Raw genomic sequence first — 56,816 nt, 5'->3', positions numbered from 1 at the left:
TGGCGGTGGTCGGCACCCTGCTCTCGCTGGTGCTGATCGGCCTCCTCGGCTCGGTCTTCATCGACTGGGCCGTACTGACCGGCAACACCGACGACAGCACCGGCCTGATCCACGGTCTGTACCCGTCCATCGACATGAGCGGCCTCCTGCTGGCCGGCGTCATCATCGGTTCGCTGGGTGTCCTGGACGACGTGACGGTGACGCAGACGTCCGCTGTCTGGGAACTGCACGAGGCGAACCCCACGATGGGCCGGCGCGGTCTGTACCGCGCGGGCATCCGGATCGGCCGCGACCACATCGCGTCGGTCGTCAACACGCTCGTCCTGGCCTACGCGGGCGCCGCACTGCCGCTGCTGCTGCTCTTCTCGATCGCGCAGAGCAGCGTGGGCACGGTCGCCAACAGCGAACTGGTCGCCGAGGAGATCGTGCGCACGCTGGTCGGGTCGATCGGTCTGGTCGCCGCGGTGCCGGTGACGACCGCGCTGGCCGCCCTGGTGGTCGCCGCGGACCGCGTGGGCGGCACGGCCGTCCCCGCTCAGCCCGCGGCCGCCGGGACGCCGGCCCGGAGCGGGAAGGGACGTCGCCGCAAGCACTGACCCGTCCCGCAGAAACCTTGAAACCGTCCTGCACCGGCGGCCCTTGTGAGGAAGCGTTACTCCGCTCCCGGCCGCCGAGGCTTCAGCCCGCGCTCTGCTCCTCCGTGAGAATGCGGTCGAGCACGGCGTCGAGGGACGTGTCGAAACCCTCGAGGGAGCGTTCCTGCCCGAGCGGAACGAGCCGGTCCGTCCGGTCGAGGAACGCGACGAGCGGCGCGGTCCCGGACCGGAACAGCGCGTGATCGCCGCCGACCTGAAGCCGGATCAGCACCTCGCCGAGCGCCTCCGGTTCGGCCGGAGCGATGTGCACATCGCCGTCACCACAGGGCCTGCCCACCCCGTCGATCAGCAGTTCTCGCCCGAACACCCAGGTCACAGGCGCGTCGCCGGGCAAGTGGAAGGTCAGCCGCACGGCATACGGATCACAGGTCTCGTAGCGCAGCTCGACAGGAATGCGAAAGGAGAGCTCCTCGGACACGAGGAAGCTCATCATGACCTCTGCCTGTACCGACTCGCGCATCGCCTACCCCGTCGTTTGCCGTCGACTGGCCAGGAGTCGTCCCACCTGACACTGCTGGAAATATTGCTCAACGTACATGTCGCATTACAAGGAGTGAGTTTTCAGATACTGATAGAGATGGCGAGTGTTGTTAGCAGTCCGCCGACCTCGCTCTGCAGCCTCCGCGCCACGGGCATCAGCCGCTCACCCTGGTGGGACGGGAGGGAGAAGGCCACCGCCGCGGCCGAACTGCCCGCGGTGACCGGGATCGCGGCACAGACCGTGCCCAGCGCGTACTCCTGCCGCTCGATCACCGGCTCCATCCGCCCCGTCCGTTCCAGGCGCCTCAGCAGACGGTCCTTGTCACGCACCGTGTACGGGGTGAGCGACCGCACCGGGTAGCGGTCGAGGTGGTCACGCCGGGACTTGTCGTCCAGCTGGGCCAGCAGACACTGGCCGACCGCATGGGCGTGCCCGGTCTCGCGGAAGTCGGCCCACTCCTGGACCGCGGGGTTCGCGAGCGTGTCGGCGACATGCATGACCTCGATCTCGCCCTCGCGGTAGACCGCGTAGTACACGGGGGCCCCGATCGCGTCGCGCCAGTGCGCGAGCATGTCCCGCATGGTGCTGCGACGTTTCTGCCGGGCTCCGCTGCCGCTCAGCCGCTCCGTGGCCTCGCCGAGGAAGAACAGCCCTCCGTCACGGCGCAGGTAGCCCTCGTGGACGAGGGTGCGCAGCAGGTGGTAGGCCGTCGGCAACGCCAGTCCCGCCTCCCGGGCGAGTTGCTTGGCGGGGGCGCCCCGGTCGCGCGAGGCGACGGCCTCCAGCAGACGCATCGCGCGCTGGACCGAGCCGATCAACGTGGTGGTGTGGGAGTCCAGGGGAGCGGCTTCCGGCTCCGTGGAAGGGGCGTGAGCGGGTCGCGCCGTCCCCGTGACCGGTGACGGCGTACCGCGCGTCAGCGGCGGCCTGGTGTGCCCGGTGAGCCTTTCCGCCGGCGCGGCGCGCCGGGCGGGTGCCTGCCCTGTCGGAGTGCCGGGCGGCGCCGGCTCCCTGGGCGGGGCCGGCGAAGTGTGCGGAAGGGGTTGCTCCCCCGGCGAGGTGCGCGGCTGGGCCGGTGGAACGCGTGCCGCCGCGGGCGTGCCCGGCCGCCGGAAGGGAGGAGCGACGGATGGTGCGGGTGCGGTGTCGACCGTGGCCAAGGGGCACTCCGAAGAGCGAGGAGGACCGCCCGTGCGGGGAAACACGGGAGGGAGCTGTGCGCTGCCCGCGGGATGGGCCCCGCGGGTTCCGGACTCTAACGGCCCGTCACCGCCCATATGCGGCCTCACCGGAAAACTTCCCCCGGCCGAGGGAACCTTGGGTTCCCTTTCCCTCTTCGCCGTTACCTGCCGCTCACCCTCTCGCGCCTCACCAGTCGCTGCGCGAGGAGGAACCCGACATGAACTTCCGCACGATGAAGATCAGTCCGCCGACCAGCGCGACGAAGACGAGCAGCTTGAAGAGCAGGCCGATGACGAACCCGACGACGCTCGCTATCAGACCGCCGAACACCACCAGGGCGATGACGGGTACCGCGACCCACTTCACCCACCACGGCATACCGCTGAAGATCTCCTGCATCGTCCTGTCCTTACCTCTCCTCGCCCGTGGCCCCGACGCCGGGACGCTGATTCCGGGTTCTGTGATGTCTCGCATCCGATGCTAGGCCGGAAAGGGGGCCGTGCGGTGGCCTCGCACCCCTTGTCCTCCCCTGACCGTCCCCCTAGGGAACCCTGAGACGCCGGATCAGCTCTCGGGCGGAGAGAACATCACCAGGACCCGCAGATCCTCCGTGATGTGGTGGAACTTGTGGGCGACCCCGGCGGGCACGTAGACGACGCTGCCCCGGGCCACCTGAGTGGTCTCCAGGCCGACGGTGATCGACGCCCGCCCGCTGGCCACGAAGTACACCTCGTCCTGGGCGTGCGGCTTCTGCGGGTCGAGGGCGCCCGCGTCGAGCGCGTACAGCCCGACCGACATGTTCCGTTCCCGCAGGAACTGCAGATAGGCGCCGTCGTTGGCGGCGCGTTCCGCCTCCAGTTCATCCAGCCGGAATGCCTTCATCGCCCTCGTCCGCTCTTGTGCACCACAGGCTGTTTCCACAGCCTCTTCTGGCCAGTCGATCTCTCTGCCACGATCAGACACATGAAGAATTTCGTAGTCAAGACGCTCGCCAACGCGGGGGCCCTGGCCGTCGCCGTCTGGCTGCTCGACAAGATCACCCTGACGGGTGACAGCACGGGCAAGGAGATAGGCACGCTCCTCCTGGTCGCGCTGGTCTTCGGACTGGTGAACTTCCTGGTCAAGCCGATCGTGAAGGTACTGACCTTCCCGCTCTTCATCCTCACCCTCGGCCTGGTCACCCTCGTGGTGAACGCCTTGATGCTGCTGCTCACCTCGTGGCTCGCCGACAAACTCGACCTGAGCTTCCATGTGGAGGGCTTCTGGACCGCCGTCCTGGGCGGCCTGATCATTTCCGTCGTCTCCTGGGCGCTCAACGTCGTGCTGCCCGACGGCGACTGACAACGACCGAGAGGGTTCCATGACCTACCGCGTCTGCTTCGTCTGCACCGGCAACATCTGCCGCTCGCCGATGGCCGAGTCCGTCTTCCGCGCCCACGTGGCGCGGGCCGGACTCGGCGAGCTCGTCGAGGTCGACAGCGCGGGTACGGACGGCTGGCACGAGGGCGACGGAGCCGACGAGCGCACCGTCGCCGTGCTGGAGGCGGCCGGCTACGAGAGCGACCACGCGGCCCGCCGGTTCCAGGCCTCGTGGTTCTCCCGTCTCGATCTCGTCATCGCCCTCGACACCGGCCACCTCAGGGCCCTGCGCCGCCTCGCGAACGGCGCCGAGGACGCCGGGAAGGTCCGGCTGCTGCGTTCCTACGACCCCGCCGCGGGCGACGACCTGGACGTCCCCGATCCGTACTACGGACACCTGGACGGCTTCGAGGAATGTCTTGAGATGGTGGAGGCGGCGAGCCCTGGGCTGCTCGCCGCGGTACGAGAGCATCTGGAAGGACGAGCGGCATGACGTCAGGGGATTTCGGCACGGCGGACGACAAGGGCACCGGCCCGGGAGAGGACGGGGGCACCCGGGCGAGCGTGCCGGGCGACGGCACGCGGGCGGTACGCGCCGGGCTGCCCGAGCCCGTCAAGTACGAGCCGACCCTTCCCGGCCCGGTCTTCGCCGCGCACTTCCATCTGCCCGGTGAGCCCACCGGCCCCTACACCTACGGCCGCGACGAGAACCCGACCTGGACTCTCCTGGAGCGCGCCATCGGCGAACTGGAGGCTCCCGGACAGGAGTCCGCCGAAACGCTCTCCTTCCCCTCCGGCATGGCCGCCATCTCCGCGGTGCTCTTCTCGCAGCTGCGGGCCGGCGACATCGTCGTCCTGCCCGAGGACGGCTATCAGGTGCTGCCGCTCGTGCGCGAGCAGCTGACCGCGTTCGGCGTCGAGGTGCGCACCGCCCCCACCGCCGGCGATGCCCAGCTGGAGGTGCTGGAGGGCGCGAAGCTGCTGTGGATCGAGACGCCGTCCAACCCGGGTCTCGACGTCTGCGACCTGCGGCGCCTCGTGGCCGCCGCGCATGCGCAGGGCACCCTCGTCGCGGTGGACAACACGCTGGCCACCCCGCTCGGACAGCGTCCGCTGGAACTGGGCGCCGACTTCTCCGTGGCCAGCGGCACCAAGATGCTCACCGGACACGGCGACATCCTCCTCGGGTACGTCACCGGCAGGAACGCCGCTCTGATGGCTCCCGTACGACGCTGGCGCAAGGTGGTCGGCGCCATTCCCGGGCCCATGGAGGCCTGGCTGGCCCACCGGTCGCTCGCCACGCTCCAGCTGAGGGCGGACCGGCAGACCGCCACCGCGAAGACCGTCGCCGAGGTCCTGCGGGACCGGCCCGAGGTGACGGGGCTGCGCTACCCGGGTCTGCCCGACGACCCCTCGTACAAGATCGCCTCGCAGCAGATGCGCCGCTTCGGCTGCGTCGTCTCCTTCACGCTGCCCTCGCGTGAGCGTGCGGAGCGTTTCCTCGACGCGCTGTGTCTGGTGGACGACGCCACCAGCTTCGGCGGGGTGCGGTCCACGGCCGAGCGGCGCGGCCGGTGGGGCGGCGACGCCGTGCCGGAGGGCTTCATCCGCTTCTCCGCCGGGGCCGAGGATCCCGAGGACCTGGTGACGGACATTCTGCGGGCCCTCGACGCGTCCGCGCGGTAGGGCGTCCGCCGCCGCGAAACCCATGCCCCGTACGTACGACGGACGGTCCGAGCCTCCCCCCTCGTGGCTCGGACCGTCCCGGTTCTGCGCGCGAAGAACCGCGCGAACAAGGCTAGTTGACTCTGTGTCAGTGTCCAATCACGGTAGCGACAGCGACCTATCGACTTATTTATAGTTGGGGCTCGCGCGGGGGTGCTGAAAGGGGAGAGCACCATGGACTTGGCCTTGCTGCGCACGTTCGTCACTGTGCACCGGGCCGGTTCCTTCACTCGTGCCGCCGCATTGCTCGGCCTGTCCCAGCCGGCCGTCACCTCGCAGATCCGCACGCTGGAGCGCCAGTTGGGGCGGCCCTTGTTCCTGCGTCAGGCGCGCGGGGTGACACCCACGACCATGGGCGACGAACTCGCCCACAAGGCGGCGCCGCATCTCGACGCACTCGTGGAGATCGCGGAGACCGGTCTCGACGACGACTCTTCCCTTCGCACGCTGCATCTCGCGGGACCGCCCGAGTTCACCGCGGAACGCGCCTTGCCCGCGCTCATGGAACTGACCGGCGGCGACGGCCAGGGCTTCGCACTGCGCGCCTCCTTCGGCAACGCGGAGGAGACGATGGAGGGGCTCGCCGCCGGGCATCACGATCTGGCCATGACGACGGCCCAGCCACGGGGTGCGCTCCTCACCGCGACTCCGCTCTGCGACGAAGAACATGTCCTGGTCGCCGCTCCGCGCTGGGCCGCCGAGATCGGTGCGGGAAAACTCCGCCGCAAGGGCGCCCACGCCCTGGAGGGCTTCCCCGTCGTCGAGGTCCACGAGTCGCTGCCGCTCGTCGCCCGCTACTGGGCCTCGGTCTTCGACTGCCGCCCCGCCGCGTCCGGCACGGTGATCGTCCCGGATCTCCGGGCGGTCCTCGCCTGCGCCTCCGCGGGCGCGGGCCTCGCCGTCCTGCCCAAATATCTCTGCTCAGACGCCATCGACCGGGGAGACGTCGTGGCACTCCTCGATCCCGCGGTCCCCCCGCTGCGTACGTACTTCTTGGTCGTGCGGACCGGAACACTGGCGATGCCACACATCGCCCGAGCGCACGAATGGCTGCTGCGGGCGGCCTCCGACTGGAGCTGAGTCGGGGCTTTCACGCGAAATCGCGGCCGCGCGATGTTTCACGTGGAACCAGCCGGGCCACATTTCTCCCATGACCGTCCGACCCGTGGTCAAGCGCACCGCACGTGCCGTCCTGCTCGACGGTGACGACCTGATCTTGATCAAGCGCACCAAGCCCGGCATCGATCCCTACTGGCTCACACCGGGTGGCGGGGTCGAACCGGAGGACACGACTGTCGTCGAAGCACTCCATCGTGAGGTGCACGAGGAACTCGGCGCCAAGATCGTCGATGTGGTGCCCTGCTTCGTCGACACCGTCGAGCACATCGGCGACGACGGCGGCGCGACCGGCGTGAAGGTCCAGCACTTCTTCGTCTGCCGGCTGGAGTCCATGGACCCGTCCCTGCGGCACGGTCCCGAGATCGACGAGCCCACCGGTGAATACGAGATCGTCCGCGTCCCGTTCACCCGGGTCGGTATCGCCTCCGTGCACCTCGTGCCCCTGTCGCTGAGGCACTATCTCGACGGAAACATCGAAGGCGTGCGGGCCATGCACGCACCCGACCTGGGCTGAACCACGGAGGAGCCGGCACAGGTCGGCCGCCCGCGACTACCGGGTGGGGCCTACCAATCGATAAGCGGCGCGCAGGTCCTGTCCCGCGTAGGAGTGTGTGGCGAGATCGCGCAGATGCCGGTCCGCGTTGACGGCGACGGACACCGGGACAACGCCGAAAAGATCCCTGTCCGAACCCGAGTCGCCATAGGCGACGCAGTCGGCTCGGCTCACCCCGAACTCCGCACAGAGCAGGTCGGCGATCTGCACCTTCGCCGCGGCGCTGAGAATGCCCGCCGGGTCCAACGGCTCCACGAACGGCACCGCGGGAAAACGCGAGCCGTGAGCCGCGTGCGCTCCCCATGACATCAGGCGCTCCACGAAGAAGGAGGGCGACAGCGAGATGACGGCGCAGTAGTCACCGTTGCGCCGGATCTCCCTCCACACGTCCTCGATCCCCGACATCCAGGGCGCACCGTCGAAAGCCGCCGTCACCTGCGCCTCGGTGAGATCCGTCCACAGGGCATGCACCTGCGCCGCATACTCCGGAGGGCCTATGCGCCCTTCGGAGATGGCTCGTTCGAGCGCGATGGTCTCGGCTTCCCGACCGAGCTGCCGGGAGATCTCCAAAGGAGCGGTGCTGCCGTGGAGCAGCGTCCCGTCGAGGTCGAAGAGATGAAGTCTCGCCATGTCCGCCGAGGCTACTGGGACAACCGGCGTTCAGGGGACGAGGTTTCACGTGAAACCGTCTGGCACTCATCGCTACAACCGTCTGACACTCATCACTGCAGGCGCGGAGCATGGCCAAAAGCCGGTAGGAGTGCCGGGAAAGCGGTGGACGGCATGGACCCGTGTCGGACAGCCTGACCTGCGTGCCGATTCCTTCCCCCGCCGCTTCGCCCATCCGTCGTCTCACGCCCCGCGACCTCGCCGCCTGCGCCGACTTGTCCGAGAACCGGGGCTGGCCCCGTGAGGAGCACAAGTGGGCTCTACTGCTCGCCGCCGGGACCGGATACGGAATCGACGACCCGGACGGCAGTCTCGTCGCCGCCTGTGTCGTGACGGGATACGGCCCCCACCAGCGTCCCGAACTGGCCGCGATCGGCATGGTCCTCGTCGCCGAGCGGCACGCGCGTCAGGGGGTCGGCCGCCGTCTGATGCGACACGTCATCGAGGAGATGGGCCCGGTCCCGCTGACCCTGCACGCCACCGTGTACGGACGCCCGCTCTACGAAGAGCTGGGATTCAAGGTCACCGGGCAGGCGGAGATGGTCCGTGGAGTGTTCGCCCCTGACGGCTCCGAAGCCGGAGTCTTCACCCGCCCGGCCACGGCGGAGGATCTCGCCCCCGTCCTCCGGCTGGACGAGGAGGTGTTCGGCACCGACCGCACGCACATGATCGCGCGACTGCCCGCCTTCGCGGACCAGCTGCGCGTGGCCGAGGAGAACGGCCGGATCATCGGCTACGCGGCCGCCTGGCCCAATATGGCCACTCATGTCGTGGGACCTCTGATCGCCCGGGACACGAAGACGGCGAAGGCTCTCGTCTCCTCGCTCGCCGCCCGCACCGACCGTCCGCTGCGCACCGACATCGACGTGCGGCACGAAGGCCTGCTGAGCTGGCTGAAGGAACGCGGACTGGCCTCCGCCGGTTTCAACGCCGTCATGACGCACAAGATCCCGGAACTGCCCGGTGACTGGACCCGTCGCTTCGCGCCGCTGACCGTGGCCGCCGGCTAGGCGGCTCCGGACACGCTGTGTGCCGGTCCCCCCGGATACAGGGGGGACCGGCACATCCAGGCTGCCGTACCGCGGGCGGGCGCGTCGGTGGGCGAGCGTCAGACGAGCGATTCGACGGCGGCGACAGCGAAGCCGTGGTCCTGGTCGGGCATACCGCCGCCGACCCCGATCGCTCCGATCAGACGGCCGTCGCGGTGGACCGGAACGCCGCCCGCGATGAACAGCAGCGGGCGGTCGAGCGCGGTGGGCAGGGTGTGGAAGAGACCGCCGGGCTGTACCGCGTCGACGAGATCGGCGGTGGCCGAGTCGAGCTGGAGTGCCGTGTAGGCCTTGCGGGTGCTGGTCTCTCCCGAGATCAGCACAGCCTGGTCGTCGCGCCGGAAGGCGAGCAGGTGGCCACCCGCGTCGAGGACGGTGACGCTGATCCGGACACCGGCGGCCTCGGCGGCCTGCCGGGCCGCGGTGACGAGGACCTCGGCATCTTCTGTGGTCAGGGGGGCGACGGCGGTGGTGCTCATCAGGGTCTTCTCCTTGTGGGGGTGTTCTGTGTCGAGTCGGGAAGGTGCTGGATCGAGACGCCGCGGGAACGGCCCTGGTCCCGCGGCGGGGCCCGGTCCCGGTCAGTGGTGGACGGCGGTCCGCGGTTCGGCGGGGACGCCCGCGGCGATCACGACGCCGGGCCGGGTCGTGCGGCGCTCCAGAGCGGCCGAGAGGACGGCCAGGACGAGCGCGCTCGCGGCGAGCACGGCTCCGACCCAGTTGGGGGCGGTGTAGCCGAGGCCGGCCGCGATGACGACGCCGCCGAGCCAGGCGGAAAGCGCGTTGCCGAGGTTGAAGGCGCCGATGTTCACGGCCGAGGCCAGGGTGGGGGCACCGTGCGCCTGGTCGAGCACGCGCTTCTGCAGCGGGGGAACGGTCGCGAAGCCCAGAGCGCCGATGAGGGCGATCGTGACGGCCGCCAGAACCTTGTTGTGTGCGGTGACGGTGAAGAGGGCGAGCACGACGGCGAGGCCGCCCAGAGACACGTACAGCATCGGCATCAGCGCGCGGTCGGCGAACCTGCCGCCGACCAGGTTCCCGCCGACCATGCCGAGGCCGAAGAGGACCAGCAGCCAGGTGACGGATCCGTCGGCGAAGCCGGCGACGTGCGTCATCATCGGCGCGATGTAGGTGACGGCCGCGAAGACACCGCCGAATCCGAGCACGGTCATCGCCATGGCGAGCAGGACCTGGATGTTCTTGAAGGCGGCCAGTTCATGGCGTAGGCGCACTCCCTCGGGCTTCGGCATCTCCGGGACCAGCCGGGCGATGCCCAGCAGCCCGATGACACCGAGCGCGGCGACTCCCGCGAACGTGACGCGCCAGCCGGCGGACTGCCCGATCAGCGTGCCCAGGGGGACGCCGACGACATTGGCGATCGTGAGCCCGCTGAACATCATCGCGATGGCGCCGGCCTTCTTGTCGGGCGCGACCAGTTCGGCGGCGGCCACCGACCCGATGCCGAAGAAGGCGCCGTGCGCGAGGGAGGCGACCACCCGTCCCGCGAGCATCAGCCAGAAGGCCGGAGCCACGGCGGAGATCAGATTGCCGAGGACGAACAGCCCCATCAGCACCATCAGCATTCGCTTGCGGGACACCTTCGTGCCGAGCGCGGTCATGATCGGCGCGCCGATCACCACCCCCAGGGCATAGCCGGTCACCAGCAGTCCGGCCGTGGGGATCGAGACCCCGAAGTCTCCGGCGACCTCGGGCAGGACGCCCATGATCACGAACTCGGTCGTTCCGATTCCGAAGGCCCCGATCGCGAGGGCCAGAAGCGCGAGAGGCATGGTGGGTACACCTTCCAGAAGATTGCATGGGCGCTTTGCCTGCGTTCACAATAGTTGCAGACGCGGGCTATATGCAACAGCGGGCTATTGCATCGGTGCCCTATCCTGGTTTCAGCCGCTCCGGGACGGAGGAATCGCCATGACAGCCACGGACCCCGCTCTCACCGCCCTCGCTCAGGGATGGTGCGCGCTCTCCCTGCTGCACGGGAGGATCGAGGCCCACATCGAGCGGGCCCTGCAGACCGAGCACGAGCTCAGCGTGCGCGAGTACTCCCTGCTCGACGTGCTCAGCCGACAGCACGACGGCGAAGGCGGCCATCTCCAGATGAAGCAGGTCGCGGACGCGGTCGTCCTCAGCCAGAGCGCCACCACACGGCTGGTCACCCGTCTCGAGGACCGTGGACTGCTCGCCCGCTATCTCTGCCCGACCGACCGCCGCGGCATCTACACGAATGTCAGCGACGCGGGACTGAAGCTCCTCGCCGAGGCGCGGCCCACCAATGACGCCGCCCTGCGCGAGGCACTCGACGACGCGGCCGAGAACCCCGACCTGGCACCCCTGGTCCGGGTCGTGGAGTCGGCGAGCGCGCCCGTCCACCCCGTGCCTTCCGCGGCCGTGCCCTCATAGGGTGCGCTCATGGCAGATCTTGAGATACGAGCCGCGGTCGCCGACGACATGCCTGCCGTCGTCGCGATGCTGGCCGACGATCCGCTGGGTGCCCAGCGCGAATCACCGGACGATCTGACCCCGTACCTGGAGGCCCTGGAGCGTCTGAGCCGCGACCCGAACCAGCACCTGGTCGTCGCCGTCCGCGACAGCCGCGTCGTCGGCACCTTGCAGCTCACCGTGATTCCGGGGCTGTCCCGTAAAGGAGCGACGCGTTCCCTCATCGAAGGTGTACGCATCCACGCCGACGAGCGCGGCAGCGGCCTCGGGACGGAACTGATCGAGTGGGCGGTCGCGGAATCCCGCCGCCAGGACTGCCGATTGGTCCAGCTGACCTCCGATGTCTCCCGCACCGACGCCCATCGCTTCTATGAACGGCTCGGCTTCGAGGCCTCACACGTCGGCTTCAAGCTCCCGCTCTGAGACGCTCGCTCCGCACAGCACGAGGGGCCTGTTTCACGTGAAACAGGCCCCTCGTAGCGGGTGGTGCCTACTGAATCCCTCGCCAGCCTTCCGGGTCCACTCCACCGGGCACCGGAGCCTCCTCGTCGTACGGCTGCCGCGTGAACACGAACGACCCGAGGTCCAGATGGCTCACGGAGCCGTCAGGCCGTCGCAGGGGCCGCAGAAGCTCGCCCGCGTAGTAGCCGTCGAGCCCCGTCCACGTCCCGTCGCCGTTCGCCCGGAAGCGAGCCCCCCGGCCGACGCCGGAGAGCGGACCCAGCACCAGCCCTCCGTCGGCCGGCAGCCGCAACCCGAACGCCTGCGTCCCCCAGTACCACTGACCCGCCAACTCCAGGGCGCTCTGGTCCACTTCGGCCATCGGATGCCAGGGGTCGGGGATCCGCGGCTCCGCCTCGGCGACGATGCGCACCAGATCGGCGGCCACGGTGAACACGGGCGGCCCCGACGTGCAGTTGGACAGCACCACCGCCGCCACATCCTCCTCCACGCCGATCACCAGTCCGGCGAGGAAGCCCGGCAGGGAACCGGAGTGCCCCACGAGGCTCCGGCCGTCACGATGCACGATCTGCAGGCCAAGCCCGTACGAGGACCCCGCCGCCAACTCCGTGGTATCGGGGGGAGCTGCGGGCGCACGCATCTCCCTGACGGACTCCGCGCTCAGCACCCGCTCGTCGCCCTGGGCGAGAAAGACGGCAAAGCGGGCCAAGTCCCCTGTGGTGGACCACAATTGCCCGGCCGGAGCCATTCGCCCCAGGTCCTCCGCGGGTTCCGGCATCATCGCGTCCGCCCAGGGGTGGACCGCCCATCCCCCCGCGTGCGGTGCCTGCGGACGAACACTCGTACGGCGGAGTCCGAGCGGTTCGAGAATCTCCCGGCGCAGCACTTCCTCCCAGGACGCGCCGCGCACCTCCTCGACCAACGCCCCGAGCAGCGTGTAGCCAGGGTTCGAGTAGTGATGCCGGCGTCCGACAGGATGCCGGAAGGGCTGCTCGCCCAGGACGTCGGCCAGTTCGGGACGCAGCGAGCCGGATGTGCGTTCCCACCATGGCGCGGGTGACTCGGCGGCCAGTCCTCCGGTGTGGGCGAGCAGTTGGGAGATGGTGACCTCCCCCGCGCCGGTGCCCGGCACATGCTTCTCCAGCGGATCACCGAGGTCCAGGACGCCCTCGTCGCGCAGCCGCAGCACCAGAACGGCGGTGAAGGTCTTGGTGATGGAGCCGATCCGGTACTGCACGTTCTCGTCCGGGCCGTGACCGGCCACCGAGGTCCGCGCCCCGGTCCAGACCGCCTCTCCGCCCCGGACCACCGTCGCGACGAGTGACGGGGCCCGTCCCTCGCTCTGCGCGACGGCAATGCGGTGCAGCAGGGCCCGGCGCGTGCCGGGAAGCAGATCGTCGTGGGATGTCGTCATGACACCAGTCCACCCGCCCCGGCGCCGGACGTCGAGCGGATTCAGCCCGAGCCGCCCTGCGCTGAGTTTCCCGCGCCGCGCCGGTCTGTACGTGTGAGACCGACTCACGGAAGGCTGGCGCCATGCGAAAACTGATCTACGGCATGAACCTGACCCTGGACGGCTACATCGCCGCGCCCGGCGACGACATCGGCTGGAGCGTGCCGAGCGACGAGCTGTTCCAGTTCTGGTCCGACCAGTTGCAGGCGACCGACCTGTCGCTGTACGGGCGCAAGCTGTGGCAGACGATGAGCTCCCACTGGCCGACCGGCGACCAGCAGCCGGGCGCCACCCCGGCGGAGATCGAGTTCGCGCGCCGCTGGCGGGACATGTCGAAGGTGGTGCTCTCCTCGACGATCGACAAGGTCGACTGGAACACCCGCCTGGTCACCGGCGACGCGGTCGCCGAGATCACCCGGCTCAAGGCCGAGGACGGCGGCCCGATGGACATCGGCGGCGCGACGCTCGCCGGGGCGGCCATGCGGGCCGGGCTGATCGACGAGTACGTGCTGGCCACCGCGCCGGTCCTGGCGGGCGGCGGCACGCCGTTCTTCACCGCGCTGGACAACTGGGTGAACCTGAACCTGGTGGAGACGCGGACGTTTCCCGGCGGCGTGATCCTGACCAGGTACGAGACGAGGCGCTGAGCGCCCGTCCGGGAGTCACGGGCCATATGCTCCGCGGGTGACACCCCCGGGGGTGACCCGGACCACCGCCCGAGCCGCCCCGGCGGGGCGCCGGATCAGGTCTGTGCCATGTCCACGAAACGCGAGTAGTGACCCTGGAAGGCGACCGTGATCGTCGCCGTCGGGCCGTTACGGTGCTTGCCGACGATGATGTCGGCCTCACCGGCACGGGGGGACTCCTTCTCGTACGCGTCCTCGCGGTGGAGCAGGATGACCATGTCGGCGTCCTGCTCGATCGAGCCGGACTCACGCAGGTCGGACACCATGGGCTTCTTGTCCGTACGCTGCTCGGGGCCACGGTTGAGCTGCGACAGCGCGATCACCGGCAGTTCCAGCTCCTTGGCCAGCAGCTTCAGGTTTCGCGACATGTCGGAGACCTCCTGCTGACGACTCTCGGAACGCTTGCCGCCGGACTGCATCAGCTGGAGGTAGTCGATGACCACGAGCTTGAGGTCGGCGCGCTGCTTGAGGCGGCGGCACTTGGCGCGGATCTCCATCATCGACAGGTTCGGGGAGTCGTCGATGTAGAGGGGGGCAGCCGAGACGTCCGGCATACGGCGGGCGAGACGGGTCCAGTCCTCGTCCGTCATGGTGCCGGACCGCATGTGGTGCAGGGCCACGCGCGCCTCGGCGGACAGCAGGCGCATCGCGATCTCGTTGCGGCCCATTTCGAGCGAGAAGATCACGCTGGGCATGTTGTGCTTGATCGAGCACGCCCGGGCGAAGTCCAGGGCCAGCGTCGACTTACCCATGGCGGGACGGGCCGCGATGATGATCATCTGGCCCGGGTGCAGACCATTGGTGAGCGAGTCGAGGTCGGTGAAGCCGGTCGGTACGCCGGTCATCTCCCCCGAACGCGATCCGATCGCCTCGATCTCGTCGAGCGCGCCCTCCATGATGTCGCCGAGCGGCAGGTAGTCCTCGGTGGTGCGCTGCTCGGTGACCGCGTAGATCTCGGCCTGGGCGCTGTTGACGATCTCGTCGACGTCGCCGTCGGCCGCGTACCCCATCTGCGTGATGCGGGTGCCGGCCTCGACGAGGCGGCGCAGGACCGCGCGCTCGTGCACGATCTCCGCGTAGTACTCGGCGTTCGCGGCGGTCGGAACCGTCTGGACGAGCGTGTGCAGATACGGGGCGCCGCCGACCTTGGTGATCTCGCCGCGCTTGGTGAGCTCGGCGGCGACCGTGATGGGGTCGGCCGGCTCGCCCTTCGCGTACAGGTCGAGGATCGCACCGTAGATCGTCTCGTGCGCCGGCCGGTAGAAGTCGTGGCCCTTGAGCACCTCGACGACATCGGCGATGGCGTCCTTCGACAGGAGCATGCCGCCGAGGACGGACTGCTCCGCGTCGAGGTCCTGCGGCGGTACCCGTTCGAACGACGAACCGCCGCTCTCCCACGATCCGTTGTCCCGGTCGTGCTGCTCGTCCCGGCCGCGACCGCCGTTCCCGCGCCGACGGGACGAGGGCAGACGATCACTGGGACCACTGTCCGCCCAGGGGTCGTCCAAGGGCTCGGAAACAGTCACCGAGCCACCTCCTCCCGTCCGCAGAGCGGACCTAGCAGTGCCTCAATTTCTACGGCACCGCACTGACAACTGAGCGGCCCGACTCCAGATCTCGCACGTCGGTTTTGCGCGCTTTGCGAGGACGGAGGAAAGAACGGGTGCCGCACCACGTTAGGCCCGCGGGCACCGTCAGCCAATCTGGTTATCCACAGGCCATGTGGACGACGGCCCCGATGCTGTGGAGAACTCCGCGAAACCTGTGCACGACCCGGTGGACAGCCCTGTGAACAAGCCCTCAGCCGTTCCGAAGAACAGGCTCTGACCTGGCATTTTCCCGTCCACCGGCTGTGCAGAAGAAAAACTTCCCCAGCCGGATCAAGATCGCCTCGAACAGTGCGCCATCCCACACCCCGCACCCCGCGAAGTAAGGGTCTTTATCGGTTTGCATCTCTTACCTGTGGAAGATTAGATTGATGCTCATGACACAGGCTTCCGCGGCACCCAGGACGGCCCTGCGCCGACACGACCGAGAGATCGTCGCGCTGGCCGTTCCCGCGTTCGGTGCCCTCGTGGCCGAGCCCCTCTTCGTGCTGGCCGACAGTGCCATCGTCGGCCATCTCGGCACCGCCCAGCTGGCCGGACTCGGTGTCGCCTCGGCCCTCCTCATGACCGCTGTCGGAGTCTTCGTCTTCCTCGCCTACGCCACGACGGCCGCGGTCGCCCGCAGGGTCGGAGCCGGCGATCTTCGGGCCGCGATCCGCCAGGGCATGGACGGCATCTGGCTCGCCCTGCTCATCGGCGTGACCGTGATCGCCGTCGTCCTGCCCACCGCACCCTCCCTCATGGAGTTGTTCGGAGCCTCCGCCTCCGCCGCCTCGTACGCGACGACCTATCTGCGGATCTCGGCGCTCGGCATCCCCGCCATGCTCGTCGTGCTGGCCGCCACCGGAATACTGCGCGGGCTCCAGAACACGAAGACCCCTCTCTATGTCGCCGTCGGCGGGTTCGTTGCCAACGCTGTCCTCAACACCGTCCTCGTCTACGGCGCCGGCCTCGGTATCGCCGGCTCCGCCTGGGGCACGGTCATCGCCCAGTGCGGCATGGCGGCCGTCTATCTCCACGTCGTCCTCCGCGGAGCACGGAAGCACGGTGCCTCGCTGCGGCCGGACCCGGCCGGCGTACGAGCCTGCGCCCGGGCCGGCACCCCCCTGCTCGTCCGGACACTGTCGCTCCGGGCGATCCTCCTGATCGCCACGGCTGTCGCCGCCCGGCTCGGGAACGCCGAGATGGCGGCACACCAGATCGTCCTGTCGCTGTGGAGCCTGCTCGCCTTCGCACTCGACGCCATCGCCATCGCGGGACAGGCCATCATCGGGCGCTACCTCGGTGCCGACGACGCCCGTGGTGCCCGGGAGGCCTGCCGCCGCATGGTGCAGTGGGGGCTCGTCACCGGGTTCGCCCTCGGTCTGCTCGTCGTCGCGGCTCGCCCCCTGTTCCTTCCGCTGTTCAGCGGTGACCCGGGTGTCCGGGACGCGGCGCTGCCCGCTCTGGTGATGGTGGCCGTCTCCCAGCCGATCTGCGGAATCGTCTTCGTGCTGGACGGCGTGCTGATGGGCGCGGGCGACGGACCGTACCTGGCCCGGGCCATGCTGCTCACCCTGGCGGTCTTCACTCCCGCCGCCCTGTTCGTTCCCGTTCTCGGCGGAGGACTGACCGCGCTCTGGGGGGCGATGACGCTGATGATGGCGGTCCGGATGCTGACCCTGTGGCTGCGCTCCCGCTCGGGCCGCTGGATCGTCACGGGCGCGACCCGCTGACGTAAGCGTCACAGGGCCCCACCCGCTGACGTACGCCGGTCGTTTCACGGAAAACACGGACGCCGGTTTCACGTGAAACGACCGTCCAGGCATCCGCGGAAAGCCACCGCGTTCGTGCCCAGGGAACGAGCCGGATAAAGCGGAAGGGCCGCACCCCGAGGGGTGCGGCCCTTCCTCTCAGCTATGCCGAGTGCTGCACTCAGGCAGCGACGACCTCGATGCTGACCTTGGCGGCAACCTCGGGGTGCAGACGCACGGACGTCTCGTGGGAGCCCAGGGTCTTGATGGGCGAGCCCAGCTCGATGCGGCGCTTGTCGACCTCGGGGCCACCGGAAGCCTTGATCGCCGAAGCGACGTCGGCCGGGGTGACGGAACCGAAGAGACGACCGGCGTCGCCGGAGCGAACGGCCAGACGGACCTTGACACCCTCGAGGCGGGCCTTGATCTCGTTGGCCTGCTCGATGGTCGCGATCTCGTGGATCTTGCGAGCACGACGGATCTGCTCGACGTCCTTCTCGCCACCCTTGGTCCAGCGGATCGCGAAGTTCCGCGGGATCAGGTAGTTGCGAGCGTAGCCGTCCTTGACGTCGACGACGTCGCCGGCGGCACCGAGGCCGGAGACCTCGTGGGTAAGGATGATCTTCATGTGTCGGTCACCCTTCCTTTATCGCGCGGTGGACGTGTAGGGCAGCAGCGCCATCTCACGGCTGTTCTTCACAGCCGTGGCGACGTCACGCTGGTGCTGCGTGCAGTTGCCGGTCACGCGGCGGGCACGGATCTTGCCGCGGTCGGAAATGAACTTCCGCAGCATGTTCGTGTCCTTGTAGTCCACGTACGTGACCTTGTCCTTGCAGAACGCGCAGACCTTCTTCTTCGGCTTGCGCACAGGCGGCTTCGCCATGGTGTATCTCCTGTGTGATCAAGAAGTGGGAGTACGGCCCACCCTCGGCCCTGAGGCCTAGAAGGGGGGCTCGTCCGAGTAGCCGCCGCCGGAGGAGCCGCCGGAGCTTCCGCCCCAGCCGCCACCGCCACCGCCACCGCCGCCGCCCTGGTTGCCACCGGCGGGAGCGCCGGTCGCCCAGGGGTCGCCGGCCGGAGCGCCGCCGCCCTGCGGAGCGCCGCCGGGGCCACCGCCCCAGCCGCCGCCCTGCTGGCCGCCGCCGTAACCGCCCTGGCCTCCCTGACCGCCCCGGCCCGTGGTCTTGGTGACCTTGGCCGTGGCGTTCCTCAGGCTGACGCCGACTTCCTCTACGTCCAGTTCGTAGACCGTGCGCTTGACGCCCTGGTTGTCGTCGTAGGACCGCTGCTTCAGGCGGCCCTGCACGATGACGCGCATGCCCTTCTGGAGCGACTCGGCGGCGTTCTCCGCCGCCTGACGCCAGACCGAGCAGGTCAGGAACAGGCTCTCGCCGTCCTTCCACTCATTGGTCTGACGGTCGAAGGTGCGGGGAGTGGACGCGACGCGGAACTTCGCGACCGCCGCACCGGAAGCGGTGAAGCGCAGCTCGGGGTCTTCGACAAGATTGCCGACGACCGTGATGACGGTCTCGCCTGCCATGGGGGAACCTCTCGGCGGGTTTGCTGCTGGCTGCTGGCTGCTACTCGATGCCCGGGATCAGCTGAGCTGGAGAGCTCAGTGAGTCTCGGGACGGAGGACCTTGGTCCGGAGGACCGACTCGTTCAGGTTCATCTGGCGGTCGAGCTCCTTGACGACCGCAGGCTCGGCCTGCAGGTCGATGACCGAGTAGATGCCCTCGGGCTTCTTCTTGATCTCGTACGAGAGACGACGACGGCCCCAGGTGTCGACCTTCTCCACCTTTCCGGCGCCCTCACGGACGACGGAGAGGAAGTTCTCGATCAGGGGGGCGACAGCGCGCTCCTCCAGATCGGGGTCGAGGATGACCATCACTTCGTAGTGACGCATGTGGAACCCACCTCCTTTGGACTCAGCGGCCACGGTCGTTCCGTGGCAGGAGGGTTGTGATGCGTACGCAACGGTATCGGCCGCCACTGACAATCGGGCCGCCGATTCGGTGAACCGAACGGCGATCCCTGTCGTGACCTGGCGTTGAGCCTGGGCAGACACCGGTGCAGACGGTACAGACTACCTGCACACCTGCTTCCGGTTGAAATCCGACCGGGTTGGCCGTCAATCTGTACACATCGGGTGTGTATGGCGCTACGATGCGCCGCCTTCCGCAGGAGGTGCCCTATGGCACAGACAATGCGTCCCAGTACCACCGGCTCACTCTTCGCCACGGACGGCAAGCCTCATCCGCTCCAGGACACCCTGCTCGCGGTGACCCTGGTGTTCGGAGTCCTGGCCTTCGTCACGTCGATGTTCCACAGCCTCCATCTGCTCAGCTCGTGGTCCGGTCTGGTCGGGATTCTCGCCGGTGCCTACGGCCAGTTCATCTCCGAGACGACCCGGGAGCGCTTCGGCCTGATCGTGGGGCTCGGCCTCTCGGGCGTCGGCTTCTACCTCGGACTGGCCCACGGCGGCCTCTTCGGCGGTGTGATCTGAGCCGAACGTCCGTTTTCCCCTGACCTCGGGACGCTTCGCACCGCGCTCCCGGGGCCCAGGTCCCGTACGGCCATTCGGGGCGCCCGCGGGGCGCAGTAGGCTTCGGCGCGAGAGCCGGAGCCCTTGTACCCATGGGGACACACCAGCCCGAGGAGCGCCCCGAATGAGCCTGACCCTGAGGACCATCAGCCGAGAGCAGCATCTGGCATACATCCAGAGCCTGCCCGCGGCCAGCCACATGCAGGTCCCCGCATGGGCGGACGTGAAGGCGGAGTGGCGCTCCGAGAGCCTCGGATGGTTCGACGAGAAGACCGGCCAGATCGTCGGCGCGGGCCTGGTGCTCTACCGCCAGCTGCCCAAGATCAAGCGCTACCTCGCCTATCTGCCCGAGGGCCCGGTCATCAACTGGTTCGCGCCGAACCTCGACGACTGGCTGCAGCCGATGCTCGCGCACCTCAAGCACCAGGGCGCCTTCTCCGTGAAGATGGGCCCGCCGGTGATCATCCGGCGCTGGGAGGCCACGTCCATCAAGGGCGGCATCCAGAACCCGGACGTGAAGCGCCTGCGCGACATCGAGGCCGACTTCATCGAGCCGCGCGCCTTCGAGGTCGCCGACAAGCTGCGCCGCATGGGCTGGCAGCAGGGCGAGGACGGCGGTGCCGGCTTCGGCGACGTCCAGCCCCGCTACGTCTTCCAGGTGCCGCTGGCCAACCGTTCCCTCGAAGAGGTCCACAGGAACTTCAACCAGCTGTGGCGCCGCAACATCAAGAAGGCCGAGAAGGCCGGTGTCGAGGTCGTCCAGGGCGGTTACCAGGACCTGGAGGAGTGGCAGCGGCTCTACGAGATCACCGCGATCCGCGACCACTTCCGGCCGCGCCCGCTCTCGTACTTCCAGCGCATGTGGACGGCCCTCAACACCGAGGACCCCAACCGCATGCGGCTCTACTTCGCGCGGCACAACGGAGTGAACCTTTCGGCAGCGACGATGCTCGTCGTCGGCGGGCACGTCTGGTACTCCTACGGCGCCTCGGACAACATCGGGCGCGAGGTCCGGCCCTCGAACGCGATGCAGTGGCGCATGCTGCGCGACGCGTACGCCCTGGGAGCCACGGTCTACGACCTGCGCGGCATCTCCGACTCGCTGGACGAGACCGATCACCTCTTCGGTCTGATCCAGTTCAAGGTGGGCACGGGCGGAGAGGCGGCCGAGTACCTCGGCGAGTGGGACTTCCCGCTCAACAAGCTGCTCCACAAGGCTCTCGACATGTACATGTCCCGCCGCTGAGCCGTCCGGAACCGCGTCCCGGGCCGCCGAACCGCCCCGAATCACATCCCGGGCCACCGAACCGGCCCGGGACAGCCCCATCGGCCCGGTCGATCGGCGACAATTCCTTTTCATACCTCTGATACACCGCAGCCACGAGAAAGGTTCCGGGACCGGCCATGGCGCTCACGCTCTACGTCGACACCGCGCGCTGGCGGGCACACCACAAGCAGGTGTCCGAGCAGTTTCCGGGGCTCGTCCCCGTCTGCAAGGGCAACGGCTACGGCTTCGGCCACGAACGGCTCGCGGACGAGGCCACCCGCATGGGCTCGGACATCCTCGCGGTCGGCACCACGTACGAGGCCGCCCGGATCAAGGACTGGTTCGGCGGCGATCTGCTGGTCCTGACGCCGTTCAGGCGCGGCGAGGAGCCCGTTCCGCTGCCCGACCGCGTCATCCGCTCCGTGTCGTCCGTCGACGGCGTGTACGGCCTCGTGGGCGCCCGTGTCGTCATCGAGGTGATGTCCTCGATGAAGCGGCACGGTGTCAGCGAGGAGGAACTGCCGCACCTGCACTCCGCCATCGAGAACATCCGGCTGGAGGGTTTCGCGATCCACCTGCCGCTGGACCGCACCGACGGCTCGGACGCCGTCGAGGAGGTCATCGGCTGGATGGACCGCCTGCGCGCGGCCCGGCTGCCCCTGCACACGATGTTCGTCAGCCACCTCAAGGCCGAGGAACTCAGGCGGCTTCAGCAGCAGTTCCCGCAGACCCACTTCCGCGCCCGCATCGGCACGCGGCTGTGGCTGGGGGATCACGACGCCACGGAGTACCGCGGGGCCGTCCTGGACGTCACGCGCGTCTCCAAGGGCGACCGCTTCGGCTACCGGCAGCAGAAGGCGGCCTCGGACGGCTGGCTCGTGGTCGTCGCGGGCGGCACCTCGCACGGGGTGGGCCTGGAGGCCCCCAAGGCTCTGCACGGCGTCATGCCGCGTGCCAAGGGCGTCGCACGCGCCGGCCTGGCGACGGTCAACCGGAACCTTTCTCCGTTCGTCTGGGCGGGCAAGCAGCGCTGGTTCGCCGAGCCCCCGCACATGCAGGTCTCCATCCTCTTCGTGCCCCACGACGCCACGGAGCCGAAGGTCGGCGACGAACTGGTGGCCCATCTGCGGCACACCACCACGCAGTTCGACCGCGTCGTCGAGCGCTGACCCCGGGTCCGGAGCGCTCCGGACGGACGAAAGGCCGTACACGGACACCGTGTACGGCCTTTCGCGTGACTCTTCCGGCTCTTGTTCCGGCCCTCACGAGCCCTGTTCGCTCAGAGCGAACGGTCTCCCGGTGCCGCGTCCTCGTACCACTCGACCGGGGAGATCCCGTCGAAGTGCGCCGCGTGCCGCGGCGGATGGGCGGCCGGACCGAGGACGAAGACGTCCTCCGCGCCGTCGAGGATCCCGCCCGACGGGTCGTCGTCGCCCGACCGGCGCACGACGTCGTGTTCCGGCAGGAAGATGTCCCGCACCACCATCGCGCACAGGTACAGCGTCCCCAGCAGGTGGACGGCGATGGCGACCTGGTAGCCGTCGGTCGGCAGACCCTTGTGGGCTTCGCCGCTGGTCGTGTACGCGAGGTACATCCAGATGCCGAGGAAGTAGGCGACCTCGCACGCCTGCCAGACGAGGAAGTCCCGCCAGCGCGGCCGGGCCAGCACCGCGAGCGGGACCAGCCAGAGCACGTACTGCGGCGAGTAGACCTTGTTCGTGAGGATGAAGGCCGCGACGATCAGGAAGGCGAGCTGGGCGAAGCGGGGGCGGCGGGGGGCCATGAGCGTGACGGCCCCCAGGCCCGCGCAGATGACCACCATCAGGAACAGCGCCCAGGCGTTGGCCGTGTCGGGCGTGATCGCGATCTTCATCCACTGCGAGACGAACAGGAAGACCGAACCGAAGTCGACACCGCGGTCGTGGCTGAAGCTGTAGAACTTCGCCCAGCCCTCGGGCGCGAGGTACATGACGGGAAGGTTCACGGCCAGCCAGGCACCGACGGCGCCGAGCAGCGCCGTGCCGAACTCACGCCACCTGCCGGTGCGCCAGCACAGCAGGAAGAGCGGCCCGAGGACCAGGAACGGGTAGAACTTGGCGGCCGTGGCGAGCCCGATCAGGACGCCGAAGGCCAGGACGCGCCCGCGGGACCACATGAGCATCGCGGCGGCCAGCAGGGCCACGGCGAGGAGATCCCAGTTGATCGTGGCCGTGAGGGCGAAGGCGGGCGCCAGGGCGACCAGGAGGCCGTCCCAGGGGCGGCGGCGGTGGGTGCGCGCGGTGCATACGACGATGACGGCCGCGCACGCCATCAGCATCCCCGCGTTGACCATCCAGTAGACCTGCTCCTGGTGCTGGATGCTCCCGCCGCCCGGGGTGAGCCAGGCCGCGACCTCCATGAACACACCGGTGAGCACCGGGTATTCGAGGTAGTCCATGTCGCCGGGGATCTTGTCGAAGTACGGCACGAGACCGTCGGCGAAACCGCGGCCCTGATAGAGGTGCGGAATGTCCGAGTAGCACGCGTGCGTGTACTGCGAGCTGGCTCCGAAGAACCAGCCGCCGTCGTAGCAGGGGATCTTCTGGACCATACCGAGGGCGAACATGCCGATCATCACCAGCGCGACGACCCGCACGGGCGTCCACCAGGACGTTCCGAGCAGGGCCCGCCGCCCGATGGGGCCACCGATCAGCTCACTGCCGCCGGCGGCGATCTCGTCGTCCTGGGTCGGCCGCACCAGCTCCGGCTCGTGCTCGCTCGCTCGCGTCGTCTCTGCACTGGGCATGGCCCACATCCTGCCGTACGTGTCTGAGAACGGAAGCAGGGACGACCCATGAAACGGCCTCACGGAGACGACCCCTGAAAACGGCTTCGCGCGTGCGCCCCGGAGGTGCGCACGCGCGAAGGGTGGTCGGCGACCGTCAGCCGGAGCCTCCGAAGAGGCCTCCGTTGCCGTTGCCGTTGCCTCTGTTGCTACCGGTGCTGGTTGTCGCCGTCGGCGAGGTGTCCGTCGCCGTCGGCGAGCTGGTCACACCGCCGTCCGTGCCACCGGCGTCGGTCCCGCCGTTGTTGTTGTTGCAGCGGAAGTCGAACTTCTTGCACGTCTCGGTCGGCGTGGGCGTGGGAGACGTCAGGGTCGCGCTCGGGGTCGGGCTCGGGCTCTCGGTCACGCTCTCGGAGGCCGAGGGCGTCGGCGTCGGGCTCGGGACGTCGTTGAGGACCGTACCGATCTCCTCGGGCGTCGGGAAGGGCTTCGCCGGCTGCCCCTCGAGCGCCACTTCCATGTAGTCCCGCCAGATCTGGGACGGGAACGAGGCACCGTGGATGGTCTTCTCGCCACCCGTGCCGTACATCTGCAGGAACTCGCGGTTCTTGTTGGTCTCGTCGTCGTCCAGGCGGTACATGCCGATCGCCGTGGACAGCTGCGGGGTGTAGCCGACGAACCAGGCGGACTTGTTGCCGTCGGTCGTACCGGTCTTGCCGGCCACCTCACGGCCCCTGAGCTGGGCGTTGGTACCGGTGCCCTTCTCGACCACGGTCTTCAGGACGTCGGTGACGTTGTCGGCGACGGCCGGGGTGAAGGCCTCCACGGCCTTCGCGATCTTGTCGTGCTGGAAGACGGTGCCGTCCTTGTTGGTCACCTTCTCGACCGAGTACGGGTCCCGCTGCTTGCCGCTGTCCGCGAAGGTGGCGTACGCCCCGGCCATACGGATCGCGCTCGGGGAGGAGGTGCCCAGGGAGAACGAGGGGAACCTGGCGCTGGCGAGGCTCGACTCCTTGATGCCCGCGCGCAGGACGGCGTCCTTCACCTTGTCCAGGCCCACGTCCATGCCCAGCTGGACGTAGACGGAGTTGACGGACTCGCGCATGCCCTCACGCAGGTCGACCTTGTAGGAGGGCGGGTTGAGCGACTGGTGACCGTCGTTCTGCTGCAGCCACTCCTTGCCCTTGTCGTCCGTCCAGTCCTGCCCGTTGTAGTCCTTGATCTTGAGCCCGTTCTTGGCGCTGTACAGGCTCTTCGGCGACACGATGGTGCGTTCGTCCTGCGCCTGCTCCTGGGGCCCCTTGGGGTCCTTGGCACCCCAGGTCATGGCGGCCGCCAGCACGAAGGGCTTGAACGTCGAACCCACCTGGGCACCGGTCTGGTCGGCGTTGTCGGTGAAGTGCTTGGTCGCGTCCGAACCGCCGTAGATGGCCACGATCGCGCCGGTGGCCGGGTCGACGGACGCGCCACCGAACTGGACGTACTTGTCGTTCTTGGGCCGCAGCTTGGGCTTGATGTTGGCCTTCTGCACCTTCTCCACCGCGTGCTTGAGCGCGTCGACCTTCGCCCTGTTGAAGGTCGTGTGGATCTGGTAGCCGCCCTGACGGAGCTTGGTCTCGGTGATCCCGGTGTCTTTGCTGTTGTTGACCAGGTACGAGTTGACCAGGTCGACCAGGTAACCGACCTGCCCGCCCAGCGCGGCGTTCGACCGCGGGGACTGGATCGTGGGGAACGTGGTGATCTTGTTCCGGGTGGCCGCGTCCAGACGGCCGTCCTTGACCTCCTCGTCGAGGATCCACCGCCAGCGCTCCTCGGCGCGCTTGCGGTTGGCCTGCGGCGACGCGGCCTCTCCGCCGATCGACTGGGCGCCCGCCGGGTCGTAGTACGTGGCGCCCTTGAGCACCGCCGCCAGGAAGGCGCACTGGCTCGCGGTCAGACGCGTGGCGTCCTTGTTGAAGTAGGCGTGCGCGGCGGCCTGGATACCGTAGGCGTTACGCCCGTAGTACGCGGAGTTCAGGTAGCCGGCCATGATGTCTTCCTTGGGCACCTTGGCCCCGACCTTGATCGAGACGAACAGCTCCCTGAGCTTGCGGGAGACCGTCTGCGACTGGTCCTCGAGCATCGCGTTCTTCACGTACTGCTGGGTGATGGTGGAGCCACCCTGCGTCTGGCCGCCCTTGGCCATGTTCACGAAGGCACGGGCGATGCCCATCGGGTCGACGCCGCTGTCGGTCTCGAACGTCTTGTTCTCGGCCGACATGACCGCCCAGCGCATCTCCTTGGGGATGTCCGCGTAGTCGATGATCTGACGGTTGGCCTCGCCACCCGTGGCGACCATCTCGCTGCCGTCGGCCCAGTAGTAGACGTTGTTCTGCGCCTTGGCGGTCTTGCCGATGTCCGGAATGCCCACCAGGGCGTATCCGACACCGGCGGCCACGACCAGGCTGCCCGTGAAGCCGATGAACAGGCCGGTCACGAGCTTCCAGGACGGCACCCAGCGCCCGGCGCCGTACCGGCCGGCACGCGGGTAGTCGATGATCCGTTTCTTGGCGGGCTCGGGAGCACGGCCGCGGCCGCGTCCGGGACCGCCCGGGCCCTGGGGACCACCACGTCGGCCGCCCCCTCCTCCAGGACCTCCGGGGCCGCCGTGACCCGCGCCGTCGGCGGCTCTGCGCCGGCCTGCGCCGCTTGCGCGCTGCGTGGCACGCCGCGCCTCGGCACGGCTGCCGTAGGGGGTCTCTTCACTTCCCGGGCCATACGGATCGGAAGGGGACCCGGTGACGTCTCGCGGTGCATCGCGGCGGCCTGCGGACGGGCCTGCCTGCGGCTGGCCGCGCCGGGCCGCGGCACGTCCGCCGCCCTGCGGCTGCGGCGGTTTGCGACGGTGCTCGCTCATCGAACGATTACTCCTCGGGCAGGCGCACCTGTGCGCGCCTGGAAACGGCGGCTGGTTTCCGGTCCCCCCGAAGTACGGATGCGGTCGATTGCGCATTCACCCGTACTGCACCAAAGACGTTGACGTACTCAGACGTCACTCGGTTCCCGGTGGTGTCCATCCCGCACAGAGTACGCACCGCCAAAACACACCTAGCGCCGAAGTTCACCGCAAATCAGGCAACTTGCTTCGTATGAATCGGTGATGTGACGCCGTTCACTCTGCTCCCACTTGTCGCATCCGCAGGGTCGTTCTATCGTGCTGATGTATCGAGTCGATACATCAGCACGGCATAAAGACCGCGCGGACGGGGCAGCGACAGGGAGGGGGCGACGATGAGCCGGCGTGCCGGAATCCTCGAATTCGCCGTACTCGGCCTGCTCCGCGAGTCCCCGATGCACGGTTATGAGCTGCGCAAACGACTCAATACGTCACTGGGTGTGTTCCGTGCCTTCAGTTACGGAACGCTCTACCCCTGCCTCAAGACGCTGGTCACCAACGGCTGGTTGATCGAGGAAACAGGATCCACACCCGAAGACGCCCTGACGGCAACGCTGGCGGGACGTCGAGCCAAGATCGTCTACCGATTGACGGCGGAAGGTAAGGATCACTTCGAGGAGCTTCTCGCGCAGACGGGTCCCGACGCGTACGAGGACGAGCACTTCGCGGCTCGCTTCGCGTTCTTCGGGCAGACGTCACGCGATGTACGCATGCGCGTACTGGAAGGTCGCCGCAGCCGTCTGGAGGAGCGCCTCGAGAAGATGCGCGCCTCGCTGGCGCGCACCCGGGAGCGCCTCGACGACTACACGCTTGAGCTCCAGCGCCACGGAATGGAGTCCGTGGAGCGCGAAGTGCGCTGGCTGAACGAGCTCATCGAGAGCGAGCGGGCCGGACGGGACGTCCAACGTCCCGGATTCGAAGGCTCCGCTCAGCAGGACAACACATCTGGAGAGACGGGCGGCCTGCCCCGGCACCGGGACAGCCCCCGGCCGGATCCGTCCGACGACACCGCCACGTGAGACCCCGCTCGGGGTTTCACCGATAGACACAGGGAGCAACCGGAATGGGTTCGGTTCGCGTAGCCATCGTCGGCGTGGGCAACTGCGCCGCCTCGCTGGTTCAGGGCGTCGAGTACTACAAGGACGCCGACCCGGCGACCAAGGTGCCCGGCCTGATGCACGTCCAGTTCGGCGACTACCACGTCGGTGACGTCGAGTTCGTCGCCGCGTTCGACGTCGACGCGAAGAAGGTCGGCCTCGACCTCTCCGACGCCATCGGTGCCAGCGAGAACAACACCATCAAGATCTGTGACGTCCCGAACAAGGGCGTCACTGTCCAGCGCGGTCACACCCTGGACGGTCTCGGTAAGTACTACCGCATGACCATCGAGGAGTCCGCCGAGGCGCCGGTCGACGTCGTCCAGATCCTCAAGGACAAGCAGGTCGACGTCCTCGTCTGCTACCTGCCCGTCGGTTCCGAGGACGCGGCGAAGTTCTACGCCCAGTGCGCCATCGACGCCAAGGTCGCCTTCGTCAACGCCCTCCCGGTCTTCATCGCCGGCACCAAGGAGTGGGCGGACAAGTTCACCGAGGCCGGCGTCCCGATCGTCGGCGACGACATCAAGTCGCAGGTCGGCGCGACCATCACGCACCGCGTGATGGCCAAGCTGTTCGAGGACCGCGGTGTCCGTCTCGAGCGCACCATGCAGCTCAACGTCGGCGGCAACATGGACTTCAAGAACATGCTCGAGCGTGACCGCCTCGAGTCCAAGAAGATCTCGAAGACGCAGGCCGTCACCTCGCAGATCCCCGACCGTGAGCTGGGCGAGAAGAACGTCCACATCGGCCCCTCGGACTACGTGGCCTGGCTCGACGACCGCAAGTGGGCGTACGTCCGCCTCGAGGGCCGTGCCTTCGGCGACGTCCCGCTGAACCTCGAGTACAAGCTCGAGGTCTGGGACTCCCCGAACTCGGCCGGTGTCATCATCGACGCCGTGCGCGCCGCGAAGATCGCCAAGGACCGCGGTATCGGCGGCCCGATCCTCTCCGCGTCGAGCTACTTCATGAAGTCCCCGCCGGTCCAGTACTTCGACGACGAGGCCTTCGCCAACGTCGAGAAGTTCATCAAGGGCGAGGTCGAGCGCTAAAGCACACTTTCGTGCTCGCTGTTGAGGGTCCCCGGGCTACTGCCCGGGGACCCTCCTCGTATGTGAGGCTGTGACCCATGGCCGTCGTGCGTGACCTGCGCGTCCTCCTGCGCTTCCAGGCATTCAGACGCCTGCTCGGTGTACGGCTGCTGTCCCAGGGCGCCGACGGTGTCTACCAGGTCGCGCTGGCCACCTACGTGGTCTTCTCGCCGGAGAAGCAGACCTCGGCGGCGTCCATCGCCTCCGCGATGGCGGTGCTGCTCCTCCCGTACTCCCTCGTCGGTCCCTTCGCGGGCGTCCTGCTGGACCGATGGCGGCGACGGCAGGTCTTTCTGTACGGCAATCTGCTGCGCGCGGCGCTGGCGTGCGGGACGGCCGTCCTGATCCTGAGCCGGACACCCGACTGGCTCTTCTACACCTCCGCGCTCTGTGTCACCGCCGTCAACCGGTTCGTCCTGGCCGGGCTGTCGGCCTCGCTGCCCCGGGTCGTCGACAGAGACCGTCTGGTCGTGGCCAACTCGCTCTCCCCTACCGCCGGAACCCTCGCGGCCACCGTGGGCGCGGCTCTCGCCTTCGCCGTTCGGCTGGTCGTCGCGGACTCCGACGCGGCGGTGGTCCTCGTGGGAGCCGCGCTGTATCTGTGCGCGGCCCTCGCCTCGCTGCGTATCGCCCCGGACGTCCTCGGGCCCGACCGGGACCTGGTCCGCCCGTACGTGGGCACGGCCCTGGCCGGCACCGCGCGAGGCCTCGCCACCGGTGTGCGCCATCTCGCGGAGCTCCCACGGAGGGAGGCGGCCTGGGCCCTGATGACGATGACCCTGATGCGCTTCTGCTACGGCGCCCTGACCGTCATGGTGCTGATGCTCTGCCGCTACGCGTGGCCTTCCGGCTCGGACGGCGGACTCGCGCTCCTGGGGCTGGCCGTGGGTGTCTCGGGAGCCGGCTTCTTCGTCGCGGCCGTGGTGACGCCCTGGACGGCCGGGCGACTGGGCCCGGGCCGCTGGATCGCCGTCTGTGCCGGTGCCGCAGCGGTCCTGGTGCCCGCGCTCTGCCTCCCGTTCGCCCCCAGCCCCACCCTGGGCGCCGCCTTCGTCCTGGGCGTGACCACCCAGGGAGCGAAGATCGCCACGGACACCATCGTGCAGTCCGCGGTGGAGGACGGCTTCCGCGGCCGGATCTTCTCGGTCTACGACGTCCTGTTCAACGTCGCCTTCGTCGGAGCGGCCGCAGTGGCCGCTCTGATGCTGCCTTCTGACGGACGGTCCGTTTCCCTCGTCCTCACCGTGGCCGCGGTCTACGCATCAATTGCGGTTGCTATGGCCCGCTTTGAGATTCGGTAAGTGTCACATCAGTGCCACATCAGTGCCACAGAGCCACTTCTGGCTACTGCGTTGTCACAGGCGCCCGATAACTTACGTGCGTCTTACGTTCGAGTCACGCGTCAACGTTCCAGGGGGACCCCAGTGACAACTCCGCCGCCGCAGGGCCAGAATCCATTCGCGCAGGGACAGCAACCGTACGGCCAGCCGCCCCAGGGCCAGGCGCCGTACGGCCAGCCCCCGCAGGGATACCCGCAGCAGCCGGGTCAGCCCGGGTTCCCGCAGCAGGCCGGTTACGCCCCGGTTCCGCCGCAGCGCCCGAAGCGCGGCTTCAGGGAGTACCTGCGCATAGTTCTCGCTGTCGCGGGCCTCGGCATCATCGTGGGCGGCTGGCTGATCCACAACGACAGCGAGGATGCCAAGAAGCTGGCCGTGGGCGACTGTCTGTACAACAAGGGGACCGACAGCAACCCGGACGTCATCCAGGTGGACTGCACCGACTCCAAGGCCACGCACAAGGTCCTCAAGAAGGCGGACGGCGCCTCGCTTCCTTCACTGACGTGCCAGAACGTCGCGGGCACGACGGCGACGCTGACGTGGAAGGAAACCGGCGAGTCCTTCACTCTCTGCCTCGGGTCGAACAAGTAGCCCGCGGAGACAGAGACAGCAGGGGTGGTGTTTCACGTGAAACACCGCCCCTTCGCGTTGCCCGGCGTCAATGTTTCACGTGAAACATGACGAGCCGGCACCTCTCAGCCCTGCTCGGCCCACCACTCCTTGAGCGCCGTCACCGCGGCGTCGTGCTCCATCGGCCCGTTCTCCAGCCTCAGCTCCAGCAGGAACTTGTAGGCCTGGCCGATCGCGGGGCCGGGACCGATGCCCAGGATCTCCATGATCTCGTTGCCGTCGAGGTCTGGGCGGATCGCGTCGAGCTCTTCCTGCTCCTTGAGCTGGGCGATGCGCTCCTCCAGCCCGTCGTAGGCGCGGGAGAGCGCGGTCGCCTTGCGCTTGTTGCGCGTGGTGCAGTCGGAACGGGTCAGCTTGTGGAGACGGTCGAGGAGCGGGCCCGCGTCACGCACATAGCGGCGGACGGCGGAGTCCGTCCACTCACCGGTACCGTACCCGTGGAACCGCAGATGCAGTTCGACCAGACGTGAGACGTCCTTGACGAGGTCGTTCGAGTATTTGAGCGCCGTCATCCGCTTCTTGGTCATCTTGGCGCCCACCATCTCGTGGTGGTGAAAGGACACCCGCCCGTCCTGCTCGAAGCGGCGTGTCCGCGGCTTGCCGATGTCATGAAGCAGCGCGGCGAGCCTGAGGGTCAGATCGGGCCCGCTCTCCTCCAGCGCCATCGCCTGTTCCAGGACGATCAGCGTGTGCTCGTAGACGTCCTTGTGCCGGTGGTGCTCGTCACGCTCCAGCCGCAGCGCGGGCAGCTCGGGGAGCACGTGCTCGGCGAGCCCCGTGTCCACGAGCAGCGTCAGACCCTTGCGGGGGTGGGCGGACCGGATCAGCTTGTTCAGTTCGTCCCGCACCCGCTCCGCGGAGACGATCTCGATACGTCCGGCCATGTCCTTCATGGCGGCGACGACCTCGGGCGCCACCTCGAAGTCGAGCTGCGCGGCGAACCGCGCGGCGCGCATCATCCGCAGCGGATCGTCGGAGAAGGACGCTTCGGGAGTGCCCGGGGTCCGCAGAACGCGAGCGGCCAGGTCGTCCCGACCGCCGTACGGGTCGATGAACTCCTTCTCCGGCAGCGCGACGGCCATCGCGTTCACGGTGAAGTCGCGGCGCACGAGGTCTTCCTCGATGGAGTCGCCGTAGGAGACCTCCGGCTTGCGCGAGGTCCGGTCGTACGCCTCGGAGCGGTACGTCGTGATCTCGATCTGGAAGGACTGCTGCACATCACCCACGCGGGCGTCCTTCTGCGCCCCGACCGTGCCGAAGGCGATCCCGACCTCCCACAGCGCGTCCGCCCAGGGCCGGACGATCTTCAGTACGTCCTCGGGCCGGGCATCCGTCGTGAAGTCCAGGTCGTTGCCGAGCCGACCGAGGAGCGCGTCCCGGACCGAGCCGCCGACCAGGGCGAGCGAGAACCCAGCCTCCTGGAAACGGCGGGCGAGCTCGTCGGCGACAGGGGACACCCGCAGCAGTTCACTCACCGCGCGGCGCTGCACCTGGCTCAGGGCACTGGAATTGTCTTCGTTGGCGTTCGGCACAACAGAAAAGGGTACGTGGCCGGAGCCACGGGGAGCGCCTGGATAAATCCCACACCTGTGCCCCACATTTTTTCGGGGGCAGAATAGGCACACATACGGGACAGGGAGCTCCCATCCCTGATCTTGCGGACCACTCCGTGGCACTTACTCTCAGCGCACCTCGTTACCATGCGTGGACGCACATTCCGACGACCACTGACGACGACGAGGGACGGGCGAGCGCGTGGCCGAGGCGGCAGACTTCCAAGGGACCAGTCCCTCACCTGCCCGCCGGTGGCTCCGGCGCAGCGGTGCACTGCTGGCCGGGGCCCCGCTGCTGGCCGGGCTGCTCCAGCTGCCCTTGAGTTCGCCCTCGCAGGCCGCCGAGAAGGCTTCTGTGGCCACTGCCACAGGGTCGTCCGGCCCGGTGGACATCAGCCTCGACTCGCTGAGCCCCAGCGCCCCCGCCGACGGCGACACGATCACGGTCTCGGGCTCGGTCACCAACACGGGCAAGCAGACCGTCACGGACGCGCACGTGGGCCTTCGCGTGGGACCGTCCCTGGACACCCGCTCGGCGATCGACACCGTGGCCAGGCGCACCAGCTTCCAGCCGGGCGTCGACCCGCTGGAGGTCGGGGGCAAGTACGTCGCGAAGGTCACCAAGCTCGCCGCGGGCAGCTCGCAGCACTTCAGCATCTCGGTGCCGGCCAAGAACCTCGACCTCGGCTCCGACGGGGTCTACCAGCTCGGTGTGTCGCTCACGGGCCGGACCACCGCGCAGCCGTGGGACCAGGTGCTCGGTATCGAGCGGACCTTCCTGCCGTGGCAGCCCGATGCGGCGGACACGAAGACAAAAACGACCTACCTCTGGCCGCTCGTCTCCACCGTCCACCTCACGGCGGAGACCGGTTCGGACGCCCAGCAGACGCCCGTCTTCAAGAACGACGACCTGGCCAAGGAGATCTCCCCGGGCGGGCGCCTGGAGCAGCTCCTGTCGCTGGGCAGCCAGCTCGATGTCACCTGGGTCCTCGACCCCGACCTGCTGGCCTCCGTCGACGCGATGAGGGGTGGCTACCGGATCCAGCAGGCGAACGGCACGACCATCGCCGGGAAGAACCAGGCGGTGGCCAATGCCTGGCTCGACAAGCTGGAGAAGACGGTCCAGGGCCAGAGCGTCGTCGCCCTCCCCTTCGCCGACCCCGACCTCGCCTCGCTGGCCCACCAGGGCAAGGACGTCACCGGTTCTCTGAGCCACCTCAAGGACGCCACCGATGTGGCGGCCGGTACGGTCGAGACGATCGTCCACGTGAAGCCGAGCACGGAGTTCGCCTGGCCCGCGGACGGTGCGGTGGATCCGTCGATCATCAAGGTGGCCACGTCGGCCGGCGCGGACAAGGTGATCGCCCGCAGCGACAGCCTGCGCGAGACGGGCGGCCTGCCCTACACACCCAGTGCCGCCCGCCCCATCGGCGGCGGAACCACTGCGGTGGTCGCGGACGAACGGCTGTCGACCGCGTTCCAGGGCGACATGATGAAGGCGGACGACTCGACGCTCGCCGTCCAGAAGTTCCTCGCGCAGAGCCTGATGATCAACCTGCAGGAGTCGAAGAACGAGCGCAGCATCGTCGTCGCTCCGCAGCGCATGCCCACGGCGAGCCAGGCTCAGTCCATGGCCGAGGGCCTGCAAGCTCTCCAGCAGGGCAACTGGTCGCAGTCCCAGGGCCTGACCGAGGCCGCCAAGGCCAAGCCGGACCCCGGCGCCACCACGAAGATCCCCTCGGCGTCCTCGTACCCCTCGGCACTGCGCCACCGGGAACTGCCGCGCTCGGCGTTCGAGAGGATCCAGGCCACCCAGGCCAAGCTCGACAAGTTCCGGATGATCCTGACCGACGAGTCCCGTGTGGTCACGCCGTTCGGGCGGGCCACAGACCGGGGGATGTCCGCCTCCTGGCGCGGCCGGGCCACGGAGGCTGCCGACTTCCGCCAGGGTGTGGAGACCTACCTCGACGGGCTCATGGGCCTGGTGCACCTCATCCAGAAGTCGGACGCGAAGCTGTCGGGACGCAGCGCCACGATCCCCGTGACCGTCCAGAACAACCTCGTACAGGGCGTCGGCCATCTCGTGCTGCGCCTCACCTCGCAGCAGCCCACCCGCCTCAAGATCGGCAACGGCCCGTACGACGAGCAGCAGATCCAGGTCGCGGGCGAGCACAGCCAGTCGGTCAAGTTCACGACGTCCACCAAGGCCAACGGCCCGGTGCAGGTCGTCGCCCAGCTCTACACGGAGGACGGTCAGCCGTACGGAGACCCGGTTCCCTTCGAGGTGAAGGTCACCGAGATCACCTCCACGGTGATGCTCGTCATCGGCGGCGGCGTCCTGCTTCTCGTACTCGCCGGTTTCCGGATGTACACGCAGCGTAAGCGCGCCGCGGCCCGGCAGGCCGAGGAGGACGCGGAGAACGGTCCCGAGGTGGGGGGCGAGAGCGCGGACACGGAGGGCACCGTGGACACTGACACCACCGAAGACTCCGAGGCCGGTTCCGAACAGGCTTCCGGCCCGGAGTCCGGGGCAGACGACCCGGAGCACCCGAGTGACCCGTCACCGGACACCGCACCGGAAAGCGCCGACCCGTCCGGCACGGGTGAGAGAGTGGACCGTTGAGCGATGTCGTGGCCGGTTGGCCCGGGGACGATGAGGTGGGGTAACCATGAACGCGCCGTACGACGGTGACCGCGGCCAAGGCGCGGGACCCTCGGGCTACCCCGAGGACTACCCGGACCGGGACGCGCGCCGCTCCGGCCACCCCGAGGGCACGCCGGAGACCGCTCAGACGCCGCCGGGGTCTCCCGCGGACATGTACCTCCAGGACGCCTACGACCAGGATCCGTACCGGGCTCAGGACCTCTCGGCCCAGGACCCGGTCGCGGAGGCGCTCTACGACCGTGCCGCGCACCCTCCGCCGGCGCCGGGAACGTACGCGCCCCAGCAGCCCCTGTACGCCCAGCCGCCCGCGTCGCAGTACGCACCGGACCCTCGGCTGTGGGCCCAGACGCCGCCTCCCGAGCCGGCCGGACCGACGCGTCACCTGCCCTACGGCGACGACGCCCGGACCACCCAGTACGTGGGCCTGGACGATCTCGTCACCCAGGCCGGCGAGGACCGGCACGAGCCCGACGCCTTCGCCCATCTCTTCCGCGATCAGCAGCAGGGCGGCGTCCGCAACGGGTATGCCTCCTCCGTCTCCTCCGCGGTCCCGGCACCGGCCCCCGAGCCGGCTCCGGCCGCGGCTCAGCCGCCCGCGGCCGCTCCGGCGAAGTCCGGCGGCCGTGCTTCCGGTCTGCTGAAGTCGAGCGCCGTGATGGCTGCGGGCACCCTGGTGTCCCGTCTCACCGGCTTCGTACGGACCATGATCATCACCGCCGCTCTGGGCGCGGCGACCCTCGGTGACGCCTGGACCGTCGCGTACACCCTGCCGACGATGATCTACATCCTGACCGTCGGCGGCGGCCTCAACTCGGTCTTCGTGCCCCAGCTGGTCCGTTCCATGAAGGAGGACGACGACGGGGGCGAGGCGTACGCCAACCGCCTGCTGACGCTCGTCATGGTCGCCCTCGGCGTGATCGTCACCGCCGCGGTCTTCATCGCGCCGCTGCTGATCCAGCTGATGTCGAACTCCATCGCGAGCGACCCGGCCTCCAACAACGTGGCCGTCACCTTCGCCCGGTACTGCCTGCCCACGATCTTCTTCATGGGCGTCCACGTGGTCATGGGCCAGATCCTCAACGCCCGCGGCAAGTTCGGCGCGATGATGTGGACCCCGGTCCTGAACAACATCGTCATGATCTTCACGTTCGGCATGTTCCTCTGGGTCTACGGAACCTCCCGGCACTCCGGCATGACGGTGGACAACATCCCTCCGGACGGCATCCGCCTGCTGGGCATCGGCACCCTGCTCGGCCTGGTCGTGCAGGCCACGGCGATGGTTCCGTATCTGCGCGAGGCCGGCTTCCGGTTCCGTCCGCGCTTCGACTGGCGGGGCCACGGCCTCGGCAAGGCCATCAAGCTCGCCAAGTGGACCGTGCTCTTCGTCCTCGCCAACCAGGCCGGCGTCCTCGTCGTCACCCAGCTGGCCACCGCGGCGGGCAAGGCCTCCGGCAAGGACGGCGCGGGCATCCTGGCCTACGCCAACGCCCAGCTGATCTGGGGCATGCCGCAGGCGATCATCACGGTCTCCGTCATGGCGGCCATGCTGCCGCGGATCTCGCGAGCGGCCCACGACGGCGACCCGGGAGCCGTCCGGGACGACATCTCGCAGGGGCTGCGGACCTCGGCGGTCGCGATCGTCCCGGTGGCCTTCATGTTCCTCGCCCTGGGCATCCCCATGTGCACCCTGCTCTTCGGCTCCAGCGGCATCTCGGCCGCCGAGTCCCAGGGCTACGTCCTCATGGCCTTCGCCCTCGGTCTGATCCCGTTCTCGGTGCAGTACGTGGTCCTGCGTGGCTTCTACGCCTACGAGGACACCCGCACGCCCTTCTACAACACGGTCATCGTGGCCGCCGTCAACGCGGCCGCCTCAGCCATCTGTTACGTGATCCTGCCCGCGCAGTGGGCGGTCGTCGGCATGGCCGGCGCCTACGGACTGGCGTACGCGGTGGGCGTCGGAGTGGCCTGGCAGCGACTGCGCAGGCGGCTGGACGGCGACCTGGACGGCGCCCGCGTGCTGCGCACGTACGCGCGACTGTGCCTGGCCTCCGTCCCTGGCGCCGTGGTGGGCGGCGCCGTAGGCTTCGCGATCACCCAGGTCCTCGGACATGGCGCGATCGGTTCGATCGCGGCGCTCGTCGTCGGATCGATCGCCCTGCTCGGGGTCTTCTACGTCGCGGCGCGCAAGATGCGCATCGAGGAACTCAACTCAATGGTCGGGATGGTCCGCGGGCGTCTGGGGCGCTGAAGCGGGGGTACGCGCACAACCATCGTCCGTCGCCGTGTGTCGTGCATAGCGCCGGACTGTGGGCACAATTGGTTTCTGCGTCGGACAGCGCGCAATGGATGGGGAGGCAGGGACGACGGTGGCGGAACGGAGCACGGCTGCCGTCGACGTGGCAGACAACAGCGGTGACGAACCGCTGACCGCCAAGGCGGACCAAACCACGTCCGACGGGGTGGCCCTCAACGGGGAGCGGGACACGGACAGCGAAGAGGCACAGGGGAGCGGCGGGACCGAGGGTCCCGGAAAGGCCTCACCGCCCGAACTGCACAGTGGTCACAAACTCGCCAGGCGCTACCGCCTCGAAGAGTGCGTCACCCGACTGGACGGTTTCAGCAGTTGGCGCGCGATGGACGAGAAACTCCGCCGCGCCGTCGGAGTGCACCTGCTGCCCGCCGATCATCCGCGCGCCCGCTCGGTACTGGCGGCGGCCCGTTCCTCCGCCCTGCTGGGCGATCCCCGGTTCGTCCAGGTCCTGGACGCGGTCGATGAGAACGACCTCGTCTACGTGGTGCACGAGTGGCTGCCCGACGCCACGGAACTCACCGCTCTCCTCGCCTCGGGTCCCCTCGAGGTGCACGAGGCCTACCAGATGGTCAGTCAGGTCTCGGGGGCCATGGCCGCCGCGCACCGCGAGGGCCTCGCCCATCTCAAGCTGACCCCGGGCGCCGTGCTGCGCACGTCGACGGGCCAGTGGCGCATCCGCGGGCTCGCCGTGAACGCCGCGCTGCGCGGCATCAGTTCCGACACCCCGCAGCGCACCGACACAGAGGCGATCGGCGCACTCCTGTACGCCTCCCTCACCCAGCGCTGGCCGTACGAGAACGACGCCTACGGCCTGGCAGGCCTGCCCAAGGGCGTCGGTCTCATCGCGCCCGACCAGGTGCGCGCCGGTGTCCACCGGGGCCTGTCGGAGCTCGCCATGCGCGCGCTCGCCAACGACGGTGCCACCGCCTCCCGCCACGAGTCCCCGTGCACCACGCCGGAGGAGCTGGTGAAGGCGATCGGCGAGATGCCCCGCATCCGCCCGCCGGAGCCCGCGTTCACCGCACCGCCCGAATACCAGCGCACGACGTACCAGCAGGGCACGTACGGCCGTCAGGCGCCGCGTCCGGGCGTCGCCCAGCCCTTGCCGGCTCCGCCGCCCCCGCTGCAGAGCCGTACCGGAACAGCCCTGAAGTGGGCCGTCTCGGCCCTCCTCATCGCCGCCCTGGGTCTGGGCAGCTGGCAGCTCGCGGACGCGCTCATGGAGCACGACAAGCCCGACGAGACCAAGAAGACCCAGACGACGGACGGCAACGAGAAGGACGGCAACAAGACCGCGCCGGTCAAGCCGATCACGATCAAGGATGCCCAGGAGTACGTGGTCGAAGGTTCCGCCCAGGCGGCCGACGACGTGGACAAGACCTTCGACGGCAACAGCACCACGTTCTGGCGTACGAAGCAGTACAACGCCGGTCCCAAGCTGGCGCCGTACAAGCCGGGCGTGGGCATCGTCTACGACCTGGGTTCGGCCCAGACGCTCAAGAACGCCTCGATAGGACTTCGCTATCCGGGGAACCACACCACGATCCACCTGTACGCCGCCGACGCCCTGTCTCCCTCGACGTCCGTCGACGGCATGAAGGAGATCGGTTCCGCCACCACGAGCAGCACCAGCCTGGCCGTGAAGGCGTCCAAGTCGGTGAAGACGCAGTACGTGCTGCTGTGGATCACCGATGTGCCGAACGCCCCCAGCGACGGCTACAGCGGTGCCGGTTGGAAGCAGGCGATCACGGATGTGAAGTTCACCGGCTGACGTTCGTCGACGGAGGGGAGGGGGTCCGATGGCCGATGAAGCCGTACAGGGCGAAACAAGCGATCAGGACCTCCTGGCCCGCCATGTCGAAGGCGACCCAGACGCCTTCGGTGAGCTTGTGCGGCGCCATCGCGACCGCCTGTGGGCGGTGGCCCTGCGCACGCTGGGAGACCGCGAGGAGGCCGCTGACGCGGTCCAGGACGCGCTCGTCTCGGCCTACCGGGCCGCCCACACCTTCCGGGGCCAGTCGGCCGTCACGACCTGGCTCCACCGCATCACGGTGAACGCCTGCCTGGACCGGGCCCGCAAAGCGGCCTCCAGGAAGACGTCCCCCGTCGATGACACCCAGCGCCTGGAGCAGCTCCTCGAGCCGCACGAGTCCGCCGCCGCCCCGGCCGAACGCAACGACCTCCACCGCGAGCTCATCGGCGCGCTGGGCACCCTTCCCCCCGACCAGCGCGCCGCCCTCGTCCTGGTGGACATGCAGGGCTACCCCGTGGCGGAGGCTGCCCGCATCCTCGACGTGCCGACCGGCACGGTGAAGAGCCGCTGCGCACGCGGCAGAGCCAGACTCCTTCCCCTCCTCACCCATCTCCGCACGAAGAACCCGGGTGACGAGGAGACGAAGAAGTCGGGCGGCGGACGGAACCGGACGCAGGGGACATCCGTCCCACCCGCAGCGGGAGCTCACGAGCCGGGTCCCCGCGATGCGGGGCCAAGCGATTCAGCTGCCGTGAAGGGCGGAGGTGGGCGGGCGTGACATCCACGACGGACAAGGCCGGACACCCGGACGTCGCGGAGATCTCCGATCTCACCGAAGGTCTGCTCTCACCCGCCCTCGCCGAGGACATTCGGCAGCACCTCGAGGGGTGCGTGCTCTGCACCGACGTGTACGACTCCCTGGAGGAGATCCGCAGTCTCCTCGGCACCCTGCCTGGTCCCTCGCGTATGCCCGACGATGTGGCCGAACGCATCGATGCCGCCCTGGCCGCGGAAGCCCTGCTGGACGCCACGGCTCCCGACGAGACGGCCGACGCGAAGGACGACCGTACTCATGTTTCACGTGAAACATCGGCTACCGGAAGTCCTTCGGGTCATCCTCGTGGAGCCACCGGCCCCGGTCGCTCCCACCGAGCACGTCGTGGCCGCCGCCGGACGGTCCTTCTCACCGCCGCCTTCGCGGCGGCGGCTCTCGGGCTGGGCGCGATCCTCGTTCAGTCCCTGGGCGGCGACGAGTCCGGCAAGGCCACCCAGACGGCGTCCCAGCATGAATCGGGGTCGCTGAGGACCTTCTCCGAGAAGACACTGCAGGGTGACGTCTCGGCCCTTCTCGCGAAGAACAAGAAGTCGGGTGACGGTTCGCCCACCGCCAAACCCTGGGGCGTCGAGTCGCAGGACGCCGGAACCGACTCGGGCGGCGTGAAGACATTGATCACTCCCACCCCCGCTGTTCCCCAGTGCGTCGAGCAGGGGACCGGAGACCCAGGAGTGCTCCTCGCCGCCAAGGAAGGCTCGTTCCAGGGGAAGGGCGTCTATCTCCTGGTGGTGTCCGATGCCTCCGACACGACCAAGGTCACGGCCTACATCGTGGACGCCTCCTGTCAGAAGCAGTCCTCTCCGTCACCCGGCAAGCTGCTGCTGACACGGTCGTACGCGCGTTCCTGAACCTGTCCGCCGCAGGCTCCGGGGCACATCGGCCCCACCGTTCCGAGCGTCTCATCAGCACGCCTTGCCGCCTCGCGACACAGAGGCCCGCCGCCCCGATATCGCTGGGTGTCCTCGCCCGCCATCCGGTCTCCGTGTGCCCTGCCACAGCGGGAATTGAAGCCCCTTAGGATCCGTTGGGTGGGGTGAGAGTACTGAGAGATGCTCCCACCGGTACGCAGCAGTCTCCAGAGACGAGGAATCAAGCGTGAGCGACGTCCGTAACGTGATCATCATCGGGTCTGGGCCCGCCGGCTACACGGCGGCGCTCTACACCGCGCGCGCGTCGCTGAAGCCGCTGGTCTTCGAAGGCGCCGTCACCGCGGGCGGCGCGCTGATGAACACCACCGAGGTCGAGAACTTCCCCGGCTTCCAGGACGGCATCATGGGCCCCGAGCTCATGGACAACATGCGCGCCCAGGCCGAGCGCTTCGGAGCCGAGCTGGTCCCGGACGACGTCGTCGCCGTCGACCTGACGGGCGAGATCAAGACCGTCACGGACACCGCCGGCACGGTGCACCGCGCCAAGGCCGTGATCGTCACGACGGGCTCGCAGCACCGCAAGCTCGGTCTGCCCAACGAGGACACGCTCTCCGGGCGTGGCGTCTCCTGGTGTGCGACCTGTGACGGCTTCTTCTTCAAGGACCACGACATCGCCGTGATCGGCGGTGGCGACACCGCGATGGAGGAAGCCACCTTCCTCTCGCGCTTCGCCAAGTCCGTCACCATCGTTCACCGCCGGGACAGCCTCCGCGCCTCCAAGGCCATGCAGGAGCGCGCCTTCGCCGACCCGAAGATCAAGTTCGTCTGGGACAGCGAGGTCGCCGAGATCAAGGGCGACCCGAAGCTGGAAGGTCTGACGCTGCGCAACCTCAAGACCGGCGAGACCTCGGAACTGCCGGTGACCGGTCTGTTCATCGCGATCGGTCACGACCCGCGCACCGAGCTCTTCAAGGGCCAGCTCGACCTGGACGGCGAGGGCTACCTGAAGGTCGCCGCGCCTTCGACCCGCACCAACCTCACGGGCGTCTTCGGCGCCGGTGACGTCGTCGACCACACGTACCGCCAGGCGATCACCGCGGCCGGTACCGGCTGCTCCGCCGCCCTTGACGCCGAGCGCTACCTCGCCGCCCTTGCGGACAGCGAGACCGCGGCCGCCACCGTCTGAATCCCCTCCCTCCTCCTCACCGCACAAACAAGTTAAGGAGCCCGCTGTGGCCGGCACCCTCAAGAACGTGACCGACGACTCCTTCGAGCAGGACGTCCTCAACAACCCCAAGCCCGTCCTGGTGGACTTCTGGGCCGCCTGGTGCGGTCCGTGCCGCCAGATCGCCCCGTCGCTCGAGGCCATCGCCGCCGAGCACGGCGACAAGATCGAGATCGTCAAGCTCAACATCGACGAGAACCCGGCGACGGCCGCCAAGTACGGCGTCATGTCGATCCCGACCCTGAACGTCTACCAGGGTGGCGAGGTGGCGAAGACCATCGTCGGCGCGAAGCCGAAGGCCGCGATCGTGCGCGACCTCGAGGACTTCATCGTCTAGTCGTCAGCGACGGCCGCACGTGCGGCGCATGTTTCACGTGAAACACGAAGGGGCCGGCCCGCTCGGGTCGGCCCCTTCGCTTTGTCCGAGGGCTCCCTCGCCGCCGAAGGACGTCGACCGCGAAACAGAAATGCAGCGGTCGACCGGGCGTCACAAGGGACGAAGCGCAGGTTCCTTCTGTACGGCTCCGAGGAGCCGGTCCAGCGCCAGTTCCACGTCTTCCTTCCAGGAGAGCGTCGTCCGCAGTTCCAGCCGCAGGCGGGGGTATCTGGGGTGAGGCCGCACGGTCTTGAAGCCCACTGCGACGAGATGGTCGGCGGGGAGCACACAGGCGGGCTCCTTCCACCGGGCGTCTCCGAACGCCTCGATCGCCTTGAAGCCACGACGGAGCAGATCCTTGGCCACCGTCTGGACCATCACCCGGCCCAGCCCCTGCCCCTGATAGCCCGGCATGATGAACGAGGTCATGAGCTGAACGGCGTCCGGTGCCACGGGGCTTGTGGGGAACGCCGTGGAGCGGGGGACATACGCCGGCGGCGCGTAGAGCACATAGCCCACGGGCACATCGTCCACGTAGGCGACCCGGCCGCAGGATCCCCAGTCCAGCAGAACCGAGGAGATCCACCCTTCCTTCTCCAGGGTGCTTGTGCTCGCCTTTACCGCGGCTTCACCGCTGACAGGATCCAGTTCCCAGAAGACGCACGCACGACAGCGCTGGGGAAGGTCCGGAAAGTTGTCCAGCGTGAGCGGTACGAGCCGGCGCCCCATGAAGGATGTTCCTCGCTTCGTTCGCCCGCGGCGTCACGGGCGGCTGTCAGATGGCTCCGCTCTCTGAGCAGGCTGCCGACGAACCCGCCGACCGCCCCCAGGCCCAGACCCGCGGTCACCAGTCCGGTACGGCTCACGGTCTGCATGACCCCGCCTCCCCGATGAAGGTGCTGCCAGGTGGATGCGCCATACCCATCGCATCGTATCCACGATGCGATTCCATCGATACCGGCAGAAAGCAAAGAGCGGGCCGTGTTCCGGCACTCGCCGGACACGACCCGCTCTTCCGGTGGACCGATCGATGTCGATCCACCAGGAATCCGGCTCAGCCTTCCGCGTCGTCGGAATCGTCGTCCAGAAGACTCTTCTGAAGGACCGGTCCCTCTCCCGGGGCGAGCGAGCCGAGGATGCGCTCAAGGTCCTCCATCGAAGCGAACTCGACAGTGATCTTGCCCTTCTTCTGCCCCAGGTCGACCTTCACCCGGGTCTCGAAGCGGTCCGAGAGACGGGTCGCCAGATCGCTCAGCGCGGGAGAGAGCCGGCTGCCGGCCCGCGGTCCCTTGGCGCGCTGAGCCGTCTGCGGGCGCGACCCCATGAGAGTCACGATCTCCTCCACGGCGCGCACCGAGAGCCCCTCGGCGACGATGCGGTGAGCCAGACGGTCCTGCTCCTCCGAGTCGTCGACTGCGAGAAGTGCCCGTGCGTGCCCCGCGGAGAGAACCCCGGCAGCCACACGACGCTGAACCGACGGGGAGAGCTTCAGCAGGCGCAGGGTGTTGGAGACCTGCGGACGCGATCGTCCGATCCGGTCGGCCAACTGGTCGTGCGTGCAGTTGAAGTCCTTGAGCAGCTGGTCGTAGGCCGCCGCCTCTTCCAGCGGGTTCAGCTGAGCCCTGTGGAGGTTCTCGAGGAGCGCGTCCAGGAGAAGCTTCTCGTCCTCCGTGGCGCGCACGATCGCAGGAATGGCCTCGAGCCCCGCCTCACGGCAGGCCCGGAAACGGCGCTCGCCCATGATGAGCTCGTAGCGCCCGGAACCCACCTGGCGCACGACGACGGGCTGGAGGAGTCCGACCTCCTTGATGGAGGTGACCAGCTCGGCGAGAGCGTCCTCATCGAAGATCTCACGCGGCTGGCGCGGATTCGGCGTGATGGCGTCGAGGGGCAGCTCGGCGAAGTGAGCGCCGACCGGAGCCTGAAGCGACTCCAGCGATCCGTTGGACGCCTCCTCCTCCGTTTCATGTGAAACAGACGGCAGCGTTGTCACCTTCGCCACCGCCACCCCGCGCTCCGCTGTGATGACGGGGCCGGCGGTCGGCGAGGAGGGTGCCCCACTCGCCGAAATACCCGGCCGCTCACCTGTCGGAGCCGCAGGGATCAGCGCGCCAAGGCCCCGCCCCAGACCCCTTCGTCGGTCGCTCACTGGATCCCCTCCACCATGTTCTGATCGTTCTGTCCGCCCACATGGGCATGTTGCGCGTCGTACGCCACGCCGACTCCTCGCAGGGCGATTTCGCGCGCGGCCTCAAGATACGAGAGAGCACCGCTCGAACCCGGATCGTAGGTCAGAACCGTCTGCCCATAGCTCGGGGCCTCCGAGATACGCACCGAACGCGGAATGCTCGTCCGCAGCACCTCCTTGCCGAAGTGGGTGCGCACCTCCTCCGCGACCTGGGACGCGAGACGGGTCCGTCCGTCGTACATGGTGAGCAGAATCGTCGAGACATGGAGCTCGGGGTTGAGGTGCCCGCGCACGAGATCGACGTTGCGCAGGAGCTGCCCCAGGCCTTCGAGCGCGTAGTACTCGCACTGGATGGGGATGAGCACTTCCGCACCGGCGACCAGCGCGTTGACGGTGAGCAGACCGAGGGACGGCGGGCAGTCGATGAGGATGTAGTCCAGCGGCTGCTCGTACGCCAGGATCGCCCGGTCCAGTCGGCTCTCACGCGCCACCAGCGACACCAGCTCGATCTCCGCACCGGCGAGATCGATGGTGGCGGGGGCACAGAAGAGACCCTCGACATCAGGGACCGGCTGAACGACTTCGGAGAGCGGCCTGCTGTCGATCAGCACGTCATAGATCGACGGAACCTCGGCGTGGTGATCGATACCCAGCGCCGTGGAGGCATTGCCCTGAGGGTCGAGGTCGATCACCAGGACCCGGCCACCGTGCAGGGCCAGCGAGGCGGCAAGGTTGACCGTGGTCGTGGTCTTACCCACCCCACCCTTCTGGTTGGCGACCACGATGACTCGGGTCTGCTCGGGCCGTGGCAGACCCTCGCCGGCGCGACCTAGCGCCTCCACAGCCAGCTGGGCAGCACGACCGATGGGAGTGTCGTCCATCGGGGGCGGTGTTTCACGTGAAACATCCTCCCCCATCGACTCGGTACGGGGACCGGGGACCGGATCGGTCATCGGTCCCGCGATGTTGGCGTCGGACCGCAAGGATTCACTCTCCTCGACTTCAGGCTCGCAATGAACAGAGCCTCCCATGCCATTGGGGTCGCGAACCAGCGAGGCCCGTTGTTCTGTGGAGAAATCCACCTCGGTGGACAACTCCGCACCCCCTCCGAGCGACCCGAGGGGCCTCCGCTCGCGGGGTTCGGCCGCAGCTCGGCCGCGACTGATGATGCCGTGCAACAGTGAGCGACGTTTCACGTGAAACAACGATGCCGAGCCGCTCGGGTCATCACGGCACGACACTCCGATATGCACAGGTTTGTCAGCTTTTGCACAATCGATCCCGACATCGGGACCGCTCCGACGGAAGTGAGAAACAACTCCTGACGCCGGACAGGGAAACTCCCGGCCCCGTCGCGCGGGAACCGGGAGTAGCCATCCTCACACCGAACAGGATCAGCGCCGGCGACGCGTCCGTCCCGTCCTGGCCGCCTTGGCGCGCTTGGCCGCGAAGCGCACACCTCCGGGGCTCTCCCCCACCTCCACCCGCACCACGGTGGACAGCGGGTCCACGATGCCCTCACCGACCTGCAGGATGGAGGTCTCCACCGCGCCGAGCTTGCTCAGCGCGGTGGCGGAGGCCTTCAGCTCCTCCTCGGCGGTGTCGCCCTTGAGCGCCAGCATCTCTCCGTACGGGCGCAGCAACGGGATGCCCCACGTCGCGAGCCGGTCGAGCGGGGCGACCGCCCTGGCGGTCACCACATGAACCGGCTGCACCTTCCCCATGACCTCCTCGGCGCGGCCGCGCACGACGGTCACATGGTCGAGTCCGAGCAGCTCCACGACCTCGGTGAGGAAGTTGGTCCGGCGCAGCAGGGGCTCCAGCAACGTGATCTTGAGATCCTCCCGGACGAGCGCCAGGGGGATGCCGGGCAGCCCCGCACCGGAACCGACGTCGCACACGGTCACGCCTTCCGGCACGACCTCGGAGAGCACCGCACAGTTCAGCAGGTGCCGCTCCCACAGCCGGGGCACTTCACGCGGGCCGATCAGCCCACGCTGTACTCCCGCCTCGGCCAGCAGTTCCGCGTACCGGACCGCGTCCGCGAAGCGATCACCGAATACCTCGCGCGCCTGCTCGGGCGCGGGGGGAAGCTCCGCTGCCTCCGTCACGGGGGACCGTCCTTCCGTACCGCTTGAGCGCACTGAGCGCTGATCACCAGGACTATCAGGCTGACAAAATTCGGCCCCGTCTGCGCAACAGACGGGGCCGAAGGAACGTACGTACCGATCAGACAGGAAGCACGACGACGAAGCGCTGCGGCTCCTCGCCCTCGGACTCGCTGCGCAGGCCCGCGGCCTTGACCGCGTCGTGCACGACCTTGCGCTCGAAGGGCGTCATCGGGTCCATCTTCACCGGTTCACCGGAGCTCTTGACCTCGGCTGCGGCCTTGGCACCCAGCTCGGAGAGCTCCTCGCGCTTCTTGGCCCGGAACCCGGCGATGTCCAGCATCAGCCGGCTGCGGTCACCGGTCTCCCGGTGCACGGCCAGACGCGTGAGCTCCTGGAGCGCCTCCAGCACCTCGCCGTCGCGACCGACCAGCTTCTGCAGGTCTCGACCGCCCGAGTCGCTGACGATCGAGACAGCGGCGCGGTCGGCCTCGACGTCCATGTCGATGTCACCGTCAAGATCGGCGATGTCGAGCAGACCCTCGAGGTAGTCCGCCGCGATCTCGCCTTCCTGCTCCAGGCGGGTCAGGGTGTCGCCCTCAGCGGCGGCGGAGGTGGTGCCTTCCGTCACGGGATGGACTCCTTCTTACTTCTTGGACGGGGACTTGGGCCGCTGCGGGCCCTTGCGCTGTCCGGACTGGGCCTTGCTGCGGGTACCGGTGCCGGGCTTGTTGCCGCTTCCCGTGGCCGGCTTCGCGGCGGAGGGCTTGGCTTCCTGCGGCTCGTCGGACTTGCTCAGCGAAGTCTTCGGCTCCGACTCGTCCGCCGGCGCGCTGCTGGACGCGGCGCCCGACTGGCGCTGCGCCTTGCTCTGTCGCTTCGGCTGCTGACGCCTGGGAGCGGCGGCCGCGGTGGTCGTGGTGGTGCCGTCCTCGGACTCGACGACCGCCGTGTTCTCGCCGGCCATCACGAGGCCGTCGGGCTGGGCCACGAGGCCCGCCTTCGTCAGGCCGTTGATGAACTTGCGCTCGAACTCGTTGCGGTCGCGGCCCTTGGCGACGATGGCCTTGACGATGGCCTTCTCGCCGCGGCCACGGGTCTTGCCGTGCTGAGTGACGTGCTTCTGCAGGCGCTCCAGGTAGGCGGCCTGAGCCTTCGAACCCGGGGTCGGGTTGTTGCGGATGACGTACATCTGCTGGCCCATGGTCCACACGTTGGTGGTCAGCCAGTAGATGAGGACACCGACGGGGAAGCGGATGCCGAAGAAGGCGAACATGATCGGGAAGACGTACATCAGCATCTTCTGCTGCTGCATGAACGGCGTCTTCACCGTCGTGTCGACGTTCTTGGTCATCAGCTGGCGCTGCGTGTAGAACTGCGACCCCGACATCAGCAGGATCATGATCGCGGTGACGACGCGGACGTCCATCAGAGAGGCGCCGAGCTTTTCGACGGTCTCGGCGCTGTCCAGGAACTTCGCGGCCAGCGGGGCGCCGAAGATGTGCGCCTTCTGCGCGCTCTCCAGGAGGCTCTGGTTGATGACACCGACGGTCTCGCCCGACGCGATGCCGTTGAGCACGTGGTACAGGGCGAAGAAGAACGGGGACTGCGCCAGGATGGGAAGGCACGAGGAGAGCGGGTTGGTACCCGCGTCCTTGTACAGCTTCATCATCTCTTCGGACTGGCGCTGCTTGTCGTTCTTGTAGCGCTCCTGGATCTTCTTCATCTCGGGCTGCAGCGTCTGCATCGCCCGAGTGGCCTTGATCTGCTTCACGAAGAGCGGGATCAGGCAGATACGGATCAGAATCACCAGGGACACGATGGACAAGCCCCAGGCCCACCCGGTGTCAGGGCCGAAGATGGCGCCGTACACCGTGTGGAACTGGACGATGACCCAGGAAACGGGTGTCGTGATAAAGCTGAAAAGATTGGCAATCGTGTCCACTAATCAAGCTCCTTGAGCATGGGACGGGGTCTCTGCGGCCGGGCCCGGGGCAGTGGTCTCCCCGGTGGCCGGTTCGGCGGCGGAGGTCCCGCCCTTGCGTGCACGCCAGGCGTTACGCAGCAATTCGTGCCACCGCGGACGCTTGCGCTGCGGAACATGGTCCACACCGCCCAGCGACCACGGATTGCACCGGAGGATGCGCCAGGCGGTGAGTGCCGTTCCCTTGATCGCACCGTGGCGGTCGATGGCTGTGTAGCCGTAGCGGGAGCACGACGGGTAGTACTTGCAGACCGGCCCGAGCAACGGGCTGATCGTCCACTGGTACAGCTTGATGAGAGCAAGCAGTGGGTACTTCATCGCGCGCCCCCTCCCAGCAGCCGCTGCAGGGCGGCGTCCAGGTCTCGGGCCAGCTGTTCATGGTCGGCGTCACCCGCACCGGGCAGCGCTCGTACGACTACCAGGCTACCGGGGGGCAACAGGGCGACCCGGTCGCGCATCAGATGGCGAAGTCTGCGCTTCACCTTGTTGCGTACGACCGCTCCGCCCACGGCTTTGCTCACGACGAAACCCGCACGCGTCGAGGGAGCGCTCTCCCCAGGCGCGTGCGGGTCCGGTGCACCGCTACGTAGATGGACGACGAGAAGCGGGCGTCCGGCCCGGCGTCCTCGGCGTACCGCGGTCGCGAAGTCTTCGCGCCGCCTCAGCCGATGCTCGGTAGGCAGCACGAGATCATGACCTGTTGGTGATCAGGCGGACAGGCTGGCGCGACCCTTGCCACGGCGGTTCGCGAGAATCGCGCGGCCGGCACGGGTGCGCATCCGCAGGCGGAAGCCGTGGGTCTTGGCGCGACGACGGTTGTTCGGCTGGAAGGTGCGCTTGCTCACTCGGGGGCTCCAGAAAGAATCGGTGGTGGCGGGGTGCCGCCCTGGCTGTCACCGTGCGCCCACGAGGAAACTCGCATTACGCCCGAGTGCACCGCTTCCCGATCACGCTTCGCGATCTGTGCCCATCGGAGGCAGGCGGCAGCAGCCATCGACAACTCGACCTGGTTACGGTACGCGCGGCTACGCCATCCGGTCAAACCGACCCCCGGCGGGGGACACTATCCACAGGCTGGGGACAACAACTTGAACCGCACCGGTCGCCCTGACTACCGTGGCTGAACTCCGATTCGTTCCCTTCCCGCCGCCCCAGCGGTTTTGTTCCTCCCCGCCCCAAGCGACTGACTTCCCAACCTGTTCCCAGAACCACACGTTCGTGGGACCCGTGAGAGAGCGTGCCCCGTGGCTGACGTACCTGCCGATCTTGCCGCAGTGTGGCCACGCGTATTGGAGCAACTTCTGGGCGAAGGCCGCGGGCAGGGTGTCGAGGCGAAGGACGAGCACTGGATCAAGCGCTGCCAGCCCCTGGCGCTGGTCGCGGACACCGCGCTGCTCGCCGTCCCCAACGAGTTCGCCAAGAACGTACTCGAAGGCCGTCTCGCCCCCATCGTCAGCGAGACGCTGAGCCGTGAGTGCGGCCGTCCCATCCGCATCGCCATCACCGTGGACGACTCCGCGGGCGAGCCGTCCATGCCGGCCCCGCCCCGCTACGAGGAGCCCGAGCTCCCCGCCGCGGGCGGCCAGAGCCGTGACCCGTACGAGAACCCCGGCCGGGACGACCGGGGCTCCTACGACGGCGGCGCGTACGACGGGAAACAGAACCGCGACGACCGCGGCACGTACGGGACCCAGAGTCGCGACGACCGCGACGACCGCGGCGGCTACGACGGCGGCGCGTACGACGGGAAACAGAACCGCGACGACCGCGGCGCGTACGAGCCGCAGAGCCGCGACGACCGCGCGCCCTACGACTCCCGCCGCGACGGATACGAGGGCTACGGCCGGCACCGCGCCGACGACCACCGCGGCGGCCGCGCCGAACCGCTGCCCGGCGCCCCGGGCGACCAGCTGCCGACAGCCCGTCCCGCGTACCCGGACTACCAGCGCCCCGAGCCGGGCGCCTGGCCGCGCCACTCCCAGGACGACTACGGCTGGCAGCAGCAGCGCCTCGGCTTCCCCGAGCGCGACCCCTACGCCTCGCCGCCGCAGGACTACCGGCCCCAGTCGATGGACCGCTCGCCCTACGAGCAGCAGCGCCAGGACTACGACCAGCGCTCCGACCGCCGCGATCTGCAGGACCCCTCCGACGGCGCCCAGGGGCGCAGGGGCGGCCCCTCCCTGCCGTCCGCGGGCGGTGCCACCGGACCGAAGGCCGCGCAGCCCGCGCCGACGCCGGGTCCGGGCGAGCCCACCGCCCGGCTGAACCCGAAGTACCTCTTCGACACGTTCGTGATCGGCGCCTCGAACCGCTTCGCGCACGCCGCTGCCGTGGCCGTCGCCGAGGCACCGGCGAAGGCGTACAACCCCCTCTTCATCTATGGGGAGTCGGGGCTCGGCAAGACGCACCTGCTGCACGCGATCGGGCACTACGCACGCAGCCTCTACCCCGGAACCCGGGTGCGGTACGTGAGCTCGGAGGAGTTCACCAACGAGTTCATCAACTCCATCCGCGACGGCAAGGGCGACAGCTTCCGCAAGCGGTACCGGGAGATGGACATCCTGCTCGTCGACGACATCCAGTTCCTCGCGGACAAGGAGTCGACGCAGGAGGAGTTCTTCCACACCTTCAACACGCTGCACAACGCGAACAAGCAGATCGTGCTCTCCAGCGACCGGCCGCCCAAGCAGCTGGTCACACTGGAGGACCGGCTGCGCAACCGCTTCGAGTGGGGCCTGATCACCGACGTCCAGCCGCCCGAGCTGGAGACCCGGATCGCGATCCTCCGCAAAAAGGCGGTCCAGGAACAGCTCAACGCCCCGCCGGAGGTGCTGGAGTTCATCGCGTCCCGGATCTCGCGCAACATCCGCGAGCTGGAGGGCGCGCTGATCCGGGTGACGGCGTTCGCGTCGCTCAACCGGCAGCCTGTGGACCTCGGTCTGACGGAGATCGTCCTCAAGGACCTGATCCCGGGCGGTGAGGACTCGGCGCCCGAGATCACCGCGACCGCGATCATGGCCGCCACCGCCGACTACTTCGGGCTCACGGTGGACGATCTGTGCGGGTCCTCGCGCAGCCGCGTCCTGGTGACGGCACGGCAGATCGCCATGTACCTGTGCCGTGAGCTCACCGATCTGTCGCTGCCGAAGATCGGCGCGCAGTTCGGCGGCCGCGACCACACGACCGTGATGCACGCCGACCGCAAGATCCGCGCGCTGATGGCCGAGCGCCGCTCCATCTACAACCAGGTCACCGAACTCACGAACCGCATCAAGAACGGCTGACGGCGGCCGGCGCCGACCAGCGGCCGTACATGCCTCAGGGCGCCCCGGGACCATCGTCCCGGGGCGCCCTTCGCCGTTCTCGCCCGCCCGTCGAGGTCCGGGAACACCTTCCGACGGCTCCGGACCCGCTCCTCGACGGCTCCGGACCCGCTCCTCGACGGCTCCGGGCCGTGTTCCGAGCGCTCCCGCACCATTTGCGGCGCTACCGACCCGACACCTGCTGTTCGAATCCGGGTCTGGTTACGGCCACTCTCCACAGATGTGGTGACTTTCTTCCGTCCACATCCTGGGGACTGGGAAGTTGTCCAGATTGTTTCCACAGGCAACGCTGTTGAAAGACCATCAGGCCAGGTCAGCCGCCTGTGGATTCGTGGACGAAGACTCTCCACAGCCTGTGGACGAAGGAGGGATCCACAGGCTGTGCGCAAAGTTGTCCACTGGTGACCCACAGGTCTGCGTCGGTTGTCCCCAGCGATCTCCAGCTTCTCCACACCTCTGTCCACTGTTCGGCAACGCGCTGAGCTTTCTCACCGTCTCGAGTGAAAGGCGTCACACCAAGGTGCCGGATTGGGCTGTGGGGAACGTGGGTAAAGCTGGGGACGACGCTGGGGAGAAGTGACCCCAAGCTGTGGACCGAGTGTGCAGAACTTTTCGTCGTCCACAGATACCCCGAGTTGTCCACCGCCTCCACCCACAGGACCAGTGGACAAAAAATCGCCTCTGAGCTGCGAAAACGGGGTTATCCACGGTATCCACAGGCCCTACTACTAAGACCAACTAGAGAGAGCCTGGGAATCGTTTCGAAGTGGGGGCTGTGCACAACTTGCTCTCGGAGGCTCGACTGCCGCTCGGCACGACTTGACCCCGAGAGGCACCGACTGTCAGCGCGGTGCGTCAGACTGGTCCCCGGCGTCCTCCCCCTCAGCGGTCGGAAGGACACCGGGACGACGAAGGCCAGCAGGGCGAGAGCGCCGGCAACAGACGGAGGCGGCAACGGTGAAGATCCGGGTGGAACGCGACGTACTCGCGGAGGCAGTGGCCTGGGCGGCACGCAGCCTCCCGGCCCGTCCGCCGGCTCCTGTGCTCGCCGGCCTCCTTCTGAAGGCCGAGGAGGGCGCACTGAGCCTCTCCAGCTTCGACTACGAGGTCTCGGCGAGGGTCTCCGTGGACGCGGAGATCGACGAGGAGGGCACGGTCCTCGTGTCCGGCCGTCTCCTCGCGGACATCTGCCGCGCGCTCCCCAACCGGCCGGTGGAGATTTCCACAGACGGTGTACGGGCGACCGTGGTCTGTGGATCCTCGCGGTTCACACTCCACACCCTGCCTGTGGAGGAGTACCCGGCGCTGCCCCAGATGCCGTCGGCGACCGGCACCGTCCCGGGTGAGGTCTTCGCCTCCGCCGCCGCCCAGGTGGCCATCGCCGCCGGGCGCGACGACACGCTCCCCGTGCTCACCGGTGTGCGCATCGAGATCGAGGGCGACAAGGTCACCCTGGCGTCCACCGACCGCTACCGCTTCGCGGTCCGCGAGTTCCTGTGGAAGCCGGAGAACCCCGAGGCGTCCGCGGTCGCCCTGGTGCCCGCCAAGACGCTCCTGGACACCGCCAAGGCCCTCACGGGCGGCGACAGCGTGATCCTGGCGCTGTCCGGCTCCGGTGCGGGCGAGGGCCTGATCGGCTTCGAGGGCGCCGGGCGTCGTACGACCACCCGTCTGCTCGAAGGCGACCTCCCGAAGTACCGCTCGCTGTTCCCGACGGAGTTCAACTCCGTCGCCGTCATCGAGACCGCCCCCTTCGTGGAGGCCGTCAAGCGTGTGGCCCTGGTCGCCGAGCGCAACACCCCCGTGCGGCTGAGCTTCGAGCAGGGCGTGCTGATCCTGGAGGCCGGCTCCAGCGACGACGCACAGGCTGTGGAAAGGGTCGACGCCCAGCTCGAGGGCGACGACGTCTCGATCGCCTTCAACCCGACGTTCCTGCTCGACGGCCTGAGCGCCATCGACTCCCCGGTGGCCCAGCTCTCCTTCACGACGTCCACGAAGCCGGCGCTGCTCAGCGGCAAGCCCGCCGTGGACGCCGAGGCGGACGAGGCCTACAAGTACCTGATCATGCCGGTGCGCCTGTCCGGCTGATCCCGGAGCCCGCCGGTCCTCAGGGCCGGCGGGCGCACCGCGGGCGGGGCATACGTCTGAGCGGATATGCCCACAGATGTGCGTGAGTTCCACAGGTGCCCGAAAGGCGTGGGTGGTACCCCCCGGTTTAGGCTCGGACCCAGGTACGAGAGTGCCCTCACGCCACGTCGCAACCCCTAAGGAACAACTGATGGAGCTCGGTCTCGTCGGCCTCGGCAAGATGGGCGGCAACATGCGCGAGCGGATCCGCCGCGCAGGTCACACCGTCATCGGATACGACCGCAACCCGGACCTCGCCGATGTCCACAGCCTGGAAGAACTTGTGGGCAGGCTCAAGGGTCCGCGCGTGGTGTGGGTCATGGTCCCCGCGGGTGCCGCGACCCAGTCCACCGTCGACGAGCTGGCCGCCCTGCTGGAGCCGGGCGACGTCGTCGTGGACGGCGGCAACTCGCGCTGGACGGACGACGAGAAGCACGCCGTCGAGCTGGGCATCAAGGGCATCGGCTTCGTCGACTGCGGTGTCTCCGGCGGCGTCTGGGGCCTGGAGAACGGCTACGCGCTGATGTACGGCGGCCACGCCGAGCACGTTGCCAAGGTCCAGCCGGTCTTCGACGCGCTCAAGCCCGAGGGCGACTTCGGAGCGGTGCACGCCGGCAAGGTCGGCGCGGGCCACTTCGCGAAGATGGTCCACAACGGCATCGAGTACGCCATGATGCAGGCCTACGCCGAGGGCTGGGAACTGCTCGAGAAGGTCGACTCCGTCACGGACGTGCGCGAGGTCTTCCGTTCCTGGCAGGAAGGAACGGTCATCCGCTCCTGGCTGCTCGACCTCGCCGTCAACGCGCTGGACGAGGACGAGCACCTGGAGAAGCTCAAGGGCTTCGCGCAGGACTCCGGCGAGGGCCGGTGGACCGTGGAGGCGGCCATCGACCACGCGGTGCCGCTTCCCGCGATCACAGCGTCGCTCTTCGCCCGGTTCGCCTCGCGGCAGGACGACTCGCCGCAGATGAAGATGATCGCGGCGCTGCGCAACCAGTTCGGCGGCCACGCCGTCGAGAAGGCCTGATCGAAGCCCCGGGGTCTTCGCACTCCGGGGTGACCCGGTTGTCCACAGCCGGGGAAGAACCTGGGGACCGGGTCCGCCCGGACCCCGGGGAGAAATCCGCAACACCCGAAACACCACGCTGGGGGAGGTCGGCGAACGACCATGCACGTCACGCATCTGTCGCTGGCCGACTACCGCTCGTACGCCCGGGTCGAGGTCCCGCTCGACCCGGGCGTCACCGCGTTCGTGGGGCCCAACGGACAGGGCAAGACGAACCTGGTCGAGGCCGTCGGCTATCTCGCGACCCTCGGCAGCCACCGCGTCTCCTCGGACGCGCCGCTGGTGCGCATGGGTGCCGACCGGGCGATCATCCGGGCCAATGTCCGCCAGGGCGAACGCCAGCAGCTCATCGAGCTGGAGCTGAACCCGGGCAAGGCCAACCGCGCCCGCATCAACAGGTCCTCCCAGGTCAGACCCCGTGACGTCCTCGGCATCGTACGGACCGTCCTGTTCGCGCCCGAGGACCTCGCCCTGATCAAGGGCGACCCCGGGGAGCGGCGGCGGTTCCTCGACGAACTGATCACCGCCCGCTCCCCGCGCATGGCGGGCGTCCGGTCCGACTACGACCGGGTCCTCAAGCAGCGCAACACCCTCCTGAAGTCGGCCGCGCTGGCCCGTCGGCACGCCGGCCGCACCATGGACCTGTCCACCCTCGAGGTGTGGGACCAGCACCTCGCCCGCGTGGGAGCCGAGCTGATGGCCCAGCGGCTCGACCTGGTCGCCGCGATCCAGCCGCTGGCCGACAAGGCCTACGAGCAGCTCGCGCCCGGCGGCGGGCCCGTCGCCCTGGAGTACAAGGCGTCCTCGCCCGGCATCGTGGGTCACGCCCGCGAGGAGCTCTACGCGCAGCTGATGGGCGCCATGGAAGAGGCCCGCAAGCCGGAGATCGAGCGCGGAGTGACCCTCGTGGGGCCCCACCGGGACGATCTGCTCCTCAAGCTCGGCCGGCTGCCCGCCAAGGGGTACGCCTCGCACGGCGAGTCCTGGTCGTACGCGCTCGCGCTGCGCCTCGCCTCGTACGACCTGCTCAGGGCCGAGGGCAATGAACCGGTGCTGGTCCTCGACGACGTCTTCGCGGAGCTGGACAGCCGCAGACGGGAGCGTCTCGCGGAACTCGTCGCCCCCGGCGAGCAGGTGCTCGTGACGGCGGCCGTGGACGACGACGTACCGGATGTTCTGACCGGGACGCGGTACGCCGTGTCCGAAGGCACGGTGGAGCGCCTATGACGGAGAACACATCGGGAGCCGGTGCCGAGGGCGTGGCGCCCGGCAGGAAGACCCCGGAGCCGTCCGGCGTCGACCTCGCGCGCGTGGCGCTGCGGGCCGCGAAGGAGCAGGCACGCGCGCGTGGGGACGCGGCCCAGCAGAAGAAGCAGGCGCGCCGCGGCGGCGGTCTGCGCTCCGGTTCGGGTGCCGACGGGCGCGACCCCATGGCGCTCGGCTCCGCGATCAACCGGCTGCTCACCGAGCGCGGCTGGGAGACCCCGGCCGCGGTGGGCGGTGTGATGGGCCGCTGGCCGCAGATCGTCGGCGACGACCTGGCCAAGCACTGCGTTCCGCTGCGCTACGACGACGACCC

The 56,816-nt window shown here is 68.6% G+C and carries 56 protein-coding genes (2 of these 56 cut by a window edge); 30 read left to right on the top strand and 26 right to left on the bottom strand.

What is annotated here, in order from left to right; genetic code table 11:
* A protein-coding gene (locus ACH4S8_RS23585) for a YibE/F family protein (RefSeq protein ID WP_398397082.1) crosses the window boundary here: on the top strand, positions 1-596 show its 3' portion. Its footprint begins 928 nt before the window's first position; 596 of the gene's 1,524 nt are visible here — the last part of the coding sequence; its start codon lies off the left edge, out of view; it ends in the stop codon at positions 594-596.
* A gap of 82 nt (positions 597-678) precedes the next feature.
* Here ACH4S8_RS23585 and ACH4S8_RS23580 read toward each other — a convergent pair whose 3' ends face one another.
* The 4 genes from ACH4S8_RS23580 to ACH4S8_RS23565 all read right to left on the bottom strand — a co-directional run bounded on the left by ACH4S8_RS23580 (position 679) and on the right by ACH4S8_RS23565 (position 3,201).
* Positions 679-1,116: an SsgA family sporulation/cell division regulator gene (locus tag ACH4S8_RS23580; RefSeq protein ID WP_398397080.1), complete on the bottom strand. Its 438-nt coding sequence runs from the start codon at positions 1,114-1,116 to the stop codon at positions 679-681.
* A 101-nt stretch (positions 1,117-1,217) separates the two neighbouring features.
* A complete protein-coding gene (locus tag ACH4S8_RS23575; RefSeq protein WP_398397366.1) occupies positions 1,218-1,976 on the bottom strand; it encodes an IclR family transcriptional regulator in 759 nt (252 codons plus the stop codon).
* A 529-nt stretch (positions 1,977-2,505) separates the two neighbouring features.
* Positions 2,506-2,718: a DUF5326 family protein gene (locus ACH4S8_RS23570; protein ID WP_326786791.1), complete on the bottom strand. Its 213-nt coding sequence runs from the start codon at positions 2,716-2,718 to the stop codon at positions 2,506-2,508.
* Between the two features lie 165 nt (positions 2,719-2,883).
* Entirely contained in the window at positions 2,884-3,201 is a 318-nt protein-coding gene (locus tag ACH4S8_RS23565; RefSeq protein ID WP_398397078.1) for a cupin domain-containing protein, read from the bottom strand.
* Positions 3,202-3,282: 81 nt separating this feature from the next.
* On the opposite strand from ACH4S8_RS23565, the gene ACH4S8_RS23560 reads away from it, so the two are divergent.
* The 5 genes from ACH4S8_RS23560 to ACH4S8_RS23540 all read left to right on the top strand — a co-directional run bounded on the left by ACH4S8_RS23560 (position 3,283) and on the right by ACH4S8_RS23540 (position 7,036).
* Entirely contained in the window at positions 3,283-3,660 is a 378-nt protein-coding gene (locus tag ACH4S8_RS23560) for a phage holin family protein (protein ID WP_398397076.1), read from the top strand.
* Between the two features lie 19 nt (positions 3,661-3,679).
* Positions 3,680-4,171, top strand: coding sequence for a low molecular weight protein-tyrosine-phosphatase (locus tag ACH4S8_RS23555; protein ID WP_398397073.1), 492 nt, complete (start codon positions 3,680-3,682; stop codon positions 4,169-4,171).
* A complete protein-coding gene (locus ACH4S8_RS23550) occupies positions 4,168-5,364 on the top strand; it encodes a cystathionine gamma-lyase (protein WP_398397071.1) in 1,197 nt (398 codons plus the stop codon). Before ACH4S8_RS23555 ends, ACH4S8_RS23550 begins: the two co-directional genes overlap by 4 nt.
* A gap of 213 nt (positions 5,365-5,577) precedes the next feature.
* Entirely contained in the window at positions 5,578-6,483 is a 906-nt protein-coding gene (locus ACH4S8_RS23545; RefSeq protein ID WP_398397069.1) for a LysR family transcriptional regulator, read from the top strand.
* A 70-nt stretch (positions 6,484-6,553) separates the two neighbouring features.
* Positions 6,554-7,036: an NUDIX domain-containing protein gene (locus ACH4S8_RS23540; RefSeq protein ID WP_398397067.1), complete on the top strand. Its 483-nt coding sequence runs from the start codon at positions 6,554-6,556 to the stop codon at positions 7,034-7,036.
* Positions 7,037-7,072: 36 nt separating this feature from the next.
* On the opposite strand, the gene ACH4S8_RS23535 is transcribed toward ACH4S8_RS23540, so the two are convergent.
* Complete coding sequence (locus ACH4S8_RS23535; RefSeq protein WP_398397065.1) at positions 7,073-7,705, bottom strand: HAD family hydrolase; 633 nt, start codon at positions 7,703-7,705, stop codon at positions 7,073-7,075.
* Between the two features lie 182 nt (positions 7,706-7,887).
* On the opposite strand from ACH4S8_RS23535, the gene ACH4S8_RS23530 reads away from it, so the two are divergent.
* Entirely contained in the window at positions 7,888-8,754 is an 867-nt protein-coding gene (locus ACH4S8_RS23530) for a GNAT family N-acetyltransferase (RefSeq protein WP_398397063.1), read from the top strand.
* A gap of 98 nt (positions 8,755-8,852) precedes the next feature.
* Here ACH4S8_RS23530 and ACH4S8_RS23525 read toward each other — a convergent pair whose 3' ends face one another.
* Positions 8,853-9,272 carry a heme-binding protein gene (locus ACH4S8_RS23525; protein WP_398397061.1) on the bottom strand — a complete coding sequence of 140 codons (420 nt, stop codon included), beginning with the start codon at positions 9,270-9,272 and terminating at the stop codon, positions 8,853-8,855.
* A 102-nt stretch (positions 9,273-9,374) separates the two neighbouring features.
* Positions 9,375-10,583 carry an MFS transporter gene (locus ACH4S8_RS23520; protein WP_398397059.1) on the bottom strand — a complete coding sequence of 403 codons (1,209 nt, stop codon included), beginning with the start codon at positions 10,581-10,583 and terminating at the stop codon, positions 9,375-9,377.
* Between the two features lie 139 nt (positions 10,584-10,722).
* On the opposite strand from ACH4S8_RS23520, the gene ACH4S8_RS23515 reads away from it, so the two are divergent.
* The gene (locus ACH4S8_RS23515; protein ID WP_398397057.1) at positions 10,723-11,211 is read left to right on the top strand and encodes a MarR family winged helix-turn-helix transcriptional regulator; all 489 of its coding nucleotides are present in this window, start codon (positions 10,723-10,725) and stop codon (positions 11,209-11,211) included.
* A gap of 9 nt (positions 11,212-11,220) precedes the next feature.
* Entirely contained in the window at positions 11,221-11,673 is a 453-nt protein-coding gene (locus ACH4S8_RS23510; RefSeq protein WP_398397055.1) for a GNAT family N-acetyltransferase, read from the top strand.
* Between the two features lie 67 nt (positions 11,674-11,740).
* Here ACH4S8_RS23510 and ACH4S8_RS23505 read toward each other — a convergent pair whose 3' ends face one another.
* Positions 11,741-13,126, bottom strand: coding sequence for a serine hydrolase domain-containing protein (locus ACH4S8_RS23505; protein WP_398397053.1), 1,386 nt, complete (start codon positions 13,124-13,126; stop codon positions 11,741-11,743).
* 122 nt (positions 13,127-13,248) lie between these two features.
* Between ACH4S8_RS23505 and ACH4S8_RS23500 the strand changes: the two genes are divergently transcribed.
* Positions 13,249-13,812, top strand: a complete 564-nt coding sequence (locus tag ACH4S8_RS23500; protein WP_398397051.1) for a dihydrofolate reductase family protein — start codon at positions 13,249-13,251, stop codon at positions 13,810-13,812.
* Between the two features lie 95 nt (positions 13,813-13,907).
* Here ACH4S8_RS23500 and dnaB read toward each other — a convergent pair whose 3' ends face one another.
* Entirely contained in the window at positions 13,908-15,377 is a 1,470-nt protein-coding gene (dnaB, locus tag ACH4S8_RS23495; RefSeq protein WP_398397049.1) for a replicative DNA helicase, read from the bottom strand.
* A gap of 458 nt (positions 15,378-15,835) precedes the next feature.
* Between dnaB and ACH4S8_RS23490 the strand changes: the two genes are divergently transcribed.
* Entirely contained in the window at positions 15,836-17,173 is a 1,338-nt protein-coding gene (locus ACH4S8_RS23490) for an MATE family efflux transporter (protein WP_398397047.1), read from the top strand.
* 199 nt (positions 17,174-17,372) lie between these two features.
* On the opposite strand, the gene rplI is transcribed toward ACH4S8_RS23490, so the two are convergent.
* The 4 genes from rplI to rpsF form a co-directional block, all read right to left on the bottom strand.
* Entirely contained in the window at positions 17,373-17,819 is a 447-nt protein-coding gene (rplI, locus tag ACH4S8_RS23485) for a 50S ribosomal protein L9 (protein WP_151471023.1), read from the bottom strand.
* Between the two features lie 18 nt (positions 17,820-17,837).
* Positions 17,838-18,074 (bottom strand): 30S ribosomal protein S18, encoded by a 237-nt coding sequence (gene rpsR, locus ACH4S8_RS23480; protein ID WP_003949403.1) that lies wholly within the window; start codon positions 18,072-18,074, stop codon positions 17,838-17,840.
* Between the two features lie 57 nt (positions 18,075-18,131).
* Entirely contained in the window at positions 18,132-18,731 is a 600-nt protein-coding gene (locus ACH4S8_RS23475) for a single-stranded DNA-binding protein (RefSeq protein ID WP_398397044.1), read from the bottom strand.
* 75 nt (positions 18,732-18,806) lie between these two features.
* Entirely contained in the window at positions 18,807-19,097 is a 291-nt protein-coding gene (gene rpsF, locus ACH4S8_RS23470) for a 30S ribosomal protein S6 (protein ID WP_037615007.1), read from the bottom strand.
* A gap of 288 nt (positions 19,098-19,385) precedes the next feature.
* Here rpsF and ACH4S8_RS23465 point away from each other — a divergent pair, with 288 nt between their 5' ends.
* The 3 genes from ACH4S8_RS23465 (at position 19,386) to ACH4S8_RS23455 (ending at position 22,172) form a co-directional block, all read left to right on the top strand.
* Positions 19,386-19,697, top strand: coding sequence for a hypothetical protein (locus ACH4S8_RS23465; RefSeq protein WP_398397041.1), 312 nt, complete (start codon positions 19,386-19,388; stop codon positions 19,695-19,697).
* Between the two features lie 163 nt (positions 19,698-19,860).
* A complete protein-coding gene (locus tag ACH4S8_RS23460) occupies positions 19,861-20,982 on the top strand; it encodes a lipid II:glycine glycyltransferase FemX (RefSeq protein WP_398397039.1) in 1,122 nt (373 codons plus the stop codon).
* Between the two features lie 158 nt (positions 20,983-21,140).
* Positions 21,141-22,172 carry an alanine racemase gene (locus ACH4S8_RS23455; protein ID WP_398397036.1) on the top strand — a complete coding sequence of 344 codons (1,032 nt, stop codon included), beginning with the start codon at positions 21,141-21,143 and terminating at the stop codon, positions 22,170-22,172.
* Between the two features lie 110 nt (positions 22,173-22,282).
* Here the strand turns inward: ACH4S8_RS23455 and ACH4S8_RS23450 are convergent, their stop codons facing one another.
* Positions 22,283-23,797 (bottom strand): glycosyltransferase family 87 protein, encoded by a 1,515-nt coding sequence (locus tag ACH4S8_RS23450; RefSeq protein WP_398397034.1) that lies wholly within the window; start codon positions 23,795-23,797, stop codon positions 22,283-22,285.
* 127 nt (positions 23,798-23,924) lie between these two features.
* Positions 23,925-26,663 (bottom strand): transglycosylase domain-containing protein, encoded by a 2,739-nt coding sequence (locus tag ACH4S8_RS23445; RefSeq protein WP_398397032.1) that lies wholly within the window; start codon positions 26,661-26,663, stop codon positions 23,925-23,927.
* 374 nt (positions 26,664-27,037) lie between these two features.
* Between ACH4S8_RS23445 and ACH4S8_RS23440 the strand changes: the two genes are divergently transcribed.
* The 4 genes from ACH4S8_RS23440 (at position 27,038) to ACH4S8_RS23425 (ending at position 30,815) form a co-directional block, all read left to right on the top strand.
* Positions 27,038-27,721: a PadR family transcriptional regulator gene (locus ACH4S8_RS23440; RefSeq protein WP_398397030.1), complete on the top strand. Its 684-nt coding sequence runs from the start codon at positions 27,038-27,040 to the stop codon at positions 27,719-27,721.
* A 44-nt stretch (positions 27,722-27,765) separates the two neighbouring features.
* A complete protein-coding gene (locus ACH4S8_RS23435) occupies positions 27,766-28,848 on the top strand; it encodes an inositol-3-phosphate synthase (protein WP_382783265.1) in 1,083 nt (360 codons plus the stop codon).
* 77 nt (positions 28,849-28,925) lie between these two features.
* Positions 28,926-30,188, top strand: a complete 1,263-nt coding sequence (locus tag ACH4S8_RS23430; RefSeq protein ID WP_398397027.1) for an MFS transporter — start codon at positions 28,926-28,928, stop codon at positions 30,186-30,188.
* Between the two features lie 123 nt (positions 30,189-30,311).
* A complete protein-coding gene (locus ACH4S8_RS23425) occupies positions 30,312-30,815 on the top strand; it encodes a hypothetical protein (protein ID WP_398397025.1) in 504 nt (167 codons plus the stop codon).
* A gap of 104 nt (positions 30,816-30,919) precedes the next feature.
* On the opposite strand, the gene ACH4S8_RS23420 is transcribed toward ACH4S8_RS23425, so the two are convergent.
* On the bottom strand, positions 30,920-32,386 hold the full coding sequence (locus ACH4S8_RS23420; RefSeq protein ID WP_398397023.1) for a CCA tRNA nucleotidyltransferase: 1,467 nt from the start codon (positions 32,384-32,386) through the stop codon (positions 30,920-30,922).
* A gap of 223 nt (positions 32,387-32,609) precedes the next feature.
* Here ACH4S8_RS23420 and ACH4S8_RS23415 point away from each other — a divergent pair, with 223 nt between their 5' ends.
* The 3 genes from ACH4S8_RS23415 (at position 32,610) to ACH4S8_RS23405 (ending at position 39,154) form a co-directional block, all read left to right on the top strand.
* Positions 32,610-35,030, top strand: coding sequence for a DUF6049 family protein (locus ACH4S8_RS23415; RefSeq protein ID WP_398397021.1), 2,421 nt, complete (start codon positions 32,610-32,612; stop codon positions 35,028-35,030).
* A 46-nt stretch (positions 35,031-35,076) separates the two neighbouring features.
* Positions 35,077-37,320, top strand: a complete 2,244-nt coding sequence (gene murJ / locus ACH4S8_RS23410; RefSeq protein WP_398397019.1) for a murein biosynthesis integral membrane protein MurJ — start codon at positions 35,077-35,079, stop codon at positions 37,318-37,320.
* A 118-nt stretch (positions 37,321-37,438) separates the two neighbouring features.
* Positions 37,439-39,154 (top strand): protein kinase family protein, encoded by a 1,716-nt coding sequence (locus ACH4S8_RS23405; RefSeq protein WP_398397017.1) that lies wholly within the window; start codon positions 37,439-37,441, stop codon positions 39,152-39,154.
* Here ACH4S8_RS23405 and ACH4S8_RS23400 read toward each other — a convergent pair.
* Positions 39,144-39,284: a hypothetical protein gene (locus ACH4S8_RS23400; RefSeq protein WP_398397383.1), complete on the bottom strand. Its 141-nt coding sequence runs from the start codon at positions 39,282-39,284 to the stop codon at positions 39,144-39,146. The two genes, ACH4S8_RS23405 and ACH4S8_RS23400, sit on opposite strands and share 11 nt — an antisense overlap.
* Here ACH4S8_RS23400 and sigM point away from each other — a divergent pair.
* From sigM to trxA, 4 genes are all read left to right on the top strand, one after another.
* On the top strand, positions 39,228-39,914 hold the full coding sequence (gene sigM, locus ACH4S8_RS23395; protein ID WP_398397364.1) for an RNA polymerase sigma factor SigM: 687 nt from the start codon (positions 39,228-39,230) through the stop codon (positions 39,912-39,914). The genes ACH4S8_RS23400 and sigM overlap by 57 nt on opposite strands.
* Positions 39,911-40,819 carry an anti-sigma factor family protein gene (locus tag ACH4S8_RS23390; RefSeq protein WP_398397015.1) on the top strand — a complete coding sequence of 303 codons (909 nt, stop codon included), beginning with the start codon at positions 39,911-39,913 and terminating at the stop codon, positions 40,817-40,819. The genes sigM and ACH4S8_RS23390 overlap by 4 nt, the downstream gene beginning before the upstream one ends.
* 247 nt (positions 40,820-41,066) lie before the next feature.
* Positions 41,067-42,026 carry a thioredoxin-disulfide reductase gene (trxB, locus tag ACH4S8_RS23385; RefSeq protein ID WP_398397013.1) on the top strand — a complete coding sequence of 320 codons (960 nt, stop codon included), beginning with the start codon at positions 41,067-41,069 and terminating at the stop codon, positions 42,024-42,026.
* 46 nt (positions 42,027-42,072) lie between these two features.
* Positions 42,073-42,402 (top strand): thioredoxin, encoded by a 330-nt coding sequence (gene trxA / locus ACH4S8_RS23380; protein ID WP_398397011.1) that lies wholly within the window; start codon positions 42,073-42,075, stop codon positions 42,400-42,402.
* Positions 42,403-42,552: 150 nt separating this feature from the next.
* Here the strand turns inward: trxA and ACH4S8_RS23375 are convergent, their stop codons facing one another.
* The 9 genes from ACH4S8_RS23375 to rpmH form a co-directional block, all read right to left on the bottom strand.
* Entirely contained in the window at positions 42,553-43,170 is a 618-nt protein-coding gene (locus ACH4S8_RS23375) for a GNAT family N-acetyltransferase (protein ID WP_398397009.1), read from the bottom strand.
* A 325-nt stretch (positions 43,171-43,495) separates the two neighbouring features.
* Positions 43,496-44,590: a ParB/RepB/Spo0J family partition protein gene (locus tag ACH4S8_RS23370; RefSeq protein WP_398397007.1), complete on the bottom strand. Its 1,095-nt coding sequence runs from the start codon at positions 44,588-44,590 to the stop codon at positions 43,496-43,498.
* Positions 44,587-45,660, bottom strand: a complete 1,074-nt coding sequence (locus ACH4S8_RS23365; protein WP_398397362.1) for a ParA family protein — start codon at positions 45,658-45,660, stop codon at positions 44,587-44,589. The genes ACH4S8_RS23370 and ACH4S8_RS23365 overlap by 4 nt, the downstream gene beginning before the upstream one ends.
* Positions 45,661-46,023: 363 nt before the next feature.
* On the bottom strand, positions 46,024-46,740 hold the full coding sequence (gene rsmG / locus ACH4S8_RS23360) for a 16S rRNA (guanine(527)-N(7))-methyltransferase RsmG (RefSeq protein WP_398397005.1): 717 nt from the start codon (positions 46,738-46,740) through the stop codon (positions 46,024-46,026).
* A gap of 118 nt (positions 46,741-46,858) precedes the next feature.
* Positions 46,859-47,368 (bottom strand): protein jag, encoded by a 510-nt coding sequence (locus ACH4S8_RS23355; protein ID WP_398397003.1) that lies wholly within the window; start codon positions 47,366-47,368, stop codon positions 46,859-46,861.
* A gap of 15 nt (positions 47,369-47,383) precedes the next feature.
* Positions 47,384-48,682 carry a membrane protein insertase YidC gene (yidC, locus tag ACH4S8_RS23350; RefSeq protein ID WP_398397001.1) on the bottom strand — a complete coding sequence of 433 codons (1,299 nt, stop codon included), beginning with the start codon at positions 48,680-48,682 and terminating at the stop codon, positions 47,384-47,386.
* A gap of 3 nt (positions 48,683-48,685) precedes the next feature.
* Positions 48,686-49,039: a membrane protein insertion efficiency factor YidD gene (gene yidD, locus ACH4S8_RS23345; RefSeq protein WP_266760612.1), complete on the bottom strand. Its 354-nt coding sequence runs from the start codon at positions 49,037-49,039 to the stop codon at positions 48,686-48,688.
* Entirely contained in the window at positions 49,036-49,407 is a 372-nt protein-coding gene (gene rnpA, locus ACH4S8_RS23340) for a ribonuclease P protein component (RefSeq protein ID WP_078942937.1), read from the bottom strand. The genes yidD and rnpA overlap by 4 nt, the downstream gene beginning before the upstream one ends.
* 21 nt (positions 49,408-49,428) lie before the next feature.
* A complete protein-coding gene (gene rpmH, locus ACH4S8_RS23335) occupies positions 49,429-49,566 on the bottom strand; it encodes a 50S ribosomal protein L34 (RefSeq protein ID WP_006381191.1) in 138 nt (45 codons plus the stop codon).
* 399 nt (positions 49,567-49,965) lie between these two features.
* Here rpmH and dnaA point away from each other — a divergent pair, with 399 nt between their 5' ends.
* The 5 genes from dnaA to ACH4S8_RS23310 all read left to right on the top strand — a co-directional run.
* Complete coding sequence (gene dnaA / locus ACH4S8_RS23330; protein WP_398396998.1) at positions 49,966-52,005, top strand: chromosomal replication initiator protein DnaA; 2,040 nt, start codon at positions 49,966-49,968, stop codon at positions 52,003-52,005.
* A 996-nt stretch (positions 52,006-53,001) separates the two neighbouring features.
* Positions 53,002-54,132 (top strand): DNA polymerase III subunit beta, encoded by a 1,131-nt coding sequence (gene dnaN / locus ACH4S8_RS23325; RefSeq protein ID WP_037614956.1) that lies wholly within the window; start codon positions 53,002-53,004, stop codon positions 54,130-54,132.
* A 190-nt stretch (positions 54,133-54,322) separates the two neighbouring features.
* A complete protein-coding gene (gene gnd / locus ACH4S8_RS23320; RefSeq protein ID WP_398396995.1) occupies positions 54,323-55,198 on the top strand; it encodes a phosphogluconate dehydrogenase (NAD(+)-dependent, decarboxylating) in 876 nt (291 codons plus the stop codon).
* Positions 55,199-55,339: 141 nt separating this feature from the next.
* Entirely contained in the window at positions 55,340-56,464 is a 1,125-nt protein-coding gene (gene recF, locus ACH4S8_RS23315; protein ID WP_398396992.1) for a DNA replication/repair protein RecF, read from the top strand.
* On the top strand, positions 56,461-56,816 hold the 5' portion of the coding sequence (locus ACH4S8_RS23310; protein ID WP_398396990.1) for a DUF721 domain-containing protein. Its footprint extends 211 nt past the window's final position; the window shows 356 of its 567 coding nt (coding positions 1-356); it begins with the start codon at positions 56,461-56,463; its stop codon lies beyond the right edge, outside the window. Before recF ends, ACH4S8_RS23310 begins: the two co-directional genes overlap by 4 nt.

Origin of the sequence: Streptomyces sp. NPDC021080 (assembly GCF_044333225.1) — a bacterium.
In the GTDB taxonomy this organism is placed as follows: domain Bacteria; phylum Actinomycetota; class Actinomycetes; order Streptomycetales; family Streptomycetaceae; genus Streptomyces.
Note: the sequence above shows the minus strand (reverse complement) of the source record. Positions and strands in the feature narration are given on the sequence as shown.

Coding starts and splice junctions, on each gene's coding strand:
- murJ (WP_398397019.1), top strand. CDS start 35,077: ATGAACGCGCCGTACGACGGTGACCGCGGCCAAGGCGCGGGACCCTCG.
- ACH4S8_RS23430 (WP_398397027.1), top strand. CDS start 28,926: ATGGCCGTCGTGCGTGACCTGCGCGTCCTCCTGCGCTTCCAGGCATTC.
- yidD (WP_266760612.1), bottom strand. CDS start 49,039: ATGAAGTACCCACTGCTTGCTCTCATCAAGCTGTACCAGTGGACGATC.
- ACH4S8_RS23520 (WP_398397059.1), bottom strand. CDS start 10,583: ATGCCTCTCGCGCTTCTGGCCCTCGCGATCGGGGCCTTCGGAATCGGA.
- ACH4S8_RS23435 (WP_382783265.1), top strand. CDS start 27,766: ATGGGTTCGGTTCGCGTAGCCATCGTCGGCGTGGGCAACTGCGCCGCC.
- ACH4S8_RS23455 (WP_398397036.1), top strand. CDS start 21,141: ATGGCGCTCACGCTCTACGTCGACACCGCGCGCTGGCGGGCACACCAC.
- ACH4S8_RS23440 (WP_398397030.1), top strand. CDS start 27,038: ATGAGCCGGCGTGCCGGAATCCTCGAATTCGCCGTACTCGGCCTGCTC.
- rpsF (WP_037615007.1), bottom strand. CDS start 19,097: ATGCGTCACTACGAAGTGATGGTCATCCTCGACCCCGATCTGGAGGAG.
- ACH4S8_RS23540 (WP_398397067.1), top strand. CDS start 6,554: ATGACCGTCCGACCCGTGGTCAAGCGCACCGCACGTGCCGTCCTGCTC.
- rplI (WP_151471023.1), bottom strand. CDS start 17,819: ATGAAGATCATCCTTACCCACGAGGTCTCCGGCCTCGGTGCCGCCGGC.
- ACH4S8_RS23365 (WP_398397362.1), bottom strand. CDS start 45,660: ATGGGAGGCTCTGTTCATTGCGAGCCTGAAGTCGAGGAGAGTGAATCC.
- ACH4S8_RS23490 (WP_398397047.1), top strand. CDS start 15,836: ATGACACAGGCTTCCGCGGCACCCAGGACGGCCCTGCGCCGACACGAC.
- ACH4S8_RS23560 (WP_398397076.1), top strand. CDS start 3,283: ATGAAGAATTTCGTAGTCAAGACGCTCGCCAACGCGGGGGCCCTGGCC.
- ACH4S8_RS23535 (WP_398397065.1), bottom strand. CDS start 7,705: ATGGCGAGACTTCATCTCTTCGACCTCGACGGGACGCTGCTCCACGGC.
- ACH4S8_RS23445 (WP_398397032.1), bottom strand. CDS start 26,663: ATGAGCGAGCACCGTCGCAAACCGCCGCAGCCGCAGGGCGGCGGACGT.
- ACH4S8_RS23505 (WP_398397053.1), bottom strand. CDS start 13,126: ATGACGACATCCCACGACGATCTGCTTCCCGGCACGCGCCGGGCCCTG.
- ACH4S8_RS23400 (WP_398397383.1), bottom strand. CDS start 39,284: ATGGCGCCGCACAAGCTCACCGAAGGCGTCTGGGTCGCCTTCGACATG.
- ACH4S8_RS23525 (WP_398397061.1), bottom strand. CDS start 9,272: ATGAGCACCACCGCCGTCGCCCCCCTGACCACAGAAGATGCCGAGGTC.
- ACH4S8_RS23580 (WP_398397080.1), bottom strand. CDS start 1,116: ATGCGCGAGTCGGTACAGGCAGAGGTCATGATGAGCTTCCTCGTGTCC.
- ACH4S8_RS23460 (WP_398397039.1), top strand. CDS start 19,861: ATGAGCCTGACCCTGAGGACCATCAGCCGAGAGCAGCATCTGGCATAC.
- ACH4S8_RS23500 (WP_398397051.1), top strand. CDS start 13,249: ATGCGAAAACTGATCTACGGCATGAACCTGACCCTGGACGGCTACATC.
- ACH4S8_RS23450 (WP_398397034.1), bottom strand. CDS start 23,797: ATGTGGGCCATGCCCAGTGCAGAGACGACGCGAGCGAGCGAGCACGAG.
- ACH4S8_RS23375 (WP_398397009.1), bottom strand. CDS start 43,170: ATGGGGCGCCGGCTCGTACCGCTCACGCTGGACAACTTTCCGGACCTT.
- ACH4S8_RS23570 (WP_326786791.1), bottom strand. CDS start 2,718: ATGCAGGAGATCTTCAGCGGTATGCCGTGGTGGGTGAAGTGGGTCGCG.
- ACH4S8_RS23510 (WP_398397055.1), top strand. CDS start 11,221: ATGGCAGATCTTGAGATACGAGCCGCGGTCGCCGACGACATGCCTGCC.
- recF (WP_398396992.1), top strand. CDS start 55,340: ATGCACGTCACGCATCTGTCGCTGGCCGACTACCGCTCGTACGCCCGG.
- ACH4S8_RS23565 (WP_398397078.1), bottom strand. CDS start 3,201: ATGAAGGCATTCCGGCTGGATGAACTGGAGGCGGAACGCGCCGCCAAC.
- ACH4S8_RS23465 (WP_398397041.1), top strand. CDS start 19,386: ATGGCACAGACAATGCGTCCCAGTACCACCGGCTCACTCTTCGCCACG.
- gnd (WP_398396995.1), top strand. CDS start 54,323: ATGGAGCTCGGTCTCGTCGGCCTCGGCAAGATGGGCGGCAACATGCGC.
- ACH4S8_RS23550 (WP_398397071.1), top strand. CDS start 4,168: ATGACGTCAGGGGATTTCGGCACGGCGGACGACAAGGGCACCGGCCCG.
- ACH4S8_RS23545 (WP_398397069.1), top strand. CDS start 5,578: ATGGACTTGGCCTTGCTGCGCACGTTCGTCACTGTGCACCGGGCCGGT.
- rpsR (WP_003949403.1), bottom strand. CDS start 18,074: ATGGCGAAGCCGCCTGTGCGCAAGCCGAAGAAGAAGGTCTGCGCGTTC.
- ACH4S8_RS23515 (WP_398397057.1), top strand. CDS start 10,723: ATGACAGCCACGGACCCCGCTCTCACCGCCCTCGCTCAGGGATGGTGC.
- ACH4S8_RS23475 (WP_398397044.1), bottom strand. CDS start 18,731: ATGGCAGGCGAGACCGTCATCACGGTCGTCGGCAATCTTGTCGAAGAC.
- ACH4S8_RS23555 (WP_398397073.1), top strand. CDS start 3,680: ATGACCTACCGCGTCTGCTTCGTCTGCACCGGCAACATCTGCCGCTCG.